Origin of the sequence: Cyanobacterium sp. T60_A2020_053 (assembly GCA_015272165.1) — a bacterium.
In the GTDB taxonomy this organism is placed as follows: Bacteria; Cyanobacteriota; Cyanobacteriia; order Cyanobacteriales; family Cyanobacteriaceae; genus Cyanobacterium.
In genome coordinates, this window is record JACYMF010000057.1 from 1 (window position 1) to 57,671 (window position 57,671).

Annotated in this window: 57 protein-coding genes and 1 tRNA gene (1 of these 58 running past the window's edge); 17 read left to right on the plus strand and 41 right to left on the minus strand. The window is 36.1% G+C overall.

Features of this window, described 5'->3' with window-relative positions; translation table 11 throughout:
* Positions 1-506 precede the first annotated feature (506 nt).
* Complete coding sequence (ovoA, locus tag IGQ45_07760; GenBank protein MBF2057108.1) at positions 507-1,853, plus strand: 5-histidylcysteine sulfoxide synthase; 1,347 nt, start codon at positions 507-509, stop codon at positions 1,851-1,853.
* Positions 1,854-1,867: 14 nt separating this feature from the next.
* Here the strand turns inward: ovoA and IGQ45_07765 are convergent, their stop codons facing one another.
* The 3 genes from IGQ45_07765 to glgB form a co-directional block, all read right to left on the minus strand.
* Entirely contained in the window at positions 1,868-2,398 is a 531-nt protein-coding gene (locus tag IGQ45_07765) for a universal stress protein (protein ID MBF2057109.1), read from the minus strand.
* Between the two features lie 208 nt (positions 2,399-2,606).
* A complete protein-coding gene (locus IGQ45_07770) occupies positions 2,607-2,861 on the minus strand; it encodes a hypothetical protein (protein MBF2057110.1) in 255 nt (84 codons plus the stop codon).
* 196 nt (positions 2,862-3,057) lie between these two features.
* A complete protein-coding gene (glgB, locus tag IGQ45_07775; protein MBF2057111.1) occupies positions 3,058-5,337 on the minus strand; it encodes a 1,4-alpha-glucan branching enzyme in 2,280 nt (759 codons plus the stop codon).
* Between the two features lie 378 nt (positions 5,338-5,715).
* Here glgB and IGQ45_07780 point away from each other — a divergent pair, with 378 nt between their 5' ends.
* Positions 5,716-7,809, plus strand: a complete 2,094-nt coding sequence (locus tag IGQ45_07780; protein MBF2057112.1) for an elongation factor G — start codon at positions 5,716-5,718, stop codon at positions 7,807-7,809.
* 575 nt (positions 7,810-8,384) lie between these two features.
* Here IGQ45_07780 and IGQ45_07785 read toward each other — a convergent pair.
* Positions 8,385-9,296, minus strand: coding sequence for a transporter substrate-binding domain-containing protein (locus tag IGQ45_07785; GenBank protein ID MBF2057113.1), 912 nt, complete (start codon positions 9,294-9,296; stop codon positions 8,385-8,387).
* A gap of 74 nt (positions 9,297-9,370) precedes the next feature.
* Between IGQ45_07785 and rimM the strand changes: the two genes are divergently transcribed.
* Positions 9,371-10,015 (plus strand): ribosome maturation factor RimM, encoded by a 645-nt coding sequence (rimM, locus tag IGQ45_07790; GenBank protein ID MBF2057114.1) that lies wholly within the window; start codon positions 9,371-9,373, stop codon positions 10,013-10,015.
* Positions 10,016-10,252: 237 nt separating this feature from the next.
* On the opposite strand, the gene sir is transcribed toward rimM, so the two are convergent.
* Positions 10,253-12,166 (minus strand): sulfite reductase, ferredoxin dependent, encoded by a 1,914-nt coding sequence (gene sir / locus IGQ45_07795; protein MBF2057115.1) that lies wholly within the window; start codon positions 12,164-12,166, stop codon positions 10,253-10,255.
* Positions 12,167-12,341: 175 nt separating this feature from the next.
* A complete protein-coding gene (gene lepB, locus IGQ45_07800) occupies positions 12,342-12,884 on the minus strand; it encodes a signal peptidase I (GenBank protein MBF2057116.1) in 543 nt (180 codons plus the stop codon).
* A 231-nt stretch (positions 12,885-13,115) separates the two neighbouring features.
* Here lepB and IGQ45_07805 point away from each other — a divergent pair, with 231 nt between their 5' ends.
* Positions 13,116-13,871: a segregation/condensation protein A gene (locus IGQ45_07805; GenBank protein MBF2057117.1), complete on the plus strand. Its 756-nt coding sequence runs from the start codon at positions 13,116-13,118 to the stop codon at positions 13,869-13,871.
* A 10-nt stretch (positions 13,872-13,881) separates the two neighbouring features.
* On the opposite strand, the gene IGQ45_07810 is transcribed toward IGQ45_07805, so the two are convergent.
* From IGQ45_07810 to IGQ45_07825, 4 genes are all read right to left on the minus strand, one after another.
* Positions 13,882-14,223, minus strand: a complete 342-nt coding sequence (locus IGQ45_07810) for a XisI protein (protein MBF2057118.1) — start codon at positions 14,221-14,223, stop codon at positions 13,882-13,884.
* Positions 14,211-14,624, minus strand: coding sequence for a XisH family protein (locus IGQ45_07815; GenBank protein MBF2057119.1), 414 nt, complete (start codon positions 14,622-14,624; stop codon positions 14,211-14,213). The genes IGQ45_07810 and IGQ45_07815 overlap by 13 nt, the downstream gene beginning before the upstream one ends.
* A 49-nt stretch (positions 14,625-14,673) precedes the next feature.
* Positions 14,674-15,468 carry a TIGR03943 family protein gene (locus IGQ45_07820; GenBank protein MBF2057120.1) on the minus strand — a complete coding sequence of 265 codons (795 nt, stop codon included), beginning with the start codon at positions 15,466-15,468 and terminating at the stop codon, positions 14,674-14,676.
* A 235-nt stretch (positions 15,469-15,703) separates the two neighbouring features.
* Positions 15,704-15,895, minus strand: a complete 192-nt coding sequence (locus tag IGQ45_07825; GenBank protein MBF2057121.1) for a hypothetical protein — start codon at positions 15,893-15,895, stop codon at positions 15,704-15,706.
* Between the two features lie 444 nt (positions 15,896-16,339).
* On the opposite strand from IGQ45_07825, the gene IGQ45_07830 reads away from it, so the two are divergent.
* The 4 genes from IGQ45_07830 (at position 16,340) to IGQ45_07845 (ending at position 20,014) form a co-directional block, all read left to right on the plus strand.
* Positions 16,340-17,212, plus strand: a complete 873-nt coding sequence (locus tag IGQ45_07830; GenBank protein MBF2057122.1) for a ferredoxin:protochlorophyllide reductase (ATP-dependent) iron-sulfur ATP-binding protein — start codon at positions 16,340-16,342, stop codon at positions 17,210-17,212.
* 140 nt (positions 17,213-17,352) lie between these two features.
* Positions 17,353-17,763 (plus strand): hypothetical protein, encoded by a 411-nt coding sequence (locus tag IGQ45_07835; GenBank protein MBF2057123.1) that lies wholly within the window; start codon positions 17,353-17,355, stop codon positions 17,761-17,763.
* 191 nt (positions 17,764-17,954) lie between these two features.
* Positions 17,955-18,314: a hypothetical protein gene (locus tag IGQ45_07840; GenBank protein ID MBF2057124.1), complete on the plus strand. Its 360-nt coding sequence runs from the start codon at positions 17,955-17,957 to the stop codon at positions 18,312-18,314.
* A gap of 296 nt (positions 18,315-18,610) precedes the next feature.
* Complete coding sequence (locus IGQ45_07845) at positions 18,611-20,014, plus strand: ferredoxin:protochlorophyllide reductase (ATP-dependent) subunit N (GenBank protein MBF2057125.1); 1,404 nt, start codon at positions 18,611-18,613, stop codon at positions 20,012-20,014.
* Positions 20,015-20,259: 245 nt separating this feature from the next.
* Here IGQ45_07845 and IGQ45_07850 read toward each other — a convergent pair whose 3' ends face one another.
* The gene (locus tag IGQ45_07850; GenBank protein ID MBF2057126.1) at positions 20,260-21,873 is read right to left on the minus strand and encodes an ABC transporter ATP-binding protein; all 1,614 of its coding nucleotides are present in this window, start codon (positions 21,871-21,873) and stop codon (positions 20,260-20,262) included.
* Positions 21,874-22,019: 146 nt separating this feature from the next.
* On the opposite strand from IGQ45_07850, the gene IGQ45_07855 reads away from it, so the two are divergent.
* Both IGQ45_07855 and IGQ45_07860 read left to right on the plus strand, forming a co-directional pair.
* Entirely contained in the window at positions 22,020-23,183 is a 1,164-nt protein-coding gene (locus IGQ45_07855) for a trypsin-like peptidase domain-containing protein (protein MBF2057127.1), read from the plus strand.
* A 617-nt stretch (positions 23,184-23,800) separates the two neighbouring features.
* On the plus strand, positions 23,801-24,364 hold the full coding sequence (locus IGQ45_07860) for an FHA domain-containing protein (GenBank protein MBF2057128.1): 564 nt from the start codon (positions 23,801-23,803) through the stop codon (positions 24,362-24,364).
* Positions 24,365-24,643: 279 nt separating this feature from the next.
* Here IGQ45_07860 and IGQ45_07865 read toward each other — a convergent pair whose 3' ends face one another.
* The 17 genes from IGQ45_07865 to IGQ45_07945 all read right to left on the minus strand — a co-directional run bounded on the left by IGQ45_07865 (position 24,644) and on the right by IGQ45_07945 (position 38,380).
* On the minus strand, positions 24,644-25,363 hold the full coding sequence (locus tag IGQ45_07865) for a DUF3782 domain-containing protein (GenBank protein ID MBF2057129.1): 720 nt from the start codon (positions 25,361-25,363) through the stop codon (positions 24,644-24,646).
* 118 nt (positions 25,364-25,481) lie between these two features.
* Positions 25,482-25,907: a Holliday junction resolvase RuvX gene (ruvX, locus tag IGQ45_07870; protein ID MBF2057130.1), complete on the minus strand. Its 426-nt coding sequence runs from the start codon at positions 25,905-25,907 to the stop codon at positions 25,482-25,484.
* Complete coding sequence (locus IGQ45_07875) at positions 25,907-26,824, minus strand: class I SAM-dependent methyltransferase (protein MBF2057131.1); 918 nt, start codon at positions 26,822-26,824, stop codon at positions 25,907-25,909. Before IGQ45_07875 ends, ruvX begins: the two co-directional genes overlap by 1 nt.
* Before the next feature lie 341 nt (positions 26,825-27,165).
* Entirely contained in the window at positions 27,166-27,465 is a 300-nt protein-coding gene (locus IGQ45_07880) for a DUF3007 family protein (GenBank protein ID MBF2057132.1), read from the minus strand.
* A gap of 4 nt (positions 27,466-27,469) precedes the next feature.
* Positions 27,470-27,694 carry an NAD(P)H-quinone oxidoreductase subunit L gene (locus IGQ45_07885; protein ID MBF2057133.1) on the minus strand — a complete coding sequence of 75 codons (225 nt, stop codon included), beginning with the start codon at positions 27,692-27,694 and terminating at the stop codon, positions 27,470-27,472.
* A gap of 94 nt (positions 27,695-27,788) precedes the next feature.
* A complete protein-coding gene (gene smpB / locus IGQ45_07890) occupies positions 27,789-28,253 on the minus strand; it encodes an SsrA-binding protein SmpB (GenBank protein MBF2057134.1) in 465 nt (154 codons plus the stop codon).
* 32 nt (positions 28,254-28,285) lie between these two features.
* On the minus strand, positions 28,286-28,639 hold the full coding sequence (locus tag IGQ45_07895; protein ID MBF2057135.1) for a Spx/MgsR family RNA polymerase-binding regulatory protein: 354 nt from the start codon (positions 28,637-28,639) through the stop codon (positions 28,286-28,288).
* Positions 28,640-28,781: 142 nt separating this feature from the next.
* Positions 28,782-29,759 carry an acetyl-CoA carboxylase carboxyl transferase subunit alpha gene (gene accA / locus IGQ45_07900; protein ID MBF2057136.1) on the minus strand — a complete coding sequence of 326 codons (978 nt, stop codon included), beginning with the start codon at positions 29,757-29,759 and terminating at the stop codon, positions 28,782-28,784.
* On the minus strand, positions 29,716-29,865 hold the full coding sequence (locus tag IGQ45_07905; protein ID MBF2057137.1) for a hypothetical protein: 150 nt from the start codon (positions 29,863-29,865) through the stop codon (positions 29,716-29,718). The genes accA and IGQ45_07905 overlap by 44 nt, the downstream gene beginning before the upstream one ends.
* Before the next feature lie 161 nt (positions 29,866-30,026).
* Positions 30,027-30,422 carry a PIN domain-containing protein gene (locus tag IGQ45_07910; GenBank protein MBF2057138.1) on the minus strand — a complete coding sequence of 132 codons (396 nt, stop codon included), beginning with the start codon at positions 30,420-30,422 and terminating at the stop codon, positions 30,027-30,029.
* A 15-nt stretch (positions 30,423-30,437) separates the two neighbouring features.
* The gene (locus tag IGQ45_07915) at positions 30,438-30,647 is read right to left on the minus strand and encodes a hypothetical protein (protein MBF2057139.1); all 210 of its coding nucleotides are present in this window, start codon (positions 30,645-30,647) and stop codon (positions 30,438-30,440) included.
* 41 nt (positions 30,648-30,688) lie between these two features.
* Positions 30,689-31,315: a hypothetical protein gene (locus IGQ45_07920; GenBank protein MBF2057140.1), complete on the minus strand. Its 627-nt coding sequence runs from the start codon at positions 31,313-31,315 to the stop codon at positions 30,689-30,691.
* A 74-nt stretch (positions 31,316-31,389) separates the two neighbouring features.
* Positions 31,390-33,018: a methyl-accepting chemotaxis protein gene (locus IGQ45_07925; protein MBF2057141.1), complete on the minus strand. Its 1,629-nt coding sequence runs from the start codon at positions 33,016-33,018 to the stop codon at positions 31,390-31,392.
* A gap of 56 nt (positions 33,019-33,074) precedes the next feature.
* Positions 33,075-36,449: a hypothetical protein gene (locus IGQ45_07930; GenBank protein ID MBF2057142.1), complete on the minus strand. Its 3,375-nt coding sequence runs from the start codon at positions 36,447-36,449 to the stop codon at positions 33,075-33,077.
* A 157-nt stretch (positions 36,450-36,606) separates the two neighbouring features.
* Entirely contained in the window at positions 36,607-36,855 is a 249-nt protein-coding gene (locus IGQ45_07935; GenBank protein MBF2057143.1) for a DUF4926 domain-containing protein, read from the minus strand.
* An 8-nt stretch (positions 36,856-36,863) separates the two neighbouring features.
* A complete protein-coding gene (locus IGQ45_07940) occupies positions 36,864-37,202 on the minus strand; it encodes a hypothetical protein (protein MBF2057144.1) in 339 nt (112 codons plus the stop codon).
* Between the two features lie 56 nt (positions 37,203-37,258).
* A complete protein-coding gene (locus IGQ45_07945; GenBank protein ID MBF2057145.1) occupies positions 37,259-38,380 on the minus strand; it encodes a VWA domain-containing protein in 1,122 nt (373 codons plus the stop codon).
* 286 nt (positions 38,381-38,666) lie between these two features.
* On the opposite strand from IGQ45_07945, the gene IGQ45_07950 reads away from it, so the two are divergent.
* Entirely contained in the window at positions 38,667-40,418 is a 1,752-nt protein-coding gene (locus tag IGQ45_07950; GenBank protein MBF2057146.1) for an ABC transporter ATP-binding protein, read from the plus strand.
* 110 nt (positions 40,419-40,528) lie between these two features.
* Here IGQ45_07950 and recJ read toward each other — a convergent pair whose 3' ends face one another.
* The 8 genes from recJ to IGQ45_07990 all read right to left on the minus strand — a co-directional run bounded on the left by recJ (position 40,529) and on the right by IGQ45_07990 (position 48,595).
* The gene (recJ, locus tag IGQ45_07955; protein ID MBF2057147.1) at positions 40,529-42,256 is read right to left on the minus strand and encodes a single-stranded-DNA-specific exonuclease RecJ; all 1,728 of its coding nucleotides are present in this window, start codon (positions 42,254-42,256) and stop codon (positions 40,529-40,531) included.
* 184 nt (positions 42,257-42,440) lie between these two features.
* On the minus strand, positions 42,441-43,997 hold the full coding sequence (gene kaiC / locus IGQ45_07960; protein ID MBF2057148.1) for a circadian clock protein KaiC: 1,557 nt from the start codon (positions 43,995-43,997) through the stop codon (positions 42,441-42,443).
* A gap of 163 nt (positions 43,998-44,160) precedes the next feature.
* Positions 44,161-44,466 carry a circadian clock protein KaiB gene (gene kaiB / locus IGQ45_07965; protein MBF2057149.1) on the minus strand — a complete coding sequence of 102 codons (306 nt, stop codon included), beginning with the start codon at positions 44,464-44,466 and terminating at the stop codon, positions 44,161-44,163.
* 65 nt (positions 44,467-44,531) lie between these two features.
* A complete protein-coding gene (locus IGQ45_07970; GenBank protein ID MBF2057150.1) occupies positions 44,532-45,461 on the minus strand; it encodes a circadian clock protein KaiA in 930 nt (309 codons plus the stop codon).
* 166 nt (positions 45,462-45,627) lie between these two features.
* The gene (locus IGQ45_07975; GenBank protein MBF2057151.1) at positions 45,628-46,662 is read right to left on the minus strand and encodes an AI-2E family transporter; all 1,035 of its coding nucleotides are present in this window, start codon (positions 46,660-46,662) and stop codon (positions 45,628-45,630) included.
* A 67-nt stretch (positions 46,663-46,729) separates the two neighbouring features.
* A complete protein-coding gene (locus IGQ45_07980; protein ID MBF2057152.1) occupies positions 46,730-47,905 on the minus strand; it encodes a DUF389 domain-containing protein in 1,176 nt (391 codons plus the stop codon).
* 147 nt (positions 47,906-48,052) lie between these two features.
* Positions 48,053-48,283 carry a membrane protein insertion efficiency factor YidD gene (gene yidD / locus IGQ45_07985; protein ID MBF2057153.1) on the minus strand — a complete coding sequence of 77 codons (231 nt, stop codon included), beginning with the start codon at positions 48,281-48,283 and terminating at the stop codon, positions 48,053-48,055.
* Positions 48,284-48,289: 6 nt separating this feature from the next.
* Positions 48,290-48,595, minus strand: a complete 306-nt coding sequence (locus IGQ45_07990; protein MBF2057154.1) for a hypothetical protein — start codon at positions 48,593-48,595, stop codon at positions 48,290-48,292.
* A gap of 193 nt (positions 48,596-48,788) precedes the next feature.
* On the opposite strand from IGQ45_07990, the gene IGQ45_07995 reads away from it, so the two are divergent.
* The 3 genes from IGQ45_07995 (at position 48,789) to IGQ45_08005 (ending at position 50,571) form a co-directional block, all read left to right on the plus strand.
* Positions 48,789-49,382, plus strand: a complete 594-nt coding sequence (locus IGQ45_07995) for a DUF1517 domain-containing protein (GenBank protein MBF2057155.1) — start codon at positions 48,789-48,791, stop codon at positions 49,380-49,382.
* Positions 49,383-49,505: 123 nt separating this feature from the next.
* Positions 49,506-49,946, plus strand: a complete 441-nt coding sequence (locus IGQ45_08000; protein MBF2057156.1) for an SRPBCC family protein — start codon at positions 49,506-49,508, stop codon at positions 49,944-49,946.
* A gap of 286 nt (positions 49,947-50,232) precedes the next feature.
* Positions 50,233-50,571, plus strand: a complete 339-nt coding sequence (locus IGQ45_08005; protein MBF2057157.1) for an OstA family protein — start codon at positions 50,233-50,235, stop codon at positions 50,569-50,571.
* Position 50,572: 1 nt separating this feature from the next.
* Here the strand turns inward: IGQ45_08005 and nusB are convergent, their stop codons facing one another.
* The 3 genes from nusB to IGQ45_08020 form a co-directional block, all read right to left on the minus strand.
* Entirely contained in the window at positions 50,573-51,208 is a 636-nt protein-coding gene (gene nusB, locus IGQ45_08010; GenBank protein MBF2057158.1) for a transcription antitermination protein NusB, read from the minus strand.
* A complete protein-coding gene (locus IGQ45_08015) occupies positions 51,166-51,666 on the minus strand; it encodes a hypothetical protein (GenBank protein MBF2057159.1) in 501 nt (166 codons plus the stop codon). Before IGQ45_08015 ends, nusB begins: the two co-directional genes overlap by 43 nt.
* A tRNA-Leu gene (locus IGQ45_08020) sits at positions 51,640-51,721 on the minus strand. The genes IGQ45_08015 and IGQ45_08020 overlap by 27 nt, the downstream gene beginning before the upstream one ends.
* A gap of 211 nt (positions 51,722-51,932) precedes the next feature.
* On the opposite strand from IGQ45_08020, the gene IGQ45_08025 reads away from it, so the two are divergent.
* From IGQ45_08025 to IGQ45_08035, 3 genes are all read left to right on the plus strand, one after another.
* A complete protein-coding gene (locus IGQ45_08025) occupies positions 51,933-52,991 on the plus strand; it encodes an N-acetyl-gamma-glutamyl-phosphate reductase (protein MBF2057160.1) in 1,059 nt (352 codons plus the stop codon).
* Positions 52,992-53,522: 531 nt separating this feature from the next.
* Positions 53,523-55,232 (plus strand): NFACT family protein, encoded by a 1,710-nt coding sequence (locus IGQ45_08030; protein MBF2057161.1) that lies wholly within the window; start codon positions 53,523-53,525, stop codon positions 55,230-55,232.
* A 310-nt stretch (positions 55,233-55,542) separates the two neighbouring features.
* Positions 55,543-56,190, plus strand: coding sequence for a DUF3782 domain-containing protein (locus IGQ45_08035; GenBank protein ID MBF2057162.1), 648 nt, complete (start codon positions 55,543-55,545; stop codon positions 56,188-56,190).
* A gap of 26 nt (positions 56,191-56,216) precedes the next feature.
* Here IGQ45_08035 and IGQ45_08040 read toward each other — a convergent pair whose 3' ends face one another.
* Positions 56,217-57,068, minus strand: coding sequence for an FtsQ-type POTRA domain-containing protein (locus IGQ45_08040; GenBank protein ID MBF2057163.1), 852 nt, complete (start codon positions 57,066-57,068; stop codon positions 56,217-56,219).
* 152 nt (positions 57,069-57,220) lie between these two features.
* Positions 57,221-57,671 carry the 3' end of an ATP-dependent protease ATP-binding subunit ClpX gene (gene clpX, locus IGQ45_08045; protein ID MBF2057164.1) on the minus strand. 872 nt of this gene lie beyond the right edge of the window, so only the last 451 of its 1,323 coding nucleotides appear in the window; its start codon lies beyond the right edge, outside the window; the stop codon is at positions 57,221-57,223.

Below are 57,671 nucleotides of genomic sequence, written 5' to 3' on the forward strand. Positions count from 1 at the left end.
ATACTTTCTCTCTTCCTCTGACAAAAAATTTTTGTAAGGCATCAATTACACCTAAATTTTATCTTTTCTAACCCAAATTATATACCTAATCAATGCGTCTTAGCTTATCTAATATTAAGTCATTTACCCACCGTGTAATGAATTACACGGCTAATGAGTTTACGTTCAATAAATTGAACTAAGATATTGATATTACCAATTTGTAATTGATTAAGCGGATTTACAGCAGTTTTCATTTCCTTAAACCATAATTTAGATAGTCACAAAGATTCCCTTTGCGTCTTAGCGCCTTTGCGAGAAACAAAAAAAAACGTGGTTTATTCATGTGAAATGAGCTGTAAGATAAGACAGATTACCAACCTCAAAATGTACAAAATCACATTTTTTAAAGTAAATACGTAGTTAAAACACAAGATTACATATACTAGACTGAGATAGTAAAACTTCATAATTGTCAACTGTCAATTTGCCCTCACGACTCCACCTTTTCAACACCATATATTTATATGAAAACCAGCGCCCGACACCCAGTGCAAAATCAGCTAAAGATACCACAATTAAATAATTGTCATAAATTAGAAATTATTGCTTACTTTCAACAGGCATGGCATTTAGAAAATGATGTATTTAAAAGTATTATTGATGAAGATATTTTTTATAAAAATCCTGATAAACTGCGTAACCCTTTAATTTTTTATGTTGGACATTCTGCCGTATTTTATATTAATAAATTAGTGATAGCAGGTTGGAATATTAAAAGGATTAACCCTGACTACGAAAAGATATTTGAGATGGGAGTCGATCCAGAATATCCCGGAGAATTAATAAAAATCATTAATAAATTACGTCAATATTCTCTAAAAAGTTTGGAGAATTATCGTCAACAAGTTTACCAAACTATTATTGACTTAATTGAAAATACTGATCTTGATTTACCCATTACTCCTAGTAGTAAATGGTGGGCAATAATCATGGGTATTGAGCATCAAAGAATCCACATTGAAACCTCATCAATGTTATTAAGACAATTACCATTAGACGTATTAAAAGCGCCCTCCGGCTGGGATTATCTTCCCTCTTTAGGTAAACCACCCCAACAGGAAATGATTACCGTTGAGGGTGGAGAAGTGAATTTAGGTATTACCTTAGAACATCCTTTTTATGGTTGGGATGTAGATTATGGTAGTAGAGAAGTGGAAGTAAAACCATTTCGAGTGAGTAAATATATGGTGACAAATGGAGAATTTCTCGATTTTGTCAGAGATGGAGGCTATGAAAACCCCGAATTTTGGTCTCCAGAGGCTTGGAAATGGTTGAATGGCGAAAATCGTCATCATCCTAAGTTTTGGCTGTGTGAGGGGCAATTTTATCGGTATCGGGCGCTTTTTCATGAGTTTGATTTACCCTTAGATTATCCTGCGGAAGTTAATCATCATGAAGCTATGGCATTTTTACGGTATCAAGAAGCCAAAACGGGGGAAAAGTATCAATTGATGTCGGAGGCACAATGGCATTTGGCACGTCAAAAAGATGATGAGTCTCTGACTAACTATAATCTCAATTTACGTTATCATTCCCCTAATCCCGTGGCGGAGGGCGCTGTTAGTGACAGTGGTATCGTGGATTTGCGTGGTAATGTTTGGGAATGGTTAGGGGAAACTTTCACCCCCCTATCAGGATTTACTCCTCATTATCTCTATGAAGATTATTCAGCGCCCTTTTTTGATAACCGACATTATCTATTGGTGGGGGGCGCTTGGATGACTAACGGCACAGAATCACTACCTTTTTATCGTAATTGGTTTCGCCCCCATTTTTATCAACACGCTGGGTTTAGATTAGTCCAAAATTAACATTTGTAAAATCTTTATCCATTGTCTTGATGTTGTACGACTAAAACAGGGCAGGAAGCATGGTGAAAGACATAATTACTAACACTACCCAAAAAGGCTTCTGATAAGCCCTTTCTACCCCTTCTACCGGTGACAATTAGATCAGCGCCCCAGTCTTTAGCGAGAGCGACAATTTCAGCGCCCGTATTCCCAGTCAAGCAAACATAATCGCTTTGGATACCTTTGCTTTGGGTTTCTTCATTGAGGGAGTGTAACCAAGTTCTAATTTTATCTCGATGCTCGGCAAAAACTTCCGCTTCCACCTCCCAGATTTCCGCCGAATAAATACCGGTGCTAATCATGGAAGGCATTAACATTTCTGAATGAGGAGCTAAATTTTCTTCTAAGCAATGACACATCATTAAATTCCCTTGATATTTTTCGGCTATATCTAAGGCGACTGCTAATATTTCTGAGCTAGTTAAAGGATATTCTAAGGCTACTAAAATCCTTTGAAAAGAAGGGCGAGGGGCGCTGGTTTCATGAGTCGATGATACTTGTTCCATATTATTACCCCATATCTATATAATCTTTATATTTTACTATGACATAATCGCCCTGTTGTGATGATTTTTTGACAAAAAAATTAATATATCAATATCAAATGATAGAGCCTCATAATTATCAATTGTCCATTTGCCCTCACCACTTGACTTTTTCACCATGATTTAAATAGGTTTTGTTTTAGTATTATTTTGTTTCCCATAAAGATAACTAACCAGCGCCCCCCGGACAAGCCGATAATAACATAATTCCCACAGCAATTTCAGGATTTAAAGACCACCACCATACCAAGAAAAAAGCAACCAAAGGTAAGAAAATTAACTGACAAAATAAACCGACAAAAACTGCTTTTGGCTTAATGGTAATTTGTTTAAAATCATCAGTGGTTAAAGATAAACTCATACCTAACATAATAATAATTAAGGCAACAGGCAAAAAAATTTCCGTCAGAATATTTCCTGTCATTTGATCACAAATTTAGTTCACTGTAAAATTATATAAAATTCAAAAAAGAACGCCACCATTAAAAATAAATAGGTGTTGCTGAAAAAGCAGTGCCGTGAGGAGAAGGGAAAGAAAGGGAGAAGAGAAAGCAAGGGAGATTATAATTCATAATTCATAATTCATAATTCATACAACCCTTGCCCTTTGCCAAACAGACTTAACTAACTACAGCGTCACGATCTAGTTTTAACATCAAAACACCTAAAGGAGGTAAACAAAGATCGAGAGATTGAGAATAAGTATGGAAAGGCCATTCCTCAGTCCATTTTCCCCCCAAATTACCCATATTACTACCACCGTAGTCTTTAGAATCACTGTTAAAGATTTCGGTATAAAATCCCATTTCAGGCACACCTACTCGATAATGGCTATGGGGTTGAGGGGTAAAATTACAGACAACGACGATAAAATCATCACTATTTTTGGCGCGACGGAGAAAAGAAACCACACTATGACGATTATCGCTACAGTCAATCCACTGGAAACCTTCTTTTGTGAAATCATTATCATACAAAGCAGGTTGAGACTTATATAAAGCGTTCAGATTTTTAAAAAATCCCTTTAATTTACCGTGGGATTCATACTGTAAAAGATGCCATTCTAAATCTGTCCAAACATTCCACTCACTCCACTGCCCAAATTCCATACTCATAAACATGGTTTTTTTGCCCGGATGCGCAAACATATAACTAAATAAAGCGCGTAAATTAGCAAATTTTTGCCATTCATCTCCCGGCATTTTGCCGATCATATTACTTTTACCATGGACTATTTCATCATGGGAGAGCGCTAACATATAGTTTTCACTATGGTGATACCACATACTGAAAGTGATGTTATTTTGATGAAACTGACGAAACCAAGAATCCATGGCGAAATAGTCTAGCATATCGTGCATCCAGCCCATGTTCCATTTCATGTTAAAGCCTAAACCGCCCATGTAGGCAGGACGAGAAACCATTGCCCAAGAGGTGGACTCCTCGGCAATAGATAAGATACCGGGGAAGTAACCAAAAATGGTGCTGTTAACTTGCCTTAAAAAGTCCACTGCTTCAATATTTTCTCTGCCACCATAGTCATTGGCTACCCATTCCCCATTTTCTCGGTCATAATCGAGGTACAACATGGAAGCTACCGCATCAACTCGGATTCCGTCAATATGGTATTTGTCAAACCAAAATAGCGCGTTTGCCACTAGAAAATTACGGACTTCATTTCGTCCATAGTTAAATACTAATGTACCCCATCCTTTATGTTCACCCTTGCGAGGATCGCCGTGTTCAAATAAGTGTGTACCATCAAAGAAGGCTAAACCATGACCATCTTTAGGGAAATGACCGGGTACCCAATCCACAATTACCCCAATACCGTTAAGATGGCATTGATCGATAAAGTACATCAAGTCTTCGGGTGTGCCATAGCGAGAAGTAGGAGCGTAGTATCCTGTAACTTGATAACCCCAAGAGCCATCGAAGGGATGTTCAGCGATGGGTAATAACTCAATATGAGTATAGCCTAATTCTTTAATATAAGGGATGAGGGCTTCTGCTAATTCGTAGTAGGTGAGAAAACGGGCATCAGGTTTGAGATCAGATGCGGTGGTCATTTCGGTTTTTTCGCCGTAGTGCTTGGGCGGTTGTTCCTTGGAAGTATGAAGCCATGAACCGATGTGCATTTCATAGACGGAAATGGGTTGAGAAAGGGGATCGGTATTGCGTCTTTTTTCGAGCCATTCTTGATCATGCCACTGATAGGAGTCTAAATCGGCAACAATGGAAGCGGTTTTGGGGCGCACTTCTTGGGCAAAGCCAAAAGGGTCTGATTTTTCGTAAATATGCCCTTCCCAGTTTTTGATTTCATACTTATAATGAGCGCCCGTCGCCACATCAGGAATAAATAATTCCCAAATAATATTATCTATTTTACGCATTTGATGCTCTCTGCCGTCCCAATTGTTAAAATCACCCAAAACGGAAACATTACGGGCGGAGGGCGCCCAAACGGCAAAATATACCCCTTTAACGCCATTTTGGACGATGGAGTGCGCTCCTAATTTTTCATAAATGCGATGGTGATTACCTTCCTTGAATAAGTAGAGGTCAAAATCAGTAATAGTTTGAGATTTAAACTGATAGGGATCATAAATAACCTTTTCTTGATCTCCTTCCTTTACTCTTAATTGATAATTATCTAATTCTTCAATTTCAATTTCACATTCAAAAAAATGGGGATGAAAACGAGACTGCATCTCAAACTCAATGCGATTTTCTGGAGATATGACATAAGCCTCTGTGGCTTTCGGTAAATAGGCTCTTACTATGTAAATTTTACTTTCTCCGTCATCGGATAATAGGTGTGAGCCTAAAATCTCAAAAGGGTCATGATGTAGATTATTAACAATTTGTTCTACTTGGTGTTGACTAATGTTACTAGGCATCTAATTTTGATCAGTTAAAGGTTTTTTTTATATATTGCCCTTATGATACCTAGAATTGAGAATTTAGAATTTAGAATTTAAAATTAAATCTTATGCAATTTTCTTTTTAATCCATGTCTGGCCAAGCTAGGATTAAACTTTTCACTTTTTTCTACTTCCTTCATTGGGACAGGTAGGGCAATGTTAATCGATTGTAACAATGTGATATAATTACCAAGAAATTGAGAAATAAACATAGACCAGAAATTAAACATCAGTCTATAGAATAAATACTAAAGAAAATGCTGCAATATCAAAGTATGCAACGTTTTTGAACTCAAATAAACCAAAATAGGGTTAAAAAAACCAACAAAGACCGTATTCTTATACAAAGACATTATGAAGAAAGACCTTAGCAAATATAGAAATATTGGGATTTTTGCCCACGTTGACGCTGGTAAAACCACCACTACAGAAAGAATCCTTAAATTAACTGGTAAAATTCACAAAATCGGTGAAGTACATGACGGTGCAGCTACCACCGACTTTATGGAACAAGAACAGGAAAGAGGTATTACCATTCAATCCGCCGCCACAAGCTGTTTTTGGAAAGATTATCAATTTAATATTATTGATACTCCCGGTCACGTTGACTTTACCATCGAAGTATATCGTTCTCTCAAAGTTCTTGACGGCGGTATTGGTGTATTTTGCGGTTCTGGTGGGGTTGAGCCTCAATCAGAAACCAACTGGCGTTATGCCAACGATTCCAAAGTAGCTCGGATCATCTATGTTAATAAATTAGACAGGACAGGCGCTAATTTCTTCAATGTTGTTAAACAAGTTAAAGAAATTTTAGCAGCTACTCCTTTGGTCATGGTTTTACCCATCGGTATTGAAAATGACTTTAAAGGTATGGTGGACTTATTAACCCGTAAGGCTTGGATATGGGATGATTCGGGAGACCCCATGAACTATACCGTTGAGGATGTTCCCGAAGACATGAAAGACGAGGTCGAAATGTATCGTGAACAGTTAATCGAAACTGCAGTAGAACAAAATGATGAACTCATGGAAAAATATCTCGAAGGAGAAGAAATCGCCGTTGAGGATATTAAAGCCTGTATCCGCAAAGGTACTCGTGAATTAGCTTTCTTCCCCACTTATTGCGGTTCTTCTTTCAAAAATAAAGGGGTACAATTAGTTCTTGATGCAGTAATTGACTATCTCCCAGCGCCCGACGAAGTTAACCCACAACCAATCGTGGATTTAGATGGTAATGAAACTGGTGAATTTGCCAAAGTTGATCCCGATGAAACTTTAAAAGCCTTAGCTTTCAAAATCATGGATGATCGCTACGGCGCCTTAACCTTTACTCGTATTTACTCTGGTAAGTTGGAGAAAGGTATGACTATCCTTAATACCGCCACTGGTAAAACAGAACGGGTGGGCAGAATTGTGGAAATGCACGCCAATGATCGTATTGAAATCGATCAAGCCCAAGCCGGTGATATTGTTGCCATCGTGGGCATGAAAAACATTCAAACTGGTCATACTCTTTGTGATCCCAATCATCCTGCCACCCTAGAACCAATGGTATTCCCCGATCCCGTTATCTCCATTTCTATTAAGCCTAAGCAAAAAGGCGGTAATGAGAAAATGGGTATGGCATTAAGTAAAATGGTACAAGAAGACCCCTCTTTTTATGTAGAAACCGATCAGGAAAGCGGTGAAACCATCATTAAAGGCATGGGAGAATTGCACCTCGATATTAAAGTGGACATTCTCAAACGTACCCACGGGGTAGAAGTGGAAGTCGGTAAACCTCAAGTAGCTTACCGTGAATCCATCACTAAAGTGGTTAATGATAGCTACACCCACAAGAAGCAGTCTGGAGGTTCTGGACAATTTGGACGTATTGACTACACCATCGAGCCGGGCGAACCGGGTACAGGCTTCCAGTTTGAATCTAAAGTTACTGGAGGTAACGTTCCCCGTGAGTTTTGGCCCGCCGTGCAAAAAGGTTTTGAAAACAGTATCGTCAAAGGTGTTTTAGCTGGTTATCCTTGTGTTGACCTTAAAGTCACTTTAACCGATGGTTCTTTCCACCCCGTGGACTCTAGTGCCATTGCGTTTGAAATTGCTGCCAAAGCTGGTTATCGTCAATCTATTCCTAAAGCAGGTCCTCAAATCTTAGAACCGATTATGAATGTGGATGTTTTCACCCCTGAAGATCACATTGGTGATGTCATTGGTGATCTTAACCGTCGTCGTGGCATGATTAAGTCTCAAAGTACCACTCCTATGGGTGTGAGAATTAAAGCAGAAGCGCCTTTGAGTGAGATGTTTGGTTACATCGGTGATTTGCGTACCATGACTTCTGGGCGTGGTCAATTCTCTATGGAGTTTGATCATTATGCTCCTTGTCCGAGAAATATTGCCGATCAGGTGATTACAGAAGCGAAAGAGCGTGAATTAGCTTTAGCTAAATAATTGATTGAGATGGTTTGCCCTCACCCCAACCCCTCTCCCACAGCAGGGGATTTTCAAAGTCAGGATCAAAATTGATTTGTTTTTGACAAGAAGACAATATAAGGATGATCCCCCCCAACCCCCCTTAAAAAGGGGGGAGATTCAGGGAGACAGGAGGATTTTTTACTATTAATTGATTTATTAGTAGTTAAAAACCTCTGAATTTCAGATTATTGGCTAGTTTGAGAAACTAACATTTTTGAGAATGAAAACGCCCTGCTCCCACAGGAGAGGGGAGTAATATTGATAAAAACTAACCACTCCTAATTAGGTGGTGCTGAAAAAGTATTTTAGTGAGGGGAGGTGTCGGGTTTCAGGTTTCAGGTGAAATGCTTATAAATTAAAGAGTTAAGCCAAATAGTTATTTTTCATAAATTGCTCATTTGTATCAATAATCTTTGATTAGGGGATCAGAAATACAAATTTTTTGGCAAAAAAAGAGTATTTTTGGCACTTTTTAAGCATTGAAACCTTTGCCCATTGCCCTTTCAACTTTGTCCTTTACCTGACGATTGCACTTTTTCCGCAAACCCTATTTATAGGCTACAATCTGGAGATTCCTTAACGGAATCTTCAGCAAAGTTTAACCAAGCGCCCATTATGTTTTCGGGTTCTACAGACATAATAATTTGATTAATAAAATCATTCCATAAGGGATCATTTGCTGGTAGAATAACTCCGTATTTTTCACAAGTTAAAGGTATTTTTGGCACTATTTCATATTCTCCATTTAGTGGCAAATTTAAAGATAAGGCAATACCAACTAATAAAATACCGTCACTGGCAAAAGCATCTATTCTATTGTTTTCCAGCGCCCTCCCCCCTTGTTTTGCACCGTTAGCACCATCAAAAAGACGTAAATTAGCTTGGGAAAATTGTTGGCTTAAATAGTCGGCAGTGGTGGTATTATTCAGCGCCCCTAACCGTAAATTATTATTAGTCGAATTAATATTATTAACTTGATTTTTTTTAGTTAAAAATTGTAATCCTGTTATAAAAAAAGGGTCAGAAAATGTAACGTTATAACCCTCAATTTCTCTGATGGTATTAGCTCCACATTCTAAATATACCACACCATCATTGACTAATTGAAAACGATTTTTAAGGTTAGAAACATAAACTTGAGTAGTGATACTTTGGCGATTAAGAATAACAGTCAAATTTTTTTGAATTAATTTTACAAACTCAAGGCAAATTCCCCTTAATTCTTGATTGTCGTCTCGGTAGCCAAAAGGAATGGCATTATCAGCAATGCCTACTTTTAATATCCCTGTATTTTCAATTTCTTTCAAAATATTTTGAGCATTTACCGGTAATTGGGATAAAAGGAGAAGGGCGCTGGTGATACTAATAGACTTAATTAGTAAGTTTTTGGTGAGAAAACTTAAGACTGCAATTTTAATATTCAATTTATTGCCGATATTTTTCCCTAATAATTGATATTTCATGAATGATTTAAGATCGCTATGTAGTTACAATAGAAACGGTAATAAATTAATTATGATTGAAGGAGTAAAGGAGATTGGATATTGACGACTTATTGGAAATTGGCACGATTGTAGCGCCCCAAGGATTGAAAGGAAAACTAAAAGTAAGAATAACCACTGATTTTCCCGAAAGATTTGAACAAAAAGGAGAAAGATGGTTAAAAATCCCTAATCAAGCGCCCGTCGCCGTAGAATTAATCAAAGGGCAAGAAGTGCCGGGAAAAGGAATATATGTCATTAGTTTAGCAGGAGTGGAAGATAGGACGGGCGCTGAAAAATTGAAAGGTGCGACATTATATGTAGATAAAAACCAGCGCCCTTCCCTTGCCAGTGACGAGTATCATGTGAATGATTTAATTGGTTTAGAAGTTTACAACCAACAAAACGGCGAAAATATTGGTATCGTTACGGATGTTTTCAGTGCAGGAAATGATATTTTGGAAGTGACACTACATAAACAGCCCGACATCGACACCACCCCAGAAAAAGATTTAAGCCAAATCAGTCGCATTTCTAAACGCAAAAAACTTAAACCGAAACAAAATAAACCCGTAACCGTTTTAATTCCTTTTGTTAAAGAAATAGTGCCGATTATCGATTTAGAACAAAAAATCGTTAAAATTGATCCTCCTTTGGGCTTATTAAAAGAGGAAGAGGCTATCATAATGGACAATGAATAATTGATGAAAAGGGCAAAGGGCAAAGGAAATTATTAATTCGTAATTCATAACTCAAAACTATTTCTAAACAAAGGTTTTAAGCATAGCTGTAAAGGTGTCAGGTATCGGGTGTTAGGTATTAGGTATTAGTAATAGGTTTGAAAATTACACCTAAAACCTGCAACCTGAAGCCTGAAACCTACTCACCCTTGCCCTTTTCCCTTCACTTCACGATTGCACTTTTTCAGCAAAACCTAGTTATTTAAAATAGGCTTCCAGCGCCCTCCCCACAATGTCACTCATGGGCAAATTTTCAGCTTGAGAAGTGGCTTTCAAAGTTTGATACCAGTCTTCGTTAACGGTGATGCGATGTTCACTTTTGCGATTACGGCGTTTTTTGGTAACTTTGTATGTAGTAGGATCGTATTGCGCCGCAAATTGACCTAAAGCATCGAAACCCACACGATGGCAAAATTGACCAAAAGTCTCCGCTTTTTGCTTATTATCACGGAAAAACACCAGTAGAGGCTCAAAAAATGTCTCTAACTCACTGATATTCAGTTTTTCTACATATACCTGAGCGAGTCTCGTTTGATTAGGGCAACCACCCAGCCAGATTTGATAGGTGTCGGGCGCTGAACCCACAAAGCCAATTTCCGCCATGTAGGGGCGCGCGCAACCGTTAGGACAGCCTGTCATGCGAATTACAAAGGTTTCTTTTGCCATGCCTAATTTAGCCAACAGGGTATCCATACGCTCTAAAATACTAGGTAAAATGCGCTCAGATTCTGTAGTAGCTAAACCGCAGGTAGGCAAAGCTGGACAAGCCATGGCATAACGGGTTAAGTGATTGACTTTCTTAACGTCTGTTTCTACACCATTTTTCTTGAGAATGGCGTTAATATCTTTTTGCCATTGGGGATCGATTTCATAAAGAATGATGTTATGATTTGCCGTTAAGCGCGTGGGTAATTCATACTTAGCGATGATTTGTTGGAGGGCGCTTTTTAGTTGAAATGTACCATCATTTTTTACTCTACCATTTTCTACGGAAATGCCCAAGAATTTTTTACCGTCACCTTGATCGTGCCATCCCAAATAATCTTCATATTTCCAGTCAGGAAGGGATTTGAAAGGCTCGATTTTTTTACCAAAAAATTCTTCTAATTGACTGCGGAATTTTTCTACACCCCAATCATTAATTAAATATTTCATGCGAGAGTGACGGCGATCAACTCTATTGCCGTAATCCCTTTGGGTGGCTACAATGGCTTTGACAAGATCAAAAATGTCATCTTTAGCAACATAACCGATTTCGTCAGCACTACGGGCGAAAGTATCTTCCTTGCGGTGGGTGCGCCCTAAACCGCCTCCAGCTAAGACGTTAAACCCTTCTAATTCTCCTGCATCGTTAGTAATTACTACTAAACTGACATCATGGGTATAAACATCAATGGAGTTATCTCCCGGCACGGTGACGCAACATTTGAATTTGCGTGGCATATAATGAGTACCGTAAATTGGTTCGATGGAGTCATGGAAAATTGTGCCGTTGCCATTTTTCTGGCGCGCTTCTTTTACTTCGGGCGCTTCTTCGGCGCTAATTACTTTTTCACCGTCTAACCAGATTTCATAATAAGCGCCCGTCTGCGGTGTCAATAAATCGGCAATTTTATCGGCATATTCCCACGCATATTGATATTCTGGACGATCTTTGTAAGGGGCGGGGGGCGCCATGACATTACGGTTTAAATCACCACAAGCGCCTAAAGTTGACCCCATACTTTTAACAATACTACTAATCACGGTTTTGAGATTTTTTTTCAGGATACCGTGAATTTGATAACCTTGACGAGTGGTAACTCTAAGGGTGTGATTACCATATTCTTCGCTGAGTTGATCAAGGGCGAGAAATAGTTGCGGTGGGATGAAACCGCCGGGGCTACGGGTGCGCAACATGAATTGATAATCTTTTTCTTGTCCTTTGATGCGATTATCTCGGTTATCTTGTTGGTATGAGCCATGGAATTTGAGAATTTGGATGGCATCTTCACTAAAATGCGTAGTATCTTGTAGTAATTCTGTAGCTACAGGTTCTCTTAAAAAGTTACTATTTTCTTTCATTACCTCCACTTTGGAGGGTTTTTTAGGGATAGTTATACTGTCTGTCATTAGTCTTATGTTGTTTTATATTCCTTCTCTTATTGTAATGGCGATCGGTGGAGGGCGCTGGATTTAATAAATAATTAATATTTAACTCTCTCGAAAATATTACTCCCCTCTCCTGTGGGAGAGGGGTTGGGGGTGAGGGCAAAGGGTTTTGATTCTGACTTTGCAAAAACCCTACTTAAAGATAACCAAAACCAGCAAGAGGCCAAAAGCGAAATATTGCCCTACCGATGATATAGTTTTCTGGTAAAAAACCCCAAATATGAGAGTCATTACTGTTATTACGATTATCTCCCATGACAAAAATATAACCTTCAGGGATAGTTATGGGCGCTAATTCATAGTTGGGGGATTCGAGAGTGTAATCTTCCGCAATGGGTTGATCATTAACATAAACCATGCCATCATGAACTGCAATGGTATCTCCCGAAGCGCCCATCACCCTTTTTATAAAAGCCTGACTAGAATCATAACCGAGAACTTGTAACTGTGGCGGAGGAGTGAAAACGATAATATCTTGAAAATGGGGAGTAGAAAAATGAGGGGTAATTTTTTCTACCACAATGCGATCTCCGATAGCTAAAGTCGGTAACATAGACTCAGAAGGAATATAACGAGGTTCGGCGATAAATATTCTAATTAGTAACGCTAGAATTAATCCAGCAGTGATAATTAAAATATTTTCTTTAACCTGTTGTTTTACCGATGACTTGGTTTCCATTTCAACATCTTAACCCATTAACAAAATACAGTTTATCACGAATGTTAATCTTTTTAAAAGTTATAAAAATTATCGAAGAATAAATAATTTTAAACCTCGTCTTTTAAGACATGAGGATAGAAACACGGTAGTTCAAAATATCTTTAAATTTACCTTTGCCCTTTGTCCCTTGCTCTTTGCCCTTTTGATCTTTTTTACAACAATTTTTTAAGCAAGTTTTAACCACAAATTATGAACAATAGTCCAGCCAGTGAAGCTATTGCCATGCTAATTGATTTAGCCCAAAAAGGAGAAATTAATCCTTGGGATGTGCAAGTAATCGAAATTATTGATCGTTTTCTTGCTGAATTAGGCATTAAAGATAGTGATAATTTTGACTATTTTAATGCTGATTTATCTCACTCTGGACAAGTGATGTTATGGGCTTCCATGTTAGTTTTATTAAAAGCAGATACTCTGGAAAGATTAGAACAACAAGAGGAAGAAAATGAAGATATTTTATCTTTAGAATCATCTGTAAGAATCCAGCGCCCTCCCCTCAATTTAGAAGAACAAATAAAAAGAAGAACTAGCGCCCCTCCCCCTCGTAAAAGAAGGGTGACATTAGCAGAATTAATCACTCAATTACAGGAAATTGAAAAGGAATTACAACAAAATAATAATCTTCATCAATTAAATATAAAAAAGACCAAAAAATATACTAAAAAAGAAGCTCAAAAAACTGTCACAGAATTAGCCCATGACGAAAACTTAACAGGATTAGCAGAAGAATTAAATAAATTTTTAGTGAGTAATAATCATATTTTGTCACCAGAAAATGAAACCTTAAATTTTGATGATTTAATTAATGTCTGGAGTCAGTATCAAGAAACTGAAAAAAAAGATCGGGTAGGAATTTTTTGGGCGCTATTATTACTAGCTTCTCAATCGAAAGTAGAACTATCTCAAGAAGAATTTTATCAAGATTTAAGTATTATTTCTCTTTAAAAATTAATTGCTAATTTTCTACTTTACTAAAACCGCTAAATTGACGAAAAAAAGGCGTCTGATACCCCAAAACAATATCATTCTTTGGCACTCCTTTTTCTACTAATTGATTAGCCAAAGCTACTTCTGTGCCATCATATTGAATCCAAATTTTATCATCAATAAAATCCACATGAATTAACACTCCATAAACCCTTCTTCCCTGAAGCCAACCAACTCTAAGGACTTGATAACGATCACGTTCATGATCAAATAATAACTCCATATTTATTTCTCCATAAGCAGGAATAATTTTACTATGTTCTATCAAAAGTTCCTGCACAATTTGACGATAATTTGTTATTTTATCCATTGCATAATACTCCTTTTTTCCACATCATAAATAATTAAAAAAATTTTATATTCAGTAATACTTTCATTAACAAAACGAAGACGAAAAAACTCATCATAAACTTGAATTGGTACAGCTAAATATAAAGTTCTTTCTGCTTCTTGAGAACGTAATGCCTTACGATAATTCAAATATTGACCTACAGTGGTATGAAATTCAGAAATAGGTGAAGGATTAGTAAAACTTTTTATTTCCACTGCAATTTTAAGGTTTTCTTTTTCAGCACCTAATAAAAATTCTGCACCTAAATCAATTTGCATTTGTACATCTCCATAAGCAACGGGAAAAGGATCATGAGTTATATTCCATCCCTCACCTATTAAGGCTTCTTTAACAATAAAATGAAATAAATCTTTTGCCATTGATTAAGTTAATTTTTTGATTTAATCTTAATAATAATATTACATTATTTTATTGTGCATAGGGATTGCGAGGGGTAGGAATAATTTTGACATTTTGCGCGTTTACCACCAAATAGCGCACTTCACCATTATTGTTTGAGGATTTCCCCCCCAAGTAAGCCAAAGTTTCCGTCATCATTGTCCCTTCTATTTCTAACCAAGTATCCGCAGGATATTTACTGTTAGATTCTGGTAACTTGACAGGAATACCCACCGGGTAAGCATCCGCTGCGCAACAAGTCAAAACAAATCGAGATAAATAAATATAATTATCTGGTAATGAGTCTAAATGTACTACAAAACCAGTAAGATTGGCTTTTTGTCCCGTATAGCTATCTGGCTCAGGATATACATTAATTGTGCGCATCCATTCAATTAAGGTTCTATCTTCAGGTTTTGAGGCGTTAGCGAAGGCTTCTGGTTGTAGGGAGACGGGAGGTAATGAGTCGGTTAATCCTCGTTGAAGGGCGCTGGTGCTATTTAAGATTTTTGGTTCAGTGGTTAAACCTATCATTGCTACCATAATTAGGAGAAAACTTGCTCCTTTTTTTGGTAATAATGAGCTACTATTATCTTCATTTTTTAAGGTGGAGGGCGCTTTTTTAATTAAATTTCTGACTATCTTCAAACTAGCAATTATTAATAAAATAATTCCTGATGCAAATACTAATAAAAAATAATTCGGATGAATTAATTTATATAATTCTCCCGTAACCCAGTATTTTAACATCAATAATCCCCATAAAAAAAATGCTGTTATATCCAAAAGATTTGGGAAAGATATTTTTTTTCTAATTTTTTTCATGAGTGTATCTATACTATTATTTATTAAGAATAATAATTTCCTTTGTCCTTTTCCTTATTTCAACTAACAATTTATCATAATCAAAGCAAGAAAGCCTAAGAACCTGTTTAAAAAGTGATGATATTGACTGTATATCCCCATCCTCCCTCACCCCTTTATAAAAGAGGGGGAATTGGATGGGAAGTATCCCTTAATGAGGGGGATTTAAAGGAATATGAAACTTTCAGAATAGGTGCTAATAAGTTAAATCAATCAAAAATAAAATTAAACTCAGCGCCCCTAACCCTAGCATAAAAATTATTACCCCACCACTTACGAAACTGATAACCCCAAAACCTCTCAGGAGATATAAACCTAAAGCTAGGGGCAAAGAAATTATCGTTACATTTCTTAAAAAATTACTAATTAATTGAGTATTTCTACGCATTTTTTTGATGATTTCGCCTCTTTGTAGCAAATATTAACATTTCTCCAGAATTTTTTTAGTTTTAAGCCCTAAAAAAAGCGCCCTCCTCCATCATTATTACACCTAAATCCTTATCAACTATAGATTACAGCGCCCTTCACCGTTACTAAGAAGCAAAAAAATAGCTTAATCCCTTAAACCTTTAACCAATATAAGTTATAGCCATTGTGATGATTTTGTAAAATAGTTTTGCTTTTATTCATAATTACTAAAAATAAATATACAAAATTCTAAAAATAGTCAAAAATTGGGATAGGAAATGATGAAAAGTTAAATAAAGCCAAAATATTAATAAAACAATCTTTAACATTGATATGATAATAAAATCATTACTGGCAACACTTTAAAAAACTGGAAAAGTGGTCAATAATGCAAACAAGAGCAAAACAAAAGGAAGTTTGACAAATGACATTGACCTTAGCAGTTTACGGAAAAGGTGGCATCGGCAAATCCACCACCAGTTGCAATATATCCACCGCTTTAGCCAAACGTGGTAAAAAAGTATTACAAATCGGTTGCGATCCGAAACATGATAGTACCTTTACCCTAACAGGCTTTTTAATTCCCACCATTATCGATACTCTGCAAGAAAAAGATTTTCATTACGAAGACATTTGGCCCGAAGATGTAATTTATAAAGGATACGCTGGAGTTGATTGCGTAGAAGCCGGTGGGCCGCCGGCGGGCGCTGGATGTGGTGGTTATGTAGTGGGTGAAACCGTCAAACTGCTCAAAGAATTAAACGCCTTTGGTGAATATGACGTAATTTTATTCGATGTCTTGGGTGACGTGGTTTGCGGTGGATTTGCAGCGCCCCTCAACTATGCTGATTATTGCCTCATTGTCACCGATAACGGTTTCGATGCTCTTTTTGCCGCCAACCGCATCGCTGCTTCCGTGAGAGAAAAAGCGCGCACCCATAACCTGCGCCTTGCTGGATTGATTGGTAATCGCACCTCAAAACGGGATTTAATCGATAAATATATCTCCCATGTAGCCATGCCAGTATTGGAAGTATTACCCCTCATTGAAGATATACGAGTGTCACGGGTGAAAGGAAAAACCCTGTTTGAAATGGCAGAAAAAGACCCTAGTTTGGATTATGTATGTGATTATTACCTCAATATAGCTGATCAAATTTTAGCCATGCCAGAGGGTGTTGTGCCGACTGAAACCCAAGACAGAGACTTATTTACCCTCCTTTCTGATTATTACCTCAATCCTCCTGCGGATGCACCAAAACAGGAAGTTGATGAACTTGATCTCATGATGGTATAAATTAACTCCCCTCTCCTGTGGGAGAGGGGTTGGGGGTGAGGGTAACGGGGAATGAAAACTAAACTAATAATTAAAAAAGCGCCCTCCACCGTTATTAATACCTGATAATTGATCTTGTTGAATAAAAATTATTGTTATCTATGTTTGCCGAAGAAATTAGACAAAAAGCTAAAAATATTCTCTGTGATTTTTATGAATCTAACGAGACACTTATCAAGCAATTATCTAACGGATATGGCCGTCAAGTTAATGACATTCAATATGAAAATGTTCATGGAGAAACAAAAAATGGTTTGATTCTAAACTCTAGTTTAATTATTGGTATTTTGTGTAGCTTCGATCAAGAAATGTCAAGTATAATTGAACTATTTTGTTCTGCTACTGATAATGATGTTGATAAAATTATCAACGTCTTAGACTTGAATTACGATTATCAATACTTGATTGATCAGCGCAATAAAGAAAGACAGGAAAAAGCCGAACAAGAAGCTAAACTAATTCCCCCATCACCCCTTGATGAATTTCGCCAAAAAATTATCGAAAACCCGTAGGTTGGGTTAAATGAAATGAAACCCAACACCATCTGATTAATCAATCACCCTTGAGATTATGAAAACTATATTTCAATGGATGAGAAGACATTGATTTTGTTTGGTTTCGTGCCTCAACCCAACCTACAAAATGAGGATTCCACCAAAAGGATGTCAAGATAATAGGAGCAAAATTAATCAACGATGATGACATGAACAAAATCAAAGAGCAAATCAAAGAAAAATGGCTAGATTATTGGGAAAAAAATAGGACATGGATTATTACTTCCTGCCAATATAACGGCTATCGCAAAACTCCCGATAACGGTAGAAGACCCCGATCCGAATTTATCATTGTAGTATTAACCATATTATCAAGCCAATTTGCCCAAACATGGCTAGAAATTTTTTATAGCTTAAACTCTAATGAAGACGACATTGTTAAAGCGTTAGGCTTGGACTTCGATCCTGATTTAGAACTTAAAAAGAGACAAGATTCAGAACAACAAGCGCACCTCATCCCAGCCAACGATCCGAAACAACTACCACAAACCCTCGAAAAACATAGATAAAAAACTCCCCTCTCCTATGGGAGCAGGGCGTTTTCATTCTCAAAAATGTTAGTTTCTCAAACTAGCCAATAATCTGAAATTCAGAGGTTTTTAACTACTAATAAATCAATTAATAGTAAAAAATCCTCCTGTCTCCCTGAATCTCCCCCCTTTTTAAGGGGGGTTGGGGGGGATCATCCTTATATTGTCTTCTTGTCAAAAACAAATCAATTTTGATCCTGACTTTGAAAACACCCTGCTATGGGAGAGGGGTTGGGCATGAGGGTTAAACAAACAATTAATTAACACATAAAACCATGACACTAGCACAAGAAAACACCACTGCACCAGCCATTAACTTTGAATGCGAAACAGGCAACTACCATACCTTTTGCCCCATCAGTTGCGTAGCATGGCTATATCAAAAAATTGAAGATAGCTTCTTCCTCGTCATTGGCACAAAAACCTGCGGTTACTTCCTGCAAAACGCCATGGGAGTAATGATTTTTGCTGAACCGCGCTACGCCATGGCAGAATTAGAAGAAGGGGACATTTCCGCCCAACTTAAAGACTATAACGAATTAAAACGCCTTTGCGACCAGATAAAAAGAGATCGTAATCCTAGCGTAATTGTCTGGATTGGTACTTGTACCACCGAAATTATTAAAATGGATTTAGAAGGTATTGCGCCCAAATTAGAAGCAGAGATAGGCATACCGATTGTGGTGGCGCGCGCCAACGGCTTAGATTACGCCTTCACCCAAGGAGAAGATACCGTTTTAGCATCCATGGCAAATCGTTGCCCCACGAAAGCAGAGAATAAAGAAAATAAACAAGAACCTAACGGCATTCAAAAACTGCTTAATTTTGGCAAAAAACAACCGGAAAAGATCGAAAACGAATATAAAGAGCATCCGCCCTTTGTTTTATTTGGCTCATTACCTGATCCAGTGGTAACAAATCTTACCTTAGAATTGAAAAAACAAGGCATTAAAGTTGATGGATGGCTACCAGAAAAACGCTACACCGAATTACCAGTAATTGAAGAAGGTTATTATGTCGCTGGAGTTAATCCCTTCCTCAGTCGCACCGCCACTACTTTAATGCGCCGCCGTAAATGTAAATTAATTGGTGCGCCCTTCCCCATTGGACCTGATGGCACGCGCGCTTGGATCGAGAAAATCTGCTCAGTGTTTGGCATCAAGCCCCAAGGGTTAGAAGAAAGGGAAGCGCAAATTTGGGAAAATCTCCAAGATTATGTGGACTTAATCAAAGGAAAATCAGTATTTTTTATGGGTGATAACTTATTAGAAGTATCTCTCGCTCGTTTCCTCATTCGGTGCGGTATGACAGTGCAAGAAATTGGCATCCCTTACATGGATAAACGCTATCAAAAAGGGGAATTAGACTTTTTAGCGCAAACCTGCCAAGAAATGGGCGTAAAAATCCCTACCATTGTAGAAAAACCTGATAACTATAACCAACTGCAACGCATTAAAGAATTACAACCAGATTTAGTAATTACTGGCATGGCGCACGCCAACCCCTTAGAAGCGCGCGGTATCAGCACAAAATGGTCAGTAGAATTTACCTTTGCTCAAATTCACGGTTTTACCAATGCCAGAGACATTTTAGAATTGGTGACTCGCCCCTTGCGCCGTAATAATAACCTCAAGGATTTAGGTTGGAGTAAATTAATTAAAGAAGAAGCCAAGGTTTAAATAGTGGTTGCTGAAAAAGTGGAATCGTGAGGGCAAATGGATAATGGACAATTATGAGGTTTTACTATCTCCGTGTAGTAGATGTAATATTGTAGTTTGAAGTACATTTTCATCAAAAAAGCCCTGTAAGGGTGATAAGGCTTATACAATCAGTATTTTGAGTTCCTTCTCGCCCCACAGGGAAAATTTTGATAAATGTTTGAATGATGTCAAAATCGATAGAATCTAACAAAATTTTTATCGGTTTAATAATTCCATCCACTCAGTAAACTTTGAGTATAAGGGTGTTGAGGATTATTAAAAATTTCGGTGGTGGGCGCTAATTCCACTATTTTACCTTGATTCATTACTGCAATGCGGTTACAAAAATAGCGCGCGACGGCTAAGTCATGGGTAATAAATAAATAAGTCAGATTAAATTCTTCTTTTAAATTGAGCATTAATTCTAAAACTTGACTTTGGATAGTGGCATCTAACATACTCACTGCCTCATCACAAATAATTAATTGTGGATTGGTAATTAAAGCGCGCGCCACCGCTACCCTCTGTTGTTGCCCTCCCGATAATTGTTTGGGATAACGATTGATATAGTCTTCAAATGGTGTTAAACCTACTTTATTTAACATTTTGATTACTTTTGACCTAATTTCTTTTTTATCCCCTAATTTATGGATAATAAGCGGTTCTGAGAGAATATTTAATACCGTCATCATGGGGTTTAAACTGGCTTGAGGGTCTTGAAAAATCATTTGCAGTTGACGGCGCACGGATTTAAGAGAGTTTTTCTTGAGTGTTACTAAGTTTTTGCCCTGAAAATTTACTTGTCCTTCCGTAGCTTTAATGAGTTGTAAAATTGTGCGCGATAAGGTACTTTTTCCGCAACCTGATTCTCCCACTAAACCGATAATTTCCCCTTGATATATTTGTAAGTTAATATCATCAACTGCTTTGATTAATTTACTTTTTTTACCTAACATTCTTTGAAAAATATTAGGTTCTAAACTATAAGTTTTGTGTAAATTTCTGATTTCTAAGATAATTTCAGGATTGCTATTTTTTAAGCTATTTAATACTTGGGGAGAAGGAGGATTAAATGCTAAGGATGAGTTAAATAATTGCTTTGTATAGCTATGGTGAGGGGCGCTGATTATTTCTTTGGTTAAACCTGTTTCTACTATTTTACCTTGATACATCACCGATAAATAATCGCTGTAGGTTGCTACCATGGCTAAATCATGGGAAATCAAGAGTAAACTAACATTTTTTTCTCGACATAAATAAGTAAATTCTGCCAATATTTGTCGAGAAATAGTCACATCTAAACTGGTGGTAGGTTCATCAGCTATGATCAATTTTGGTTCTAATAATAAAGCTAAAGCAATAGCTACTCTCTGGCGCATTCCACCGCTAAACTCATGGGGATATTGCTCAAAACGATCCGTAGCAATTTTAACCATTTCAAGGGTAGTTAAAACTTTACGTTTTGCTTCTTGAAAAGTTAGATTTGGCTGATGAGTTTGTAAAGTTTCTAAGCAATGATTCCCGATAGTCATTAAAGGGTTTAACCTTGTCATGGGGTCTTGAAAGACTAATCCTACCGCTTCTCCTCGAAATTTTCTTAATTGTGAGGGGGTATAGCTTAAAATTGATTCTCCTTGAAAGCAAATATCCCCTGTAATGGTGCTTTTGGACGGTAATAAACGCAAAATACTTTTACCGATGGTAGATTTTCCACTGCCAGACTCACCTACCAGCGCCCTCACTTCTCCTTTTTCTAACTGGAAGGATACTTCATCTACCGCCCAATTATCGTCGCCGTAGGCTATTTTTAGATTATCAATGCTAAGGAGAGAAGTCATATTGTAAATTATGAATTATGAGTTATGAATTATGAATTTCCCTTGCCCTTTTAACCCATTATCAATTATCTATTGTCCATTATCAATTATCCATTGCTCTCATAATTCATTACAATGGGGTAACAAGACATTAATATAACTTAGATATGAGCCGATTATTCTCTAAGGTTATCATCTCCGCCGGATTCTTGAGCGCTGGTATGGCTTTGGGGTGGTGGAGTACAGAAAAACTCAAATTAGAAAGCAACCAACCCCGTGAAATTTTGCCCCAAATCAACAAAATTTTACCTGTTTTTGACCCTGAAATTACCACAGACAAAAATCCTAACTATAATTTTATCGCCTCTGCTGTGGAAAAAGTTGCTCCGGCAGTGGTGAGAATTAACGCCGAGCGAGAAATTGGGTTCAACATACCTCAAAAATTACAAAAAAACTTTTTTGGTAGTGATTTACCACAAGAACGAGAAGAAATAGGCTCAGGTTCTGGATTTATTGTACAAGAAGACGGTTTAATTCTGACTAATGCCCATGTGGTGGAGGGCGCTAGTTTTGTCTCCGTTTCTCTCCAAGATGGTCGTATTTTTGACGGTGAAGTCTTAGGAGTTGATACCATGACAGATGTGGCGGTGGTGAAAATTTCTGCTCTGGATTTACCGACAGTATCCATGGGCAATAGTGAAGCCATTAATACTGGGGAGTGGGCTATCGCCATAGGTAATCCTCTCGGTTTAAATCATACCGTCACGGCGGGTATTATCAGCGCCCTCAACCGCACCAGTAATGAAGTGGGCATACCCGACAAAAAAGTGCGCTTTATTCAAACTGATGCCGCCATCAATCCGGGCAACTCAGGAGGTCCACTCCTCAATGCACAAGGGGAAGTAATTGGTATTAATACCGCCATTCGTGCTGATGCGCAGGGCTTAGGTTTTGCCATTCCTATCGAAACCGCTAATCGCATTTCTCAACAACTTTATACGAAAGGAAAAGCAGATCATCCGTACTTAGGGATTCAAATGTTGACCTTTAATCAAAATATTCCCCGGGATGATAATTTACCCATTTCTCCGGCTGATGAAGATAAACAGGGGGTGTTAATTGTGGCAGTCATTTCCGATTCTCCCGCCGAAAGAGGCGGAATGTTATTGGGTGATTTAATTATTCAGGTGGGAGATGACAAAATCCTTGAAGCTGTGGAAGTACAAGAATCTGTAGAAAAAAGTAGTATTGGTGAAGTTTTACCCGTGACGATTTATCGTCAAGGAGAAATGATGGTTTTAGAGGTAATTCCTGACGAATTTCCCCAATAAGTTATCGTGCAAAATTAATTGTATATAGGCAAGGGGGTAACAAGGGGCGCACATCCCCTTGCCTTCCTCGTTGTTATAGCTTTGAGAAAAATGAAAGTCACAATTAATTTTGCTTACCTACTTAGTTTTGGCTGATACGTTTATGCAGAATAAAACGGCATATACCGTAATAAACTGCAATAGCATTTGAGTAAAATACTCAAAAGGAGGTATCCCTCAAAGCCTTAAAAAATATTTTTAAGACACTTATGTTATCTGATTTAACAGACTGCTTCACCCACGGAAGCGTTAATAGTATTACTATCCTATTTTTGTAAGGTACTTCCCCAAAAGGGGCAACCAAAATCTCCCTTTATCGTACATCAAATATTACTTTTCTGAAACCGAAATCGAATACTTTCACAAACTTTTTATTTATTTGTCCTTTTATGTCATTTTATATCCGTTTATATAGAAAATCTAAGATTTAGTAAATCTCTTTTACTTTCAGTATGATAAATTGCTGATTGACAGAAGGAAAAGATGCAAAGATTTTGCAAAAATGAATCTGTGTGAGAAAATTAAACAACAATAACAAAAATAATTAAAATTAGTTTAAAATCACTAAAATTCCCAGAATGATTACTTGTCCTAATTGCCAACACGAAAATCCCGATGGCGCGACAGTTTGTGAACTTTGTTTTACAAATCTTCCCGTGAGTAACTCCACTTCTTTAAGTAAATGCCCTAATTGTGGTGCCAAAGTTCAAGTTAATGCTACTTTTTGTGGTGAATGTGGTTTTAATTTAAGTGCGGTTGGTGGGATGAAGGGCGCTACAGAAGTATTAGATGGTCAAACTCAATTACAGTCTTCTCGGGGGAGTTTACTTCACATACAAACTAATTTAACCATCGAATTATCCTCTGATTTACCCGTAATTCACATCGGTAAACCCAACGAAAATATTCCCCCTGATATTGATGTGTCAGGGTTTCCTAACTCTCAGGTTGTTTCTCGTATTCATGCGGATATTCGACAGGAGGAGGGCGCTTTTTTTATTGAAGATACCGGTAGTGCTAACGGCACTTATATTAATCATATTCCCTTACCTATGGGTAATCGTCATCTTTTAAAAAATGGTGATCGCATTGCCTTAGGGAAGGAAGATAAAGTTAGTTTTATTTTTCAATTAATCGGTTAGGGGCGCTATTTCTCTGGCAAAGCTAGACTTTTCACACCCAAAATCATTGAAGGATATACGTCAATTTCTCTTAATATAAAACTATCTGATTTTTATTAACTGATATTACGCATCAAACGATATATTAATAAATAGTTTCAGAGGTTAAATGGGAACGAAAAATTAGTATTTCAATGTTGATTGTGCGTAACGTCAGTTATTAAACAACTTCAATCAGAAGTTATGAAAGAAGATGAGAGAAAATAAATCCAGCGCCCTCCACCCTTCACTATCATTGATTTATTCTGCTAACTCCACACTATCAGCATAACTATAGATTTCGATGCCCAAAGCTTTTGCCACAGGCAAAGCGCGCTTATCCACCATCGGACAAATTACCATCTTACGATTAATTTCACGGTTGTGACGTTTCGCATAAAAATCTGCCTTTCTTCCAAAAATATACATTCCAGCCTTATCAATAGAAGATTTGATTTCACAGAGAATAAGTAAACCATTTTTGACAATAATATCAATTTCCACTTGATCTGGTCTGCCAAAAACCTCCCCTTGATCATCAAATTCTGTCACATTGACAACCTGCACCCCAAAAGAATCCTCTAAAATACCTTTTAAAGCATTACGGAAACTAGCTTCTGAGTATAAACCCCATCTTGAACCTAAAGCACCGATGGTACTATCATATTTTTTAGAAAGTTCTTTAATTTCAGTTAAACTTTGATCAATTTGGCTTTGCATTTTATCAAATCTTTGACTACTTTCATCCCATTTGCGGTTGGCTTCGTCCCATTTTCGATTTTGTTCATCCCATTTTCGAGCTTGTTCTTCTCTGTCGCTCTGTAATTCTGCTAAGATACGATCAAATTTGTTATCAATTTCTGCTTTAGGAGTGTAATATTCTGATACTGTGCGCAGAATAAAATCTCGAATTAGGGGATCATTACTAATTAATGTGGGTAACTCTTGTTTAATTAGGTCTTTAATTTGGGTTTCTGTCATGGCTTTAGACTCTCAGCATACTAATCTTTATTATAATTATTCAATTAATAAAAATTTCGGCTCTCTTACTTTAACTATGATAAAAAGAGTTAATTATCCATTATCCATTTTGAATTATTTATCGACTATCTAACCATAGTTGAAGAATAATCGCCGCCGCACGCTGATCAATTAAACCCTTATCTTTACGGGGAGAATATCGTTTTTTTTGTTCTTTAAGTTGCTCTTGCGCTTCTACAGAGGTGAATCTCTCATCGATAAATTCCAGGGGTAAATCCAGCGCCCTCCCTACCCTCTCAGCATACTTGACTACTTGCTTGGCTTGATGACCAATTTCTCCTTCTTGATTGTAGGGCAACCCCACCACCAATACCGTTACTTCTCTCTCTGTTACAATTTGTTGCAAAGCCTTGACATCTTGCTCAAAAGATGATCTGACTAAGGTAGTAATTTCTGTGGCAATAATGCCTAAGCCGTCACATCCAGCGATACCAACTCTTCTCAAGCCGATGTCTAAACCTAGGGCAGATATTTTTTTTGACATTATTTTTGAGTGATAATGACACGGTGACGGGCGCTGATAGGTATAATTTCAGGGTGCTGAAATCCAACTTTTGTCATAGTTTGCGCCACATCCAACGAGAAATACTGATCCAAAAAAGGCTCAGTGCTTTTCAGCAAGGTTAACACATAACGGGGCATTTTTTGATAAACTTCCGATTGAGGATTCATGTCCATCAAAGCAAAATACCCTCCGGGTTTTACCAACCGATAGGCTTCCTCAATAATTTTTCTTGATGCTTCTTGAGGTAACTCATGAAACACCAAAAAACAAGAAACCAAATCCAAAGATTCACCATCAAGATGAGTAGTTTCCCCCGCTTGATGTAACCAATTAATGCGCCGTTGCTGTTTTTCCCCTTGATATTTTGCCACCGCTAGAAAATAAGGAGATAAATCTAATCCCGTAATGTCAGCATTCTTGAAAGTATCAGCTAAAGCAAAAGTGCTTAAACCAACACCACATCCCACATCAAGAATTTTTGGGGGAGATACAGCAATTTTGCTTTGTAAAACTTCGTGATATTTTTGGCGCAAAGTGGGATCGCCCGACACTTCTGGAGTGGGAGAATAAATGGTAGAATGAACCGTATAGGCTGCAGTTTCCAACTCCCAAGCTGGTTGCCATGCTAAATTACCTTTCTCATAAGCATGAAAAGAATTAAGGTAATAAGCAGGATAATCAAGAGAAGGATTTTCGACTTCTGTTAACTTCTCTTCCCAATCACAGCTACTTTGTAAGGTGTTAACCTTACCTTGCCAATCTAAACCAATTTTACTTGCCCTTGTCATCATCATTTTTCGGGCATTATGTTTAGCAAAACTAGCTAAAGGTTTAAAACTTAGCAAGGCGTTAATAATTTTAGTGCTGAGAGGTTGAGAGTTAACAATAGTATTCATATCAATTAGGGTTGGCCGAAAAAGTGGTGTCGTGAGGGGAATGTAGAATGTAGAATGTAGAATGTAGAATTTAGAACGTAGAATTAATAATTTTTGATTGGGATGAAAAATACAGTATTTTTATATAAAAAAGTCAATTTATGACACTTTTTGTAATGTAGAATAAATTTTAAACCTTTGTTTAATATCAAGTTGGTTTGAACACTTACAAATTAGTAATATCAACATCTTAGTTCAATTTATTGAACGATTGGGCTGTTGATTCCGTGTAATTCATTACACGGTGGGTAAATTGCGAAGATATAATTTTTTATAACTAATTATCCATTGTTCATTGTCAATTATCCATTATTTTGTTGCTCTGCCATCAATTTTTCAACTTCTTCAGGGGATAATTTTTCCAGTTGTTTCTGAAAAAAAGCGTCTTCATAATCTCTGACTTGTTTATGATAAGTCATATCATTGGTGAAGACTCGAAAAACATAGGTAGAAACCCAACCTAATAAACCTAATACCAAAATAACTTGACTCCAGATACCAGCGTGGGCGGTATCTACACCTAAAACTTGAAAAGAAATATACATGATTCCCCCGACAGCAAAAAAGCCGAGGGCGATTAGAATAGCATCGATTCTGCGCATAATTTTAGTTTAATTGACGACGACGGGGGCGAAAATTAAGAAAAGGGCTTAATAGCAACATTCCGGGGAAGGAAAAGAAAACGAGAAAATACATAAATCCGCGCTCGAAGGAACTGGCTACATACCAACGTTGATTAAGATAGAAGTATACTCCTCCCGGTATGACGAGAAGATATAACCCACTGAGGGTAAGATATAATCCAGCGGTAATTAGAGTGTTCAAATCAATACTTTGGATGTCAAAAAGATTTTCCATTATGACGATGATGGTTATGGTTAAACATAGAATCACTCTCTATTATACATCTTAATTGCGAGATAATTTAAAAACGTTTCAGCGCCCGTGCCATTTCTCGTTGATCTTCACGGCGTTTAACGGTTTCACGCTTATCATGGAGTTTTTTCCCTTTACCAACTCCCAATAATACTTTAATCCAATCACCTTTAAGATACATTTTCAAGGGTACTAAAGTTAAGCCTTGTTGCTCCAATAAACCCACCAACTTATTAATTTCTTTCTTATGTAATAATAACTTGCGGTCTTGTTTCGGTTCGTGGTTAAAATATTGACCAGCCATATTGTGGGGTGAAATATGAACATTAACCAACCATGCTTCACCGCCACGAATTAAGCAATAACCATCCCTCAAGTTAACTTTACCTAAGCGCACGGATTTTACCTCAGTACCAGTCAACCGAAGTCCAGCTTCATATGTCTCTAATATTTCATAGAGAAATCGAGCTTGACGATTATCGCTGATAATTTTGATCGGTAATTTCTCGGACATGAAAAAATTTAATTTTGTTGACAATCTTATTATTATAGCAATTTTTCTTCCTTGACTTGTTCATTAGCTCGAAAACCGACTAAAACGGCTACTCCATCCCGCACAAACAAAGGTCTTTTGAGTAACATGGCGTTATGTCCCAGCGCCCTCACCCATTCATTTTCAGTCCAAGTGTTTCTTTCTTCCCCTAAAGCACGATAAGCTAAACCAGAAGTATTGCGCATGGATTTAATACCCAGAGTTTTCACCCATTCAGCAATCATGGTTTCTGTGGGAGGATTTTCTTTAGTATTGATAAATTCATACTCAGCGCCCTTGCTGTCTAACCATTGTAAGGCTTTTTTGCAAGTGCTACAGTTAGGAATGCCGTAAATTTGTAAGGACATAATAAACAATGGATAATTGATGGAAAGGGCAAAGTAAAAAGGGCAAAGGTTTTAAAAGAGCGAAGGTTTTAAAACAGCAAAGGTTTTAAAAGAGCAAAGAAAATTATTATTTCATAATTCATAATTCATAATTCATAATTCATTAATGATCCAAAAACACGCCCATGTGACGGAATTTTTGATAACGCAAGTCTTTTCGCTCTTCTGGGGTTAATGCCGATAAATACTCTAAATTTTCCCAAATAGCGTTTTTGAGGGTTTCAGCCGCGCCGAGGGGGTCGGAGTGCGCACAATTAGGAGGTTCAGGTAAAATTTGGTCAATAATTCCTAATTTTTGTAAATCTTTAGCCGTAATTTTCAACGCTATAGCTGCCTGATCCGATTTTTTCGCATCCTTCCAGAGAATGGCGGCACAGGCTTCAGGACTGGCAACGGTATAAACCGAGTGTTCAAACATCATCAATTTTTCTGCTACACCAATACCCAGCGCTCCTCCCGAGCCACCTTCACCAATGACGGTGGTTATAATGGGTACATCGAGGCTGAACATTTCGCGCAAATTGTAAGCGATGGCTTCTCCCTGTCCTAATTCTTCCGCTTCTACCCCTGCATAAGCGCCGGGTGTGTCAATAAAGGTGATGATGGGCAATGCAAAACGGTTAGCATGATCCATTAAACGCATGGCTTTGCGATAACCGCCCGGAGATGCCATGCCAAAATTACGAGCTACATTGTCTTTCGTGTCTCGCCCTTTTTGATGCCCTAAAATCAACACTGTGCGCCCGTTTAGACGGGCAATACCACCGATTAGGGCTGGATCGTCATAACCACGGCGATCGCCGTGTAATTCAAACCAATCATCGGTCATGGCTTGAATATAGTCGAGGGTGGAAGGGCGCCGGGGATGGCGCGCTATTTGTAGTTTTTGCGAGGGGGTTAAACTACTGAAAATTTCGAGCCGTAATTGTTCTGCTTTTCCTTCTAATTCGTTGACCTGCCCTGATACGTCAACATTGGTTTCTTCGGCTAGTTGCTTAATCTGATCTATCCTTGACTGTAATTCTACTAAGGGTTTTTCAAATTCTAATAAGAAAGTCCGTTTTTTTTCGGTTTTGACCATAGTTAATATAAATGTTAAGTTGTTGTTTTAGTACCGTTAATTTTTGCCATGGGGTGGAGGGCGCTGGTTTCCTCCATTGTCTCACCTCAGTAGGAACAGTCAACATTATATCTTAACTTTTTTCTCAATTTTTCCGATCAATTTAACTCTATTTGAGTATTTCATTGTCAATGTAGAGACTTTGCATACAACCTCTCTACTTAAATGTGAAAAACTAAATCAAGTTACAAATATACAATTAATTTTATACGAGAACTTATATAGCCATTAAACCCAATTATCTAATCTTATGTTAAGAATCCGTTGATAATGGCGAGTATTATTTGTTACTAAAATTAAATTGTTAGTTAATGCCACACTAGCAATAAGTAAATCGAAATTATCTATTGTATTGCCCGTTTTTCTCAAAAAGGCTTTTAATTCACCAAATTTTTTGAGACTATCGTTGGTAAATGACAATACAGATATACTTTTTAAAAAGTCATCGAGAGTTTTTAAATTATTGTCTATCTGATTAGAATTATAAGCACCAAAATATAATTCTGATACTGTAATTTGACAAATACATACTTGATTAAAACCCACTGTACATAATCTATTTTTAATTGGGATTCTACCTTTTAGCCAATAAATACAAGTATCTGTATCCAATAAATACTTCATTTAATCTGTGTTATTTTAATCTAAATTATCATTTCTGTTGCTATAAATTTCCCCTATTATTTCCTCATCCGTTTTCGTGTCATCCCACTTACCAAAAGTATCTAATAAATTTTGATCATTGTAGTTATAATTTTGCTGTTTTAACGTCTTTTGAACGATTTTTTCAATTATTGATTCTAACTGATTAATAGTTAAATTTTCTATAACGTTTACCGATTTATTCATAATTTTTACAAATGATTTAGGATCACTATAGCCATGATACCCTAATTACTTCTACCCGGAGGAATAAAACGAATTTCAATGCGCCTTCTCGTGTCGTCTTGAGTGCGATTGACGGGCGCAAATCCTCCCGATGGTAAATATAATTGCGCTCCAGAATATGCCCTAAATTGGACGTTTTTAAACTCTCCTTGTTGCTGTAATTCTTGCACTACTGCTAAGGCTCTCATTAGGGCTAAATCGCCATTCGAGCCGGGTTTTAACTGTTTAACACTAAGTTGATTTTGAGCAACCTTTTCTAAATTTTGGTCTAAATTTCCTGATACCCCAGCGCCCACCACCTGCCCATCAGTATGCCCGATTACTTGAATAAAATCAATGTCTTGTGTCTTAATAATTTGATTAATTTGTGGGGTGACAATTTCAGTTATATAGCTTTTTAAATCGGGGGTTAATTCAGCGCTTCCTGAAGGAAACTGAAAATTCCCAGATTCTTCATCTATGACGATGGGAGTTGCTGACTGTAGTCTTTTATTTAATTCTAAAGATTGAAATAATGCTAATAATAATAAAAAACTAATAATCATAAAAGCATTAGACATTAAATCAGTAAAAGAAGGAAAAATATCTAAATCTTGGCTCTCAGCTAAATTTTTTACTCTGCGTCTCATGGCTTTTTTATAATAAATTAATGACCTTGTTTTTCTAAAAAATTAACATTTTTTAACTGTAAATAATATTCTAATTATGATATTGACTTAATATCATCATTTTTTAAATAAGATTTGTCTAATATCTCTTTGGCAAGATAAATAAATCGTTTTTCTGTCTCGTTTAATGCTTGTAACTTTTGCTCTAAATTTGAACTGATATTGTACATATTATCAGCAAATAAATTATAACTGTTTTTGCTATTAACAGAAATTTCCCCTATTCTTAAAAGAATATCTCTACTTAAATTTGTCATTTCTAAATATCGATTATTAATATCATCTACATTGTGAGAGAGTTTGACCATATTATCAGCAGACAATTCAAGGGTTTTTACATTTACGGTAATCGGTTTAACAATTTCATTAAGAGTTTTAACTACTTCATTAGTTTTCTCTACAATAGAATCTAAATTATTTGTAGTATCAAATAAATGTTCATTAAATTTACTTTCTTTAATGGTAATAGCAGAATCAGCGAATATTATCGCACTCTCTTGTAAACTACTACTAGAATCCCGAAAATGCTCATAAACTCCTTTAGCTAAATGAGTGGTTTGTTGATTATTTTCAACTATTTTTGCGTTAGAATTAGCTAACAAATTAGTAGCCTCTGCAAATTTTTCTTGTACTTGAGTTAAGTTAATAATAATCTTTTCTATATTCTCACTAAATTTACTATTTTCAATTTTTTCAGAAGAATTTAACATTCTTTTTGAGCTTAAGTCTAAACTTTTTATGTTAACTTCAAATTGATCATTAATTTTTGCTAAATTATTTACCCTTTCTTCTATTTTTAATACAGCATTTTCAAAAATCCTTGCACCACTGTGGAGGGCGCTACAAGAATCAAATAGTTGTTGATATACTTGAATTGCTAATTTTTGTGACTTTTCATTTTGATCAGCCATTCTATCACTAGCTTGTTTAAAAGTTTTTTCTAAAACTTGCCCGACATTATCATGAAATCTTAGCAAAAACTCATGTTGTTGTTCCACCATTCTATTAACAGCTTTATCAAGTCTCGTATCACCTTCTACTTGAGGTTTATAAATATTGTCCAGATAATCTTCTAAATTATTAAGTAAACTATTTTTTTCAAAATTAACATTATTTTTAATATTTATAACTGTTAAAAAAGAACTACAAACTAAAGCAATTAAGCTAGTGAGAAAAGCTAATGCCATACTTTGTAAAGGTGTTTGCAACTGATTGGTTAAATCTGTAATTTCAGCCCCTCCTTGATTGATAATTTGACTAATACTATTTAGGTTAAGAGTGATACCCAAAAAAGTTCCTAATAAACCAAAAGCAAGGAGTAAATTAGGCATAATTTTAGTAATATATTCTCCTTTTTCACAGCGCACCTCACCCCAAAAAAAACGGAATGTTTCTTGATAATAAACACCATCAATTAATGCCAAACTATTAACATTCTCTATTTCTTTACTTGCTTTTCTAAATCTATTTTGTAATCTCTCTAAAAATAGAGGTTGTTTACCTTGACTATCACCATTAACTAATCGATAAGTTTTTTTTCTCAAATCTAAAAGATGACGATACAACGAAACGCGCAATCCCCAAATTGCTAAGGTAGGAATAATGACAAATAAAACTGTAATTATCCTTAAATATAAGGGGAAAATTTGCAATATTTCTAACATATTATGTGTTTATTAATTAAGTAATTTTACTGAGTTAAATTTTAGCTTGATTCCGTTTATAAACCGCCAATAATTCTTTTCGCTCTTTGAAATTCTTCATCATCTAAATCACCAGATTTACGCAAATCAATTAAATCTTTCATAGTGACACCTTGCCATCTCTTCAAAAATTCTTGATCTTCTTCTGTAATTTGATTAGGATTATTATCCCAAAAGTCAACCTCTACAACCTCAGTATATTGGGCATCATTGTTATGATTGTTACTATTTGTTGCTGATTTACTAGAAATTAATAGTTTTTTTTGCTCATTACTTTTTTTCGCTGACAATGAATGTTTTTTAGGTGAATTTTCCGACGGTTGAACATTATCAATAATCTGAATAAAGCGATCATATATTCTCCTTAATATACCGTCTTTTCCTAAAGAAGTGCGGTCTGCTCTTTCTCCTAAAACATATTTTTTCTGACTATAATTGATGTCATATTCCGTTAATCTGTCTAAATCATCAATAAAACTAATTAAACTTGGGTAGTAGCTTTGCTGGAATATACCGGGATTTTCTTTGACTTCTTCTTCCATAGTTTTGACAGTATCAGCTAAATAATTTCTGATAGTTTCATTTTGGCTAATGGTTTCTAAAGCTTCTTCCCAAATACCACTAATATCAACCTCATAAACTTTATCTCTTAAGTCATCTTTTAACTCTAAGTAATAGTTATTATGATCAGGTTTTTTGATAATTTTCCCAAATGCTAAACAAGTATAAAAATCATCCTGTAATAACTCCATCTCTCTACCTTCTGGGGGAATAATATCGAGGAAAAAAGTTTGAGAATCATTATGTAAGTTGTAACCGTCATACAAGCGTTTTTGTCGGTTATATTGTTCTCTCAATTCTCTTAAACCGTTAACAATTCTCAAAGGAAAACCTCCAAACTCTTTAATGAAGACAATTTCATTTTTAGTTTGTAGAGGAATAATAACATCTGAATTAATGCCTATATCGTCAATGATTAATTTTCGGAATTCTTTATTTTCCCTATCATCTGTTTGTTTGAAACCGATAATTTGTTTTGTTTTATCAGCGTCATTGACAAAATAAGGGGCATTGCTGTTTAAAGGTAATAAAACGTCTCCTTCATCAATAATTTGTTTTAAGCGAGTTTGTCCATCAGAAAAAGGGTATTTTTGCACAAAACGGTTAACGACAGAATCAGTTAAATCAAAACTTTTATCCCCAAATCTTTCTTCAATATTAGTATCAACAGTTTGGCTTAATTCCTGTTGCTCAATAATTCTTTCTCCTGTGAAAAAATGCAATAAGGATGGAGGAATTGTCACACTTTCATTAATTCTATGGCTTACTTCTACTAATAAGTTTCTTCTCTCTCTTTCTGGCAATAAAACTTGATAATATTGATCATTATCATCAGCTTCAAATATTGCCTCTCCGTTAATTTCATCGTCATCAATTTGACTCAAATCTTCTCCTTTGCGGAGGTAATAACTTTCTAAGTCTTGTAATAAATTATGAAAATTACTGGCTTGAGTTTTTAATTGTTGTACTAATTGTCGTAAATTAATGGCGATTTTCAAACTTTCATCGGTTAAAGTTAAATCAAAATTACGTTTAATCAGTTTAGTAATTTCTTGAATGCCTTGATTTACTTCTTGTTGAAATTCTTTACTTTTAGTCTTGTTAGACTTACCCCCCATACCTAAAAATCTTTTTTTATCTCCCTCTATATCTTTAATACTTTGAGAAATATCTTGCCATTTTTTCTCAATATTTTCTAAGTTAACAAAAATAGCTCCTTCTTGTTTTTCTTCTTCCAATTCTCTAACATATTCATTTAATTTTGTTAATAATGCCTCTAACCAACCTCGACTATTATCTAAGGCAAAATGAGGATTAGATGGTTGTAATAATTCTGCTAAATAATTAAGAATATCTTGGCTAAAACTTTTCTCTAGTTTTTGACTGTTTTTTTGTAGTTGAGTTAACCATGTACCTCTAATATTTTCGGTTTCTCCTTGTTGAACTTTTTTAAATTGATTTTTTAATTCACTGCGCATTTTCTCCATAAACATTTTTCTGTCTTCTGAGTTTTTGCAGTTATCAATTTCTTTCTGTTGTTTATTTTTCCAGTTGTTTAAAACTTGATTAAATGATTTATCATTTTCTACAGTAATAGACTCTAATTTATTTTTAAAAATATTTCTAGTATTTTCATCTTTGGACTGCCAATTTAAGAGAAATTTATCTAAAAGTTCTAAAGAATCTGGGCTTTGCCCTTCGCCGTATAACCAAAAATTAATTAATTTAATTTTGACTTTATTTAAGCAAATTGTAATTGTTAAATCACGGGGAAAATAAATTTTAGCTAAACCAAAGGTTAAATATCTTTGTGCATTAGGGCGTGGATGTTCGTCATAAACACTAAAATACTTTTTAACGTTATCTCGATGTCCTTTAATATTTGTAGATATTTCTTCAGCAAAATCAGCAAAAATTTTATGAGCAATTACTTGAGATAATTTTTCTTTTTTGACAATTTTATGTCCACTGTTAGTGCGATTTCCGACCAAGTAAACAAAGTCAAAAGGTGGTCTATTTTCATCCACTGAAAATAAATTAACAGGGTCATAATTAGCCGTAAATTGTGTTCCCTGAGAAGTGTAATAATTAAGTTCTTTTAAAGCGGCGTAAGTATTTGCTTTAACACTGGGAGTATTACCATATAACTCTGGGGCAATAATTAAATAAGCTGTAATTACGCTGTCAACTTCATAACCATATTTTTCTCTCAAACTATAAGCCATATCGATAAATGTACCGCTTCCTGTACCACCGCATAATGAACCGACAACAATAATATTTGTACCCGGATCAACTATGATATTTTTAGTGAGTAGTTTTTGAGCATGTCCTACAGTTGCGTTATCTGCAGTGTCGATGGCTTGCTGTATTTTACTGTGATTATGAAAAAATGCTAGTCTGCCTACTGGACGAATGGCTCCCGCACCGTTTTCAATAGATTTAACATCTTTTAAAATTTGTTTTGGAAACCATGAGCCAATATGATCATAGGGTGATTGTCTTTCATATTCGCTTCTTCTTTCTAAACCTTTACTCAAATCGTCTATTTCTTGCTTATTCATGGTAGCGGTGACGATTTCAGAAGGCTTAAATAAAACATTTTCGCCATGATAAGTGTCGCCAGTTTTTAACCCTGTTATCTGAGAAGCACCTTTGTCGGTGTCAATATGTATAAAACTAACGACTGGCAGTTCTGATAGCTTACCATAGCGATCCACTATTAAACGTCTAATTTGCATTAGTATATCTCGACCTGTGCCACCTAAGCCGATACAAATGGTGCGTTTGATGTTTAGGGTTTTAGTTTCTGTTGGGGTATTACTTGGCATGATTATCAAAATTTTTTAGGCTACTAATTATTTATCAGGAATTTATGAGCTATTTATGCAAATTACCAATTTTTAACTTCAATGATAGGTGATAGTTACAATAATATGACGGAATTTCAGAATTGAGGGTTTTTTCATAAAAATTTTATGTTATGTTTTAAGCTAAGACAAGATTAGAAGTATCGTAGTAAAGTAAAATGAACTTTTCGGGATTCAGAGATAATAATGCGTAAGTTTGCCCATTTTCATCTGAAAATTCTACTTCAAAGGCTTTATTTTCGGGATAAATTTCAACAATTGTGCCTACTTGTCCTCTAGGAATAATTATCGTTTTATTTGTCATAAATTGTTTAGCTGTAATATTTTCATTTAAGGCAACCATGTCATGTAATTTAATATGATTCATAATATTTTTTACAGAGGGTAAACTGTTGTTAAACGAGGATATTCTTCTGTATTTAGAATAATCCATGCACTTCTAACTTTACAAAAGCCGTAAGGTGTTTTTAATAAAAAATCGATAACATATTTTTCACCGTGAGGACTATTTTCCGTATGACAAACATCTTCTTCTTTTGCTATTTTTAACAAAGCATCGATTAAAATATATTGATTATCTAAGTTAATTCCCAATATTGATTTGAATAGACGAGCTTTATGTTGACCATCTTTATGATCTTCTTTTAATATATAGTTGGTCAGTTTTTCTGATATTTGAGTTGGTTTGACGTTATCTCCATTTGGTAATTTCATTTCTTTATAAATAAAAATTTATAAAATGCTTTACTCACAATCAAGCTCAATTTAACCTAGCTTTGTCTTGTTATTTTAATATATAATTCTTCTCTTACATCAGGCATATCTAACCGTATAGAGCGATCTTGGGCGTTTTTTAGGTATATTTTATCTCTTATTTCTTGACCTTTATATTCTATCGGTAAACTATCGGAGTGAGGTTCAATAATTAATCGGTTTCCTTTTCTTCTTAAATATCCTCTAATTTCGCCTCCTTTACACTCCACATCTTCCCCAATCGATAGACTTTCATTATGTTTCAGGTAAATTATTTGACTATCATCATCATCATTTATTTTAACTTCTAATTTCCAGACTTTTTTTAAATCCAAATAATATTTAATGCCGTAAAATCCAGCGCCCCCCACCCCAAGCAAACATAGTAAAATTAAGCTAAAAGGTAGCCATAATTGACCAAAAAGATAAGAATTCACCAGACAAGTTTCTCTACCGCCGGGCGCTGGGGTACAAAATTCCTGCACCGTAGGGGCAATATCAACCACACTTAACTGATAATTACCAATAGTGCGACTGTTGCTAGTGAGGGGAAGATTATCTAACCAACTTTGACGGTTAACACTTTCAGATGTGGTAGCATCACGATAAGGACTATTCGCAGGAGTTTCTATCCACACCTCAGAAGTCATACCCGGCGAAGTTTGCAAAGGCGCATCCGTTAACCATACCACCGACTGCGGTTTTATCGGTTGCTTTTCACACAGTCGATTTTGATTGATTTGGGCGAGATTTTGATAAATAAAATGTTCAGCTTGTTGTATATCTGTATTACTTTCATTGACATCCGTTTGCAGAGGAATTTTATTTAAAACCGCTTCGATACCTTCTTCAGGATTACGAAATTCAATAGCTTCGGAAGGATTTAAAGGGTTACTATCACCCGTAGGGTTAACCTGTGAAGAAAAAGGCACAATATAAACCGTATCACCCCGATTAAGACTCTCATCGATAATTTGTTTTAAACGTAATCTTCCCTCATCATCAAGGCTGACGCTTTCGGTTAAATCAATGGCAAAAACCACATCTCTACCTCGCCACCATGACACCAATTCCAAACCTTTTATTTGCAAAGGTGTCAGGGTTTCACCGACGGTAATTTGGGCGCAATTATCTTTCATTTCCTTTTCAATAACAATCCATTTATTTCTAGCATAATTTACTCATCCTAAAGGTAAAAGATTCTGGCTTTCTTACTTTGAGTATATAAATTGTTGGTTAGGGTAGGCAAGAGTTAATAGGTAAGCGTTTGAGTTATAAGGCAAGGGGTAACAAGAGGTTTAAACCCCTTGTTAGTAGAAACGGTAAGTTAAATGCTTCTTACCTTATAAATTAATCCCTCAAAGGAAACAACTGAAAATTCGTTACAATGGGAAAAAGCTAAGTTACATTTATTAACATCTTTTCATGGTAAGCCCCAGACTAAAGAAACTATTTTCGTATCTCGAACCTCATCAAGATAAACTATATTGGGGCATTTCCGCCCTTTTATTAGTCAACATTTTAGGGGTTTATCTGCCTTGGTTAATTCGGGATATTTTTGATGCTTTAGAGCAAGGTTTCACCCTCAATCAATTAATGCAATATGTAATTTTATTGTTTATTCTTGCTTGTATCATGTGGTGTATTCGGATGTTTTCCCGCATGATGATTTTTGGCATCGGCAGACAAGTAGAATTTGATTTAAAACAAGTTATCTTTGAACATTTACTTAAACTTGAGCCTTCTTATTTCAGCGTTAATACTTCCGGAGATTTAATCAACCGTGCCACTAGCGATGTGGATAATATTCGCCGTTTGGTGGGTTTTGCTATCCTCAGTTTAATTAACACTGTTTTTGCTTATGGTTTGACTTTACCGGCAATGTTGTTCATTAATGTTAAACTTAGCCTATTAGCCATTGCAGTTTATCCGTTAATGTTAATGACGGTGCAGTTATTTAGTCGTAAATTAGCAGATCAACAGTTAGATGTGCAAGAAAGACTCTCGGATATTAGTGAGTTAATCCAAGAGGATATGAGTGGCATTGCCTTGATTAAAATTTATGCCCAAGAGGAAAACGAAAGAAGGGCTTTTGCAGAAACTAATCGCCGTTTACTGAAAGCCAATTTACGGTTGGCACAAACAAGAAATGTACTTTTTCCAGTCATTCAAGGTATCGCTAGTATTAGTTTTTTAGTTCTTCTTTGGTTTGGAACTACTGACATCGAAAAAGGTTTAATTAGTGTAGGGGATTTCATTGCCTTACTTATCTATGTAGAAAGGTTAGTTTTTCCCACTGCTTTACTTGGTTTTACCATTACCACTTATCAACGGGGTGAGGTTAGCATTGATCGTTTAGATGCTATTACTCAGGTTGAACCAAAAATTAAAAATGATCCTGAACCAGTTTCCATACCATTATCACAACTCAAGGGAGAAATAAAAGCACAAAATTTAACTTTTTATTATCCTGATAGTAAAATTCCAGCTTTAGATGATCTCAATTTTACTGTTAAAGCTGGTGAAACGGTTGCTATTGTTGGTTTAATTGGTTCTGGAAAATCCACCCTCGCTAATGCGATTCCTCGTTTACTGGAAATTGAATCAAATCAATTATTTCTCGATGGGGTGGATATTACCAAAGTTAATTTATACGATTTACGTCAAGCTATCGCTTTTGTGCCTCAAGATAGTTTCTTATTTTCCACTACTATTAAAAATAATATCGCTTATAGTGATCCCCAAGGGGAATTGGTGGCGGTGCAACAGGCGGCACGACAAGCTCAAATTGAGCCAGAAATTGTTAATTTTCCTCAACAATATGAAACTTTAGTGGGTGAAAGGGGAATTACTCTATCGGGTGGGCAAAGGCAACGTAGCTCACTGGCACGGGCGCTCTTCGCCGATGCTAAAATCCTGATATTAGATGATGCGCTTTCTAGTGTGGATAATAAAACTGCTACGCAAATTTTAGAAAATCTCAAGCAAGAAAAGGATAAAACCACTATTTTTATTACTCATCAACTGTCGGCGGTACAAAATGCGGATCGTATTTTTGTGATGGAAAAGGGTAAAATTGTGCAGATGGGGACTCATCAAGAGTTATTTAATCAAGTTGGTTTGTATCAGAGGTTGTGGCAACAGCATCAATTAGAGGAAATTCTTAGCGGTACTTAAACAAAAATCGAGGCGTTGCATTTTTATGGGATGATTTATTCAGAAAATTGCATATCATCCCGCAATGATACAACGCCCGAAACCAACGGTATTTCTTTCAATAAATTGAACTAGGATGGTTTCATGCCCTGAATATCTAACTGTATATTTTTTTCTCCTTGCCATTCATTAAGAGTGATTTTATAGGCAATATCAATGGTAGGCGGTAAGGGAAAATAGTCACTTTTTCGCCATGCAATACAACGTAAAGTACCTGAATTATCTTTTAAAATCAACTGTAAATGTTCTCCGTTTCTAGTAAGTTTTTGTTCTATTACTTTTACGCCACGACTGCAAAAAATTGGCGTATTGTTTTCAATGCCCCAAGGCTGTAATTTTTCTGATTCTCTTAGTAAAATTAAATTTGCTTGAGAGAGGTTAATTTCTGCATCAATTTTTACTAAAGTCTGTAGATGCTCAGGTAATAAAAGTTGATGACTAAAATCAATTAATCTTTGTTTAATTAGGCTTAAATTTTTGGTTTCAAAACTAAACCCTCCTGCCATTTTATGTCCACCATATTTACCTAATAAATCATCACAATATTGTAAAGCCTCAAAAATATTATATTCTTCAATGCCACGAGCTGAACCTCTAATTTTTTCGTTATCATCTCCTTCATAAGTGCCAATAAAAACAGGTACAGCATATTTTTCTACTAAGCGAGATGCCACAATACCGATAATACCATGATGCCATCCTTCTTGAACTATTAAAATTACTCGGTCTTGTTTGTAGTGTGAGTAATTTTTTTCAATTAAATTAATAGCTTCATCAGTTATTTCTATACATAATTTCTGTCTAGTTTCGTTGACTTGATTACATTCCAGCGCCCTTGCCGTAGCAATTTCATCATCATTGGTGGTTAATAATTCTATAACAATTTGAGGATCACCAATGCGCCCGATGGCGTTAATTCTTGGACCTAATTTAAAACCTATATCTTCAGGATTGAGAGTTTTTTTCTGGTCATTTACTCCTCCTATTTCAATTAATTTTTGTATGCCTAAAACATCAGAATTAGCTAAAAATTTTAATCCTCTTTTTAACCAACGTCTATTAACACCGGTGAGGGGCGCTAAATCAGCAATAGTACCAAGGGTATATAATTCTAATAACTGTTTAGTTAAACCAGATAATTGAGCCAATTTTTGAGCTAAAGTAACCGCTAAAATATAAGCTACTCCTACCCCTGCTAAACCAGCATAGGGAGAGTTTTTCGGTAGTAATTTAGGATTTAAAATGGCATCCGCTAACGGTAAATTTAGGGGTAAATCATGATGATCTGTGATAATAACTTTTATCCCTAATTCTTTTGCCAAGGCAATAGGTTGATGGGCAGAAATTCCATTATCAACCGTTAAAATTAACTGCACATTTTCCTGCTTAAACTCCTCCACAATACGATTATTTAAGCCATAGCCATCTTTCATACGACTGGGAATAGCATAATCAACTATTGCTCCTAAATGCTTAAAAGCTCTGATTAATAAAGCTGTACTGGTCATGCCGTCAGCATCATAATCGCCACAAATAGCTATTTTTTCTTGATGATTAATGGCATCAGTCAGTAAATTTAAACTATGCTCTAAATCAGGAAACTCTTGCAAAGGAGAGGGAAGATTCTCGCTCTCAGGGGAGATATAACAGCGCACGTCGCCGAGATCATGAAAACCTCGATTAATGATTACTTGTGCCATTATAGGTGATAAACCAAAAGTTCTCACTAACTCAGCTACTAAGTGAGGTTGAGGGGGATAAATTTTCCATCTTTGGGGATAAATTTTTGAACTTATCATTATCTATTTCAGTGATTAAAATATTTATCGGTAAAGTTTTACGGGGTTTTTAGTCAATCTGATTTTGTTGATTAAAATATTTATGTGAAACAGGCTTCTAGTCTGTTTGATTCTCTTGCCAAAAAAAAGGATAATCTTCTGGAGTATTGGCTAAACACGGGCAAGACGCCCGTTCTACGAAGGTTTACGGCGCTTTATCTTTAACTCCCTTCACAATACGGGATAATTCGGTTTTCTCATCCACACTAATGCGACTGGGCGAACCAGAGATAATTCTTTCATAATTACGGAAAGAATCTTTAATATTAGGACCTTCCTTACTAATACTATATTCCCTAATTCCTTTGTCATGCCATGACCCACGCATTTTAAAGACGTTAATGGCTCTCGACATCTCTCCTCTAATTTCCACATACTGTAACATTAAAATCGTGTCAGTAATGGTAGAAATATGAGATTCTGTAATGGAATGAGCGCCCATAAATTGATCTGTAGTATTAGTGAAAAATCCTGTAATCTCTTCCTGTTTAGCGTAACCCGTCACACCGATGACAAATTGACGGAAAGCGTTATTAGTAACTCCCCTCGCTAAAGCTGATAAGGAATCAATAGCAATACGACTGGGTTTAAACTCCGCAATCTCGGACTTAATCATTTGTAAATGATCTTCTAGCCCGGCTGATTCGGGATAAGAACATAATAGTTTTAATAAACCTTTACTCTCCATTTCCTCAAAATCAATGCCCCAAGAAGAAGCATTACGGGATAACTGCGCCCGTGACTCTTCATAGGCAAATAAGATCGCCCGTTCTCCCTGACGACATCCTTCTTCTAAAAATTTACTCACTAATAAAGTTTTTCCTGTACCCGTAGCGCCCGTTGCCAATATGATAGAATCTTTGAAAAAACCACCACCGCACATGTCATCAAGAGTCTTAATACCAGACGAACTACGGGAGTTTGAGGAGCGCTGGGTAAGTTGCATCGCCCCCAGAGGAAAGATATTAATACCATCCCCTGTAATGGTAAAAGGATATTCCCCTTTCATGTGTGTTGTACCCCTCAATTTTAATACCTCCACCGTGCGCCGTCTCCTTTCCCCTTCCAACACGTTGCGCACAATTACCACGTTATCCGACACAAATTCTTCTACCCCAAATCTCGCCACCGGACCATATTCCTCAATCCTTTCTGTGGTCATAATGGAGGTGACTTCCAGATGTTTGAGGCGCGCTACTAACCTAAAAATCTCTCGGCGCACGACGGAGGCTGCATCATACTGCTGAAATACCGCCGTCACTGAATCAATGGAAACAAACTTTGCTTTATATTTGTTAACAGCGTATTGAATCCGCTCAATTAAAGCAGATAGATCAAAATTACCAACTACCTCTTGACCTTCAGGATCAGGAGAAGCATCCAAAATAAACAACTTACCTTGCTCAATTAAACTTTGTAAATCCCAACCAAAACTATAAGCATTTTGAATAATATCATGGGGGGATTCTTCAAAAGTAATAAATAGCCCCGGATAGCTAAAATGTTTGATGCCATTATACAGAAATTGAATTGCTAATAAAGTTTTACCCGTTCCTGATGTACCACTGACTAGAGTAGTTCTGGCGATGGGTAAACCACCATGGGTAATTTCATCAAAACCCTCAATCATGGTGCGTATTTTTTTGACACCTTTTTCTTTTAGAGCGTCTTTTTTTTCCTGACTAATCATATTTTTATTCATTACTAATTTAATTCTATAATTAATACTTAATATCTAAAAAAATAATTTATTATTACTGATAATTGTCGAATAATAAAGGGTTTCAAACTCCATCTTTTAACAAAGAAACAAATCTAATTGTAGTCGAAGCTATCTCTAAATTTGCCTTTGCCCTTTTGACAATTTATTCTCGATCTTTAATTTCCTCATAAAGTAAATCTAAGCCGATTAAAACTTTTTCTCGATCTGATAAATCACCAATAATTTTCCGCACTGGAGGCGGTAAAACCTTTGAGAGAGTAGGGGTAGCTAAAATTTTATCTTCTTCCGCTAGTTGCGGATTTTTCAATACATCAATCACTTTGAGGGCATATACGCCCTTAAATTCTTCTTCGAGAATAGTTTTTAATGTTTTCAAAGCTCGAACTGAATTAGGGGTATTTCCTGCTACATATAACTTGAGGACGTAGGTTTTTTTTAGAGGATTCATATAACTATTTTTAACAGCTTTTTAAAAGTTTATATTATACAATTTCAATCCACAGGAAACAATACCTAAAAAGGTAAATTTTCTCTGGGAATTGAGCGACGATACATTTCACAAACATGAGCAATAATATCAATTAAAACTAAACGATAATCAATCAAAATTTCTTCATTGCGCCCCTCCAGTTTTAATTGTTGAGCAAATTCATCCATTAATTCCATGTGAATTTCTAGTATTTGTGATACTGATAAGTCAGCAAAAAAACATTGATTAACAAATTGATCTATTTCTTGATTAACGTCATTTTCAGATTGAAAATAATTGAGAATAATCTCTCGATAATCAAGACTTAATTGTTTAATTAGTTCTTGTTTTTCTTCTTCCTCAAGATTACGATAAAAATAGTCAGATTTACGATTGTAATAAATTCCTAAATAACCTAGTCTTTCTTTTAGTTTTGAGGCTAATCTTCTTTGTTGTAGAAGTAAAAAATTTTGTTTTTCCTCCACCTGAGATTGATGATTTTGGGTGGCAGGATTTTCATTTATAGAACAACTGGGGGCTAAATATAAAAATTGAGTGATAGCTTTATCAATATGATTAGTAATATTATTAAGCTGTGTGGGTTTTATTTTCACTTCGCCGATGTGATACAACAGGGGATAAGATTGTTTATCGGCAATTTGTTTGTAGCTATTTTCTAACGGTATTATCAAATTACTTTCTTCAGTATCGATGGGGTAATCGGGGGATTCTATGATAACCATTGGCAAAATCAACCCCTGTTCATAAAAATTATCGATAATTGTATTGCTGATGTGATTATATAGTATTATAAGACAGTCGATTTTTTCTTTATTTTCCGAAACGAATTGATTTAATTCTGTGGGTGATTGGATGAAATGAAGTTGATAGCGCCCTTCATCGAGTATGTCAGTGATAGACTGAGTGATACTGGTGACGGGCGCAAAAATACAGATATGTAATCGAGAAGACAAGGGAGTTTGGGGGTAAGTTTTATGGATAATTTTAGTAATATTATTTTATCTTACCTCCATTTCTCCCCATTGATCAATTCTTCCAAAAGGACAAAGTTAAAAGGGCAAAGGAAATTATTATTTCATAATTCATAATTCATAACTCATAATTCCTAACTCATAATTCCTAATTTTGAGTCTCGCCCACTTCCCAACGATCTAAAATATCAACAAATAGCAATTCTTCTAGCCAAGTTTTCAGCACAACGGTTAAAGGTAAAGCTAAAATTAAACCAATGATACCGAAGGATTGAGCGAAGAAAATTTGGGCAAAAAGTGTTACCGCTGGTAAGAGTGAAACCTTCTCTGCCATTACTTTTGGGGTTAACCAATAGCTTTCAATAGTTTGAATGATAAAGTACCATATTAGTATTCCTACCACTTGCCAAGGGTTGTAGAGGAGGGCGCTGGTAATGGGGAAGATAACACTTGCAGTGGGTCCTATATTGGGAATAAAGTTAAGTAATCCGGCGAGTAAGGCATGAACTAAAACTAATTTTACCCCTAAAATGAGTAAGCCTACTCCGCTCAAAGTGCCAATAAATAAGCAATTAATCAAAATTCCAGTTAACCAACTAACAATGGCAATTTCACTTTTATCTAAAATTTCGTTAACTCGACGGCGGTAAAAAGAGGGAAATAATTTAGTAAAATAATTTCGATATAAGGGCGGATTTAGTAAAAATACCACCGTTAAGAATAACACTAAACCAAGTTGTAAACTAACAGCAAATACGTTAGAAAAAATTACTAAAAAGTTATTAACAACATCACTACTTAAGTTACTGTAATTTTTAATAATTTCATTCAAACTAGGAAATATTCCTGTACTTTGTAGGTATTGATTATAAACTGTTTCTAATGTGGGTCTGATTTGTTGCCAAACTTTTGGCAAACTGTTAATTAATAATTCAAATTGTGCAATGAAGGGCGGTAAAATTAAAATTAATAAAATATTTAAAACAATTAATGATAATAATGATACAAATAAAGTGGCGTATTTTCGTGAAAAATTAAAACCAATTAATAGCCTAACTAGACGATTAAAAGCTACTGCAAAAATTACCGCCATAAAAATCAGTAGTAATAGTTGGCGTATTTGCCATAGGATAGACAAAGAAATTAAAAACGCTAAAAAGCCGATGGATTGACCAAAATTCATTGATTGTCTTGATTTAATTTACTAATTATGTAGTCAAGGAAAAAAATAAGGTAGTCTCAATAAAGATTTATGGGGAGTTATGAGGGCGCTGGAAGGGGGTAAAATCATAGTTAGGGAGACTGAAATCGTCACTGTTTTGAAAATCATTCAATAAATTTTCTGGAGAATCCTGATCAAGCAATACATCATCTTCCGTAGTAATTCTTCTAATCGGTACAGTATAGAAGACTAACTCAAATTCTCGGTTAATTGTAGCGTTAAGATAATCTCGGACTAATCTAACTTCATTGGGTGTAATCTCTTTATCAGTTTGTAAGGTAACATTAACTAAAGGTGGATTACTGCGCCAACGAACATTAACTTTTACTTCGTCCACATCTTGCCCTACCGTGATGGTTTCATTGGCTAATTTACGGTTAATCTCTTTTTCAACTCTTTCTTGCTCGATTAATTGAAAAAATCTAGTACCGAGGGGTATTAATAAAAAAGCCGTCATGAAAGTTGCCCATCCTAAGGCTTTTGTGACTTTTGTATATCCTGATAAGATAAAGGCAATCATACAAGCAAGGGTAATGCCTAATAAATTGGTGACATATAATAAAAAAGCGCCCATGCCGTTACCAAAAGCGCCCCCCGCCACAGAAATTCCCACCACACAAAGGGGAGGCATTAAAGCTACTGCAATGGCAGTACCAGCCAAGGTTTCACTAATACCTGATCTTACTTTGCCAAAACCGCTAATTAACCCGGCAGTAATAGCAATGCCTAAATCCATTAAAGTTGGTCTAGTTCGAGCGATAATTTCTGAGCCAAAATCAGGTAACGCCACCATAATAGCAATGAACCAAGAAATAAATAAAGCTAATACTGTAGCGCCCACCAACGACAAAAGAGACTTACGAAATAACCCAAAATCCGCTTCACAAGCAGAAAAAGCCAAACCCCTTAAAGGCAACATTAAAGGTGCAACAATCATGGCCCCAATAATCACGGCGGCGCTATTACTCAACAACCCAAAAGTAGCGATCAAACAAGAAGCAATAGTAGTCAGAAGATAGTCCACACCCCAACTGGAATCAGCAGTTAAATCTTGGTGTAACTTGGTAACACGGGTAGGTGAGGCATGGGGCAAAAAACGATTAACGGTTGCAGTTAACCAGCGCCCGACAGCTTTCATTTTTTTAGGAGAAGCCCATTTACTGGTTAAATTGTACCAATGTTGATGATGTTTAGGGTCTTTCATGGTAGATTGCCAAAAAGGGAAATTTAATAAGGTTTAGGTTAAAGTTGAGGGTAATCAAAAGGGCAAAGGTTAATATTAGGTTTTAAAACACTGACTTTTAAACCTAATACTATTTTATAAAACCCATATTTTTTCACTATGACCTGATTATGACTGATCGTGATGGCAAGGTGGTACGGGATCATAACCGCCGGGGTGAAAAGGATGACAGCGCAGAATCCGTCGCAAGGCTAAGTAACTTCCTTTGATGCTACCATGGCGCTCAATAGCCATAAGGGCGTATTGTGAACAAGTGGGCTGGAAACGACAACTAGGGGGGAAAAGAGGCGAAATAAAGTATCGATAACCTCGAATTAATGATATTAAAACTTTTTTCATAAAGATTTACATTTTATCTTTAAAATTCCAAAATAAAGAGGTCACAAATCCAGTTAATAAAACGATGGCAATTTGTTTCCAGTTTTTTAACTCTCCTACTCTTTCAAATAAATCTGCTGTTTTATCGATGGATGGTTTCCAATCATTTAACCTTGTGGCAATCTCTGCTTGACCTATTTTTAGTTCAGTTATTTCTTGATTGACTTTATCAAAACGCTGATCTACTCTATCAAAACGCTGATTCATGCGCTCATTTAATTGTAGAATCATATCTTTAACTTCTTTCAAATCATTATCGGTAATGGTACTCATGTTATAATTCTCCTTAGTTTTAGATCAGTCTAACTTACAGCAATTCTCATTTCTTTAAACCACACTTAGCATTCTTCTTTGCGACTTGGCGACTTTGCGAGACATAAAAAATGTGGTTTATTCATTAGAAAAGCACTGTAAATAGTAATGATTACTTTCTACCTCATATTAACAATCAAATTTTAATTTTATTATGGCTATCGGTGATCGTTTCAATCAATTTTGGGGTAAAACAAGATTTGTGGTTTCTCGTATTTTTCTTCATTTACAAGGGGAAGAAATTGCTCCTCTGTTGGGAATTTTAAATAATAATGCCCTTAATATCATTGATGCCGATGGAGATATGGCGGTGACGGGAGGGGCGCTGGTTAATGTTTGTGAAAGTTTATTGCAGTATCAAAATTGGTGGCAAAGTGCTAGTAACGAAGGAGATGTATTTTGGGCGGAGGAGGGCGCTGGAGATTTTGTGACGGAATTATTTACTGATTCTGCCAATCGTTATCTTGCGGAAGCCTCTTTTCAAGGAAAGGAAAATCAACCTCTTTCTTTGCCCATTACCCATAATTTGGTAGTGATGATTACCGTTGCCTTTGAGGGAGAAGTGCCAGAAATTGAAACGGATTTAGCCGATTTTTCTGCTTTAACAGAGGCTCTAAAAGCCTTAATTAGCCTTAACTATAAGGGAAAATATCGAGCTGTTTCTCTACATTTTTCCCCTGCTAAATTGGGAGATATCCTCACAGATGATCAAGTTATTATTAATTTTCCAGAATTGATTCCTTTATAAAAGTAGTTTTTGACATAATCAGCGCCCTCCAAACTACAAAATATAAGACTTTTTCTGAAACCTAAATCAATTCTCATGAATTTGCTATGATTAAGTAACATTTTGAAACAAAAAATTGGTCTGATGAGTAAGTGGTTAGAACATAGTGTAGAAGTAGAAGTGGATGCACCCATTGATTTAGTGTGGCAATTATGGTCTGATTTAGAGCAGATGCCACGGTGGATGAAGTGGATTGATTCTGTTCATGTTTTAACTGAAAATCCTAATTTATCACGGTGGAAGTTAGCGAGTGGAGGCTTTGAGTTTAGTTGGCTATCTCGCATTGTGAATTTACAAACCCATCAGATTATTCAATGGGAATCTGTTGATGGTTTACCGAATAGGGGCGCTGTGCGTTTTTATGACCGTCATTCGGGTAGTGTGGTTCGTCTAAGCATATCTTATTCCATCCCCGGTATTTTGGGTCGTCTCATGGATAATTTATTTTTAGGTCAAATCGTAGAATCAACTATTCAAGCTGATTTGGAGCGTTTTAAGGAATACGTTGCTAAAATTCCCCATTAAGACGGGAAGGGATTTTCCAAGTAAGTATAAAAATGTATTTGTTTTGCAAGGAGAAGCAGGAGAGAAAGGGAAGATTTTTTCTATTCATTTATTAATTGGTAGTTGAAACCCTGTTTATATAATAACTTTAAATAGTTTCAGCAATGAACATTTTGACAGTGAAAACGTCCTGCTAAAATAGAATCGACCTTATTAAGATTAGCTAATTATGAGTAAAAGAATTTTTCCTAAATTTCCTTGGCAATCAACCCTGTGGGCGATTATCACCTTTACAGGTATTATTATTATGCCCAGCGCCCTCCCCCCCGCCATTCAAGCCCAAAATAGTAGTCAGGCGCTAACGGTGAAATCTGATATTCAAGAAGCTAACTCAGAAACAGGAATTATCACCGCTAGGGGTAACGTCACCGTAAATTATCCAGCCCGAAATATTCAAGCCACCTCCGCCCAAGCGCAATATTTTAGCCAAGAAAGAAGATTAGTTTTAAGTGGTAACGTTTATGTAGTACAAAACGGCAATACAATTAGAGCCGAAACCATGACTTATTTGATCGATGAAGGGCGCTTTATTGCCACTCCTCAAAATAAAGGACAAGTGGAGTCAGTTTATTTAGTAGAAGATTAAGTTAGAGTTTAGAAGTCGTAATGCGATCACTTACTTTTCTTAAAACCCCATTAATAAAACGAAAACCATCATCATCCGAATATTGCTTGGCGATTTCGATAGCTTCGTTAATTGCCACTTTGGCATCGACTTGTAAAAATGACATTTCTGCCACCGCTAGGCGTAAAATATTACTGTCAATCAGAGACAATCGATTTAACTTCCAATCAGTCATCACTTGATCCAATATTTCATTAATTTCCTCTTGACGACGATTAACCGTAGAAATTAACTCAATGGCATACTCTCTCACTTGATGCTGTTGGGAGACTTGCACAAATTCGGGTATTTCAATGACATTACCCAGACGATTAATAGCTTTTTGGGTGATAGTGATGGCATCTTTGAGCATTTCCTTTGCCGTGCCAACATTACTGGTGCGAGTTTCAATTTTAAAAACTTGGTCATGACTGCGATTTAGCTCATCGGAGGCAGTCTCTAAGGCATTTTCTACCTCAATAATTAGGCTACGAGTAGCGCCCGTCAAAAGTTCATTAATATCAACTTGTTCTATTTTCTCTTGTTTATGGCTAATTTGGCTTAAACTAAGTAAAGCTAAAATACGGGCGGTTCTTCGGGGTTGTTGACGTATGGGCATCTTATTTCATAAACAATCTGGCAAGTAATTATAACATTAATTACCAGACTACAGCAAACCCTAAGTAATAAACAAAAACACTGTCCTGTACCATTAATATCTATGGCACCTTGATCTGAGGTGATTGTACTGCCATTAAGAACAATTCCTTGATAATTACCTGTTGCTGTACCTTGTGCCGTGAGGTTAATCTCTCCATTGGTGGTAGTTAAAGTCGAACTACCATTCAAATTGATAGTTTGTCCTACTATCCAAGTTATATCACCACTATCTCCAATATCATTAGTGGTAATTGCCTTACCTGATGCAAAGTTAATGTGTTGAACTTGATCGATGGAAAAATCATTAGTATTAATGTCACCATTGATATTTACTGTATCGCCATTACTATAACCACCATTAGCACCGCTTAAAAATAGAGTGAAAACTAATGCGGATGGCGAGACTCGAACTCGCAAGGTCAAGACCACACGCCCCTCAAGCGTGCGCGTATACCAATTCCGCCACATCCGCAGAATACAGTCAACTATTATAACATATCAAAATGCAAAAAACCACCATGGACAAATGGATAATTGAGAGGTTAATAGCTTATCTCAGAACGAATCAAGGTTGCTGAATTATTCTCCCAAGCCTGAGTAGGAAAAGGAGAAGAAAATTACTTGATCTTGAAAGGGTTTTTTGTACTAAAATTCAGCATTGAAATTATGTAAAGCATGGGATTATGACGGCATCACAAAAATTAGCGGTAGGCATCATTGGAGCTTCTGGTTACGGGGGAGTGCAATTAGTCAAGTTATTATCAGAGCATCCACAAGTAGAGGTGGTTTATTTGGGAGGTGACAGTAGTGCTGGGAAATCCTATGGGGATTTATACCCCCATTTGAGTTTGGATATTAAGCAAAAAATTGAACCCATTGACATCGAAATTATTGCTAGTCGTTGTGAGGTTGTATTTCTTGGGCTTCCCAATGGTTTAGCTTGTCATATCGCTCCTGCTTTGTTGTCTAAAGGTTGCAAGGTACTAGATTTATCTGCTGATTATCGTTTTCAGAATCTTGAAACTTATACTGCTTGGTATCAAACTCCTAGGGATGATTTGGATACGGTGAAGGGCGCAGTTTATGGTTTACCTGAGTTATACCGAGAGCAAATTAAGGCTAGTTCTTTAATTGGTTGCCCGGGTTGTTATCCTACGGCTAGTTTATTAGCGCTCTCCCCGTTGCTTAAACAGGGTTTGATTTTACCAGAGACTATTATTATTGATGCGAAGTCTGGCACTTCGGGCGGAGGGCGCCAAGGCAAAATTAATTTGTTGTTAGCAGAAGTAGATAATTCTTTAGGTGCTTATGGAGTTGCTAAACACCGTCATACTCCCGAGATTGAGCAAATTTGCTCCGATTTAGCTCGAAATGATGTTAGAGTGCAATTTACGCCTCATTTAATTCCTATGTCGAGGGGGATTTTAGCGACTGTTTACGCGACACTGAGAGACCCGGGGTTGGTAACTGAAGATTTACTCACCATTTATAGTGCTTTTTATCGCTCTTCTCCTTTTGTGAAGGTATTACCTAACGGCACTTATCCTCAAACTAAATGGGCATGGGGTACGAATTCGGCTTATATTGGCATTGAAGTTGATCCTCGCACTGGTCGGGTAATTGTGATGTCTGCTATTGATAATTTAATTAAAGGACAAGCTGGACAAGCAATACAGTGTTTAAATTTGATGATGGGATGGGATGAGGATTTAGGTTTACCTAAATTGGCTTTTTATCCGTAATCAAGTTTTTGTAAATTCGGCATCAAAATTGATTTATTTTGGACTCTGAAGAAATTATAAGGATGATCGAGCAGCGCCGCCTTTGCCGATCACCCTCCGAGGGATTTTCATTCTCAAATTTTAATGACTTTTCTTTGTCTCAATATTTTTGATTTTGTTCATTTCCGAAATAATAGCCCATCGGGCGCTGGGTTGTTGAGATTATTCCTTTTCTGATTTTGGGGTGCATAAAGCCACTAATGAGCCTTATTTTTTGGCAGTTGGATTATTTTAGATTTTTAACAAAATCAGTATGATTTCTAAAATGTTACTGGTGAAGAGACAAGATTTGGATAAAAATTTTTTTGAAATGTGGTGTCATGCTTCCCAAACAGTGAAAAGATAGTATAGAGTGGAGGGCGCTGGGGAAGTAAAATTTATGAATTAATAGGTAGGTGAAGAGTTAATTATCAATTATCCATAGCCCATTATTCATTTTTATGCCAACCAAAAATCATAACTTAATCTACCAAAGCCCCTATATTGTAAATAATGCAACCTGTTGATTACACAACCTTAGTGGCAATTTGTCACTCCCTTAACAGCGCCCATCTCCCAAGCCGATTAGAACAGGTATATCAGATAGATCGTACCACCATTACATTATGTTTGCGCAGTGTCAGTAAAAAATCATGGTTAACTATCGCTTGGCATCCCCAAGGCGCCCGAATTTGCATCGGAAATCCCCCCCCTCGCCAAAAAGACACCTTTACCCTGAGTGAACAACTACGACACCTAATCAATGGTTATGCTTTAATTGGGGTGGAAATTGTCAGCGCATGGGAGAGAGTCATGGATTTTCAATTTGCCCAGCGCCCTTCAGAGTCACCGTTATACCATCTCTATGTGGAAATAATGGGAAAATATAGCAATGTGATTTTAACCAACGCTGAAAAGCAAATTATCACCGTTGCCAAACAAGTTACCGCCCAAAAATCCACCTTGCGCACCGTAGAAACTAGCCAAACCTATCAACTACCGCCACCATTAACAGGAAATACTCCCAAATTAAGCGAATCTTGGGCGCAGTGGCAAGAAACAGTTAACCTTATACCCGGCAGAATCGATAAACAATTAATCAAAAGTTATCGAGGAGTTAGCCCCACTTTAGCACGACAATTATTACAACAAGCAGAAATTGATCCTCTCACTCCTAATCATGAATTAACCATTTCTCAGTGGGAAAATTTATATACACAATGGCAAAATTGGTTAACAACTATCGAAAATAAAGACTTTTTTCCCCATGTCACTCCTTGGGGTTATACTGTCATAAAATCTCCCCACGCTAAGGAAAAAATTAATTTACACACTCTTATTAATAACTATTATCAAATACAACTTAATCAAGAAAAATTTCAGCAATTACAACAACAATTATTACAAAAAATTAAAAATATTCTCACTAAACTACTAATTAAAGCAGAAAAATATCAAAATAAGCTCACAGAATCAGATAATGCCGAAATTCATCGGCAACAAGCAGATTTATTAATGGCAAATCTTCATCAATATAAAATTGGCTCAAGCTCCATTATATTAAATGATTTTGTGACAAATAAACCATTAACAATCAATTTAGCTCCCCATAAAAACATTATCCAAAATGCCCAAGATTTATATAAAAAATATCAAAAACTAAGTAGAGCCAAAAATATAGTATTACCATTATTAACCGAAGTCCAAACAGAAATTAACTATTTTAAGCAGATAGAAAATAACATATTACAATTAGAAAATGATCAGTTAGAAAGTTTAGATATATTATTAGAAATAAAAGGAGAATTAATCCAGCAAAAATATATTGAAGATGCTCAATATCGACAAAATAATATTAACGAAGAATCACAACCAAGACATTTTGTTTCTCCATCAGGCTATGAAATTTTAGTAGGTAAAAATAATCGACAAAATGACTTATTAACATCTCGTATTGCCACCGATTATGATTTGTGGTTTCATGCCCAAGAAATACCCGGTTCTCATGTTTTATTAAGATTAAATGCTGGAGATATTCCCGACCAAAAAGACTTACAATTTACTGCTAATTTAGCAGGTTATTATAGTCGAGGGCGAGAAAGTGAGCAAATCCCTGTTATTTATACCAAACCCAAGTATGTTTATAAGCCGAAGGGCGCTAAACCCGGTATGGTAATTTATACCAGAGAAACTGTTATTTGGGCAAAACCAAGCGATGTTTGAGGGGCGCTGAGGGCAAATTGATAATGTACAATGGATAATTGACAATGATAGAGCTTTACTATATGTAATCTCACCTAAAAATAGCGTAATCCAAGAAAGTCTTAGCTCAGTTATAACCCTCTTTTGTCACTACCCGAAAACATTTGCCATTCTGAAATTACAAGACCTTGATCACTAAACTACTTCAGAAGTTTTTAACTAATAACAATTATCAGAATTTAAAAATGGCTGAAACTATATCTATTAAAGCAACTTGATCGGAAAGTGACAGATCAGGGATAATTAAGCAAAAAGAGAGTAAAAATAGACTATGACTACTACGGCAGATGATGTTTGGCAATTATTAGCAGAATTAGCCATCGCCCAAAAAGAGACAGAGAGAATTATTAAAGAAACTTCTCAAGAAACCGATCGACGTTTTCAAGAAACTGATCGCCGTTTTCAAGAAACCGATCGCCGTTTTCAAGAAACCGATCGCCGTTTTCAAGAAATGACTCAGGAAACCAATCGCCAAATTAAACAGGTAAATAAGCAAATTGGACAATTAGGGAATCGTTTAGGGGAGTTTGTGGAATCACAACTGCGCCCTTCGGCGGTAAAATTATTCTCTCAAAGAGGTATTGATGTTCATGAATTACACTCTGATATATCTGTACAAAGAGGGGATGGTGGTTTAGAAATTGATCTCTTAGTCGTCAATGATACTGAAGTAGTTTTGGTGGAAGTAAAAAGTAAATTAACAGAAAAAGATATAGACCAACATTTACAGCGTTTAGATAAGTTTAAAAGATTCATGCCTCGATACAGCAATATGACAACGTATGGGGCGATGGGCGCTATGGTTGTCAGTAATGAAGTGGCTAATTATGCTTATCAAAAAGGTTTATTTGTGATTACTCAAAATGGAGATAATATGGTTATTATTAATGATGAAAAATTTAAGCCTAAAGTTTGGTAAAATCAATTACTTTAGTTGATAAGAAATTAATTTTGCTTTTTATCTTCCGTTGGTTTTTTTACCTCGACTTTTTGTTTAAGAAAAGGCATTTGCGGATCAACTAAATCAATATAAATAATATCTTCTCTTTTCACCTGTTGAGTCAGAGGTTTCAGTGTTGCTAATACCGTTAACTGTTGAGAAAATTTAGACGTATAACCACCCAGATGCACTTTACCTAAATCAGTAGTCAAAATAAGATTAGTAGGATTTTGCCAATTTATTTCAGTAATGGGTATAGATGATTGCCGAATTAAACTGTACATATTTTGCCAATAACTAAGATAAACCGAAGGAGTGCCAACTACTCGTAAAGTAGGCAATTTTTCTGGTTTTTTCTGTAAATCTTGATATAAATTTTTATCCATAAAAACCCCCTCTTCATTGAGAAAACCGACTAAATCCAGCGCCCTCCCCCCATTCTCTCTCTCTACCATGTCAAAAGCAAGGGCAACGGGTTTCGTTTCCGTAATTCGCAGGGTTAAACGAGGGGGAAAAATATTTCTCACCACCGTCACATCTTTAATGGGATTATTTGCTGTTAAATTTTGAGCTAAATCATCCCCAGATAAAGTCAAAATCGGTTGAGGATATTTGAGGGGAATCAATTTGCGGACTTCCTCAGTGGATAAAAACTCATTACCCTGAATGTTAATTTGTTGCCCATCCTTAATCACCCATTCCGGCAAAGTAATCCACCAAAAAACCCCCACCGACAACCCAAAAATTCCCGTAAAACGCCAAAAGCTACTCCAAAAACGAGCAGATTTTTCCTTTTTTAACAAAAGGCGACGCTCTTTCGCTTCAGCCGGAGAGAGACGATGTTTAGTACCAGTCATATTTATTTCAGAAAGAGAGAAAGGGAAGTAAAAATTATGAATTATGAATTATGAATTATGAATTAATACGGGATGGGTGATAGGTAAAAATTTAATTATCAATTATCCATTGTCAATTATCAATTATCCATTGTCAATTATTCATTAATAATCTATGCTGATTCAGGAGTAGGTAAGGAAGATGGATGTAGTAATAACTCAGCAGTGCTACGTTTTTCCACCATTTCCTTAGTGATGCGACATTTGCGTAAATCCTGACGAGAAGGAATTTCATACATCACATCTAACATAACTTCTTCCACTATACCCCTCAGCGCCCTTGCCCCAGTTTTACGGCGGTAAGCCTCCTGAGAAATCGCAGTAATAGCTTCCGGTTCAAATTCTAACACCACATTATCCATATCTAACAAAGTTTGATACTGTTTCACCAAAGCATTACGAGGCTGAGTTAAAATCGCCGTTAAAGCCTCTTCCGTCAAAGAATCCAACACCGCCACCACTGGTAAACGCCCTGCAAACTCAGGAATTAAACCAAAACGCACCAAGTCATCGGTTTGTAACTGGCGCGCTGCCGCCGCAATTCTTTCCTCTTTGGTTTTATTC

Bases quoted from the DNA above. Each gene is read 5' to 3' on its own strand.
- IGQ45_07860 (MBF2057128.1), top strand. From the start codon at position 23,801: ATGATTACTTGTCCTAATTGCCAACACGAAAATCCCGATGGCGCGACA.
- IGQ45_08035 (MBF2057162.1), top strand. From the start codon at position 55,543: ATGACTACTACGGCAGATGATGTTTGGCAATTATTAGCAGAATTAGCC.
- IGQ45_07765 (MBF2057109.1), bottom strand. From the start codon at position 2,398: ATGGAACAAGTATCATCGACTCATGAAACCAGCGCCCCTCGCCCTTCT.
- IGQ45_08025 (MBF2057160.1), top strand. From the start codon at position 51,933: ATGACGGCATCACAAAAATTAGCGGTAGGCATCATTGGAGCTTCTGGT.
- IGQ45_07825 (MBF2057121.1), bottom strand. From the start codon at position 15,895: ATGCGTAGAAATACTCAATTAATTAGTAATTTTTTAAGAAATGTAACG.
- kaiC (MBF2057148.1), bottom strand. From the start codon at position 43,997: ATGAATAAAAATATGATTAGTCAGGAAAAAAAAGACGCTCTAAAAGAA.
- IGQ45_07815 (MBF2057119.1), bottom strand. From the start codon at position 14,624: ATGGCAAAAGATTTATTTCATTTTATTGTTAAAGAAGCCTTAATAGGT.
- IGQ45_07990 (MBF2057154.1), bottom strand. From the start codon at position 48,595: ATGAGTACCATTACCGATAATGATTTGAAAGAAGTTAAAGATATGATT.
- IGQ45_07835 (MBF2057123.1), top strand. From the start codon at position 17,353: ATGTTTGCCGAAGAAATTAGACAAAAAGCTAAAAATATTCTCTGTGAT.
- IGQ45_07920 (MBF2057140.1), bottom strand. From the start codon at position 31,315: ATGAGACGCAGAGTAAAAAATTTAGCTGAGAGCCAAGATTTAGATATT.
- IGQ45_08030 (MBF2057161.1), top strand. From the start codon at position 53,523: ATGCAACCTGTTGATTACACAACCTTAGTGGCAATTTGTCACTCCCTT.
- kaiB (MBF2057149.1), bottom strand. From the start codon at position 44,466: ATGAATCCTCTAAAAAAAACCTACGTCCTCAAGTTATATGTAGCAGGA.
- accA (MBF2057136.1), bottom strand. From the start codon at position 29,759: ATGGTCAAAACCGAAAAAAAACGGACTTTCTTATTAGAATTTGAAAAA.
- IGQ45_07865 (MBF2057129.1), bottom strand. From the start codon at position 25,363: ATGACAGAAACCCAAATTAAAGACCTAATTAAACAAGAGTTACCCACA.
- IGQ45_07935 (MBF2057143.1), bottom strand. From the start codon at position 36,855: ATGAATCATATTAAATTACATGACATGGTTGCCTTAAATGAAAATATT.
- IGQ45_07810 (MBF2057118.1), bottom strand. From the start codon at position 14,223: ATGGATAAAATAACAAATTATCGTCAAATTGTGCAGGAACTTTTGATA.
- lepB (MBF2057116.1), bottom strand. From the start codon at position 12,884: ATGGAAACCAAGTCATCGGTAAAACAACAGGTTAAAGAAAATATTTTA.
- IGQ45_07910 (MBF2057138.1), bottom strand. From the start codon at position 30,422: ATGAAGTATTTATTGGATACAGATACTTGTATTTATTGGCTAAAAGGT.
- yidD (MBF2057153.1), bottom strand. From the start codon at position 48,283: ATGAAAAAAGTTTTAATATCATTAATTCGAGGTTATCGATACTTTATT.
- ovoA (MBF2057108.1), top strand. From the start codon at position 507: ATGAAAACCAGCGCCCGACACCCAGTGCAAAATCAGCTAAAGATACCA.
- smpB (MBF2057134.1), bottom strand. From the start codon at position 28,253: ATGTCCGAGAAATTACCGATCAAAATTATCAGCGATAATCGTCAAGCT.
- IGQ45_07995 (MBF2057155.1), top strand. From the start codon at position 48,789: ATGGCTATCGGTGATCGTTTCAATCAATTTTGGGGTAAAACAAGATTT.
- IGQ45_08000 (MBF2057156.1), top strand. From the start codon at position 49,506: ATGAGTAAGTGGTTAGAACATAGTGTAGAAGTAGAAGTGGATGCACCC.
- IGQ45_07855 (MBF2057127.1), top strand. From the start codon at position 22,020: ATGAGCCGATTATTCTCTAAGGTTATCATCTCCGCCGGATTCTTGAGC.
- IGQ45_07945 (MBF2057145.1), bottom strand. From the start codon at position 38,380: ATGAAAGATAATTGCGCCCAAATTACCGTCGGTGAAACCCTGACACCT.
- nusB (MBF2057158.1), bottom strand. From the start codon at position 51,208: ATGCCCATACGTCAACAACCCCGAAGAACCGCCCGTATTTTAGCTTTA.
- IGQ45_07975 (MBF2057151.1), bottom strand. From the start codon at position 46,662: ATGAATTTTGGTCAATCCATCGGCTTTTTAGCGTTTTTAATTTCTTTG.
- IGQ45_07785 (MBF2057113.1), bottom strand. From the start codon at position 9,296: ATGAAATATCAATTATTAGGGAAAAATATCGGCAATAAATTGAATATT.
- IGQ45_07830 (MBF2057122.1), top strand. From the start codon at position 16,340: ATGACATTGACCTTAGCAGTTTACGGAAAAGGTGGCATCGGCAAATCC.
- IGQ45_07915 (MBF2057139.1), bottom strand. From the start codon at position 30,647: ATGAATAAATCGGTAAACGTTATAGAAAATTTAACTATTAATCAGTTA.
- IGQ45_07895 (MBF2057135.1), bottom strand. From the start codon at position 28,639: ATGTCCTTACAAATTTACGGCATTCCTAACTGTAGCACTTGCAAAAAA.
- IGQ45_07980 (MBF2057152.1), bottom strand. From the start codon at position 47,905: ATGAAAGACCCTAAACATCATCAACATTGGTACAATTTAACCAGTAAA.
- IGQ45_07780 (MBF2057112.1), top strand. From the start codon at position 5,716: ATGAAGAAAGACCTTAGCAAATATAGAAATATTGGGATTTTTGCCCAC.
- IGQ45_07925 (MBF2057141.1), bottom strand. From the start codon at position 33,018: ATGTTAGAAATATTGCAAATTTTCCCCTTATATTTAAGGATAATTACA.
- IGQ45_07770 (MBF2057110.1), bottom strand. From the start codon at position 2,861: ATGACAGGAAATATTCTGACGGAAATTTTTTTGCCTGTTGCCTTAATT.
- IGQ45_07805 (MBF2057117.1), top strand. From the start codon at position 13,116: ATGAACAATAGTCCAGCCAGTGAAGCTATTGCCATGCTAATTGATTTA.
- IGQ45_07940 (MBF2057144.1), bottom strand. From the start codon at position 37,202: ATGAAATTACCAAATGGAGATAACGTCAAACCAACTCAAATATCAGAA.
- recJ (MBF2057147.1), bottom strand. From the start codon at position 42,256: ATGATAAGTTCAAAAATTTATCCCCAAAGATGGAAAATTTATCCCCCT.
- IGQ45_08005 (MBF2057157.1), top strand. From the start codon at position 50,233: ATGCCCAGCGCCCTCCCCCCCGCCATTCAAGCCCAAAATAGTAGTCAG.
- IGQ45_07905 (MBF2057137.1), bottom strand. From the start codon at position 29,865: ATGTTGACTGTTCCTACTGAGGTGAGACAATGGAGGAAACCAGCGCCC.
- glgB (MBF2057111.1), bottom strand. From the start codon at position 5,337: ATGCCTAGTAACATTAGTCAACACCAAGTAGAACAAATTGTTAATAAT.
- IGQ45_07840 (MBF2057124.1), top strand. From the start codon at position 17,955: ATGAACAAAATCAAAGAGCAAATCAAAGAAAAATGGCTAGATTATTGG.
- IGQ45_07875 (MBF2057131.1), bottom strand. From the start codon at position 26,824: ATGAATACTATTGTTAACTCTCAACCTCTCAGCACTAAAATTATTAAC.
- IGQ45_07850 (MBF2057126.1), bottom strand. From the start codon at position 21,873: ATGACTTCTCTCCTTAGCATTGATAATCTAAAAATAGCCTACGGCGAC.
- IGQ45_07950 (MBF2057146.1), top strand. From the start codon at position 38,667: ATGGTAAGCCCCAGACTAAAGAAACTATTTTCGTATCTCGAACCTCAT.
- IGQ45_07845 (MBF2057125.1), top strand. From the start codon at position 18,611: ATGACACTAGCACAAGAAAACACCACTGCACCAGCCATTAACTTTGAA.
- IGQ45_07820 (MBF2057120.1), bottom strand. From the start codon at position 15,468: ATGAAAAAAATTAGAAAAAAAATATCTTTCCCAAATCTTTTGGATATA.
- ruvX (MBF2057130.1), bottom strand. From the start codon at position 25,907: ATGTCAAAAAAAATATCTGCCCTAGGTTTAGACATCGGCTTGAGAAGA.
- sir (MBF2057115.1), bottom strand. From the start codon at position 12,166: ATGACAGACAGTATAACTATCCCTAAAAAACCCTCCAAAGTGGAGGTA.
- IGQ45_07930 (MBF2057142.1), bottom strand. From the start codon at position 36,449: ATGCCAAGTAATACCCCAACAGAAACTAAAACCCTAAACATCAAACGC.
- IGQ45_08040 (MBF2057163.1), bottom strand. From the start codon at position 57,068: ATGACTGGTACTAAACATCGTCTCTCTCCGGCTGAAGCGAAAGAGCGT.
- IGQ45_07880 (MBF2057132.1), bottom strand. From the start codon at position 27,465: ATGCGCAGAATCGATGCTATTCTAATCGCCCTCGGCTTTTTTGCTGTC.